Origin of the sequence: Bacillus proteolyticus, from assembly GCF_001884065.1 — a bacterium.
GTDB lineage: Bacteria > Bacillota > Bacilli > Bacillales > Bacillaceae_G > Bacillus_A > Bacillus_A proteolyticus.
This window is the reverse complement of record NZ_MACH01000055.1, coordinates 230,687-288,357: the sequence shown is the minus strand read 5'-3', so window position 1 is coordinate 288,357 and position 57,671 is coordinate 230,687. Positions and strand designations below refer to the sequence as shown.

The following is a 57,671-nucleotide window of genomic DNA, read 5'->3' as shown; positions in this document are numbered from 1 at the left end:
TCGCTGGAGCTATTAATGCAAGTATGTTAATTGTAGCAGCTGCTTTATTCTTTAAAAACGGCTTGCATGTTGAAGATCTTGATGTTGCTTTTAACCAATTTAGTAACTTAGTCGGTCCTGTATCAGCTGCTTTATTTGGAATTGGACTCTTATCAGCAGGACTCTCTAGCTCATCTGTCGGTACAATGTCGGGTGATATTATTATGCAAGGATTCATTCGCATGCATATTCCGCTATATTTACGCCGATTTATTACAATGATTCCACCACTAGTTATTATTGCTTTAGGCGTAAACCCAACTTACGCTCTCGTTATGAGTCAAGTTGTCTTATCGTTCGGTATTGCCTTTGCACTAGTACCACTTATTATGTTTACAAGTAATAAAAAGATTATGGGTGCACTCGTTAACCACCGTATAACAACATTTATCGCTTGGATAATCGCTGCACTCGTTATCGTTTTAAATATTTTCTTACTGTATCAAACATTTGTAGGCTAATGAAAAAGGATTCCAATGAAAATGGAATCCCTTTTTTCTTTATATGATTTGTATTAATGCCACAAAGTATTTTTAACAAACCTTTTGATTCTTCCACATCCCAATTTCTATTCAAAATACATTCTGTAATCTATTTCAAAACAATCTGACCCTTACACCTTGAATAATCTTTATTTTCAGATTAAATTATATAATAACAAATATATTTTAGTTTCATATGAACAGGAGTGAAGGCATGTTTCCTATATTAAAGACCGACCGACTCATTTTGCGAGAACTTACCGAAAAAGACGCACCAAGTATACTACAATGCTTTTCTAACACTGATGTACTGCGCTATTATGGCCAAAAACCATTACAGAATGTTGATCAAGTAAAACAGATCATAAATAATTTCAAGTTGAGTTACAATGCAAGAAACGGTATAAAATGGGGAATCGAATTAAAAGATAAGAAAGAACTCATTGGAACAATTGGTTTTCACGATTGGTCTTCTGAGCATAAACGCGCCAATATAAGTTATGCCTTTCTCCCTGAACACTGGGGAAATGGATATGCGACTGAAGCAGTTCCTGAAGTTATATCATATGGTTTCCACACCCTTCATTTAAAACGTATCGGTGCGATTGTCTTTCTTGAAAATGAAGCTTCAAATAAAGTGCTATTAAAATTAGGTTTTGAAAAAGAAGGAGTTTTAAAAAATTATATGTATCAAGATGATATTCCATATGATACGAATTATTATTCTTTATTAAAATCAGTTTAATAGAATTAACGTGTAAAAAACTCGTATCAGCACAACGGAGCCAGGTAGTGGATTTTTAATGAGGGATACAGTTTTCATTTCTTAGATCATCGTACGACGGATGCAACGTACAATAAATTATATAATCTAAAATAGACGGTACATGAGCAAACCCTTACTCATGTACCGCTTTTTACGTTCTTTTTCTGTTTTCGCAATGCTTCTGGAATGTATACACAGAAAGGTTCGCTTTCCATGTAATCCCCCGTCATCGCATATGCTCTAGAACGAGATCCCCCACAAACATATCGAAACTCACAAACACCGCACTTTCCTTTATACTTGTCCGGATTACGAAGGTTTTGAAAAATAGGGGAGTTTCGATAAATTTCAGCTAGCGATGTTGTTCTAATATTCCCGGTTTTAATCGGCAATAACCCACTTGAATATACATCTCCAATATGAGAAATAAATACAAAACCGTTTCCATCATTCACCCCTTTTGGAGCACGTCCAAGCCCATCAATTCGACCCGTCGTCCCATTCATCAATACATCCTGATATTGAATAACCTGATTTGTTTTTTTATTTTCTTTCATTTTTTCTTGAATCACAACACGTCTATAATGCTGACCAGCTGTTGTTTTAATATCAAAAGAAACCTTTTTACTAAGTTGATATAGCCAATGGAATACCCTTTCATGTTGGGCTGGTGAAATCATATCTTTTTCCTTACCTCGCCCCGTTGGAACTAAGAAAAATATACTCCAGAGTACACATTCTAATTCTTCTATTAACATTGCCATCTCTTCAAGTACATCCACATTATAATTAGAAACAACAGTATTAATTTGAATAGGGATTTTTAATTCATGCAAATAACGAATCGCATTCATTGTTAATTGAAATGACCCTTCTGTCCCTCTAAAATGATCGTGTATTTCAGCTGTTGGTCCATCTAAACTAAACGCCCATCTAGCAAGTCCTACTTCTTTTGCTTTTTGAATTGTTTCTTTCGTAACGTTTGGAGTGGCACTTGGCGCCATAGATACTCGAACACCTTTTTTCACTGCATATTCCGCAATATCATATACATCTGGACGCATTAATGGATCTCCACCAGTAAATACAAGCATTGGATTTTCCATTTCATATATATCATCAATTAGTTTTTTTCCTTCTTCGAATGTTAGCTCTAGAGGATCACGATGATACTGTGCTTCTGCACGACAATGCAGACATTTTAATTGACATGCTCTTATTAACTCCCATATCACAATAAACGGATTTTCATTAAAATCACGATTAATCAAGATTAACCCTCCCATCAATTGATATTCTAATTGTAAAGTTATATATGTATTTATGTTGTGAGATGAATCACAAACAATAATCTTCCTCTGCTGTTGATCTAATGTTTCTACCTTCCTCTTCAACCATCACAGAAGCTCTTTTTAAAAAAATATAAACCACCCCTTTAGACTAAATGATCTAAAAGGGCAAAGCTTCACAACTTTTTATAAACATCGTGGCTTTCTTCAACACATCACATCTTTTTTTTAGTTATCAAGACCTAAATCGTAAAAAGTCATAAAAAATAAAGGGCGATACATATTAGTCATGCATAATATGTATCGCCCTTTTAATTGTTGTTCAACAATCGCGCCTGTTTGTTAAAGATTATTAAATTAAGGATCTTCTTTACAACGCGAAACTCAAAGTAGTTGTTCGTATAACTTATTTCCATACCAATCACACACCTTTGTAGAGTAGTAGTATCAGTATGTCCAAGGTTGATAGATTTTTTGCACCAGAACCATTTTTCTTATATTTTATTTAATAATCCTATTAAGTTTTTTGTAAAATTCACCTTTTGTTTTTACATGATTAAACTGATTCGGATTAATATTAGCTTTTTGAGAGATTGCTACAATCTCTTCTTTTGTAATTGAATCTTTAGTATTTATAGATGCTATATTTGTATATTTTCCATCTTCTGTTTTTGGAATTTCTAAAATCCCTTTATTTACAAGATCCACTACAGCCTTATGCTCTGAAGAATGTGTATCTACACCAGTAATTTTCCAATTATGCATAACTTTTGGCGTATATACACCCTTCTTTACCTCTTTTAAATATGTAATAGCAAGGTTACGAATGGTTCCACCTGTTTCTCCGAATGCATTCTCTTGTTTAGATGACCAAATTTGTTCAAACTTACGTCCCTCTAAAGCTCCCCCTTTTGCCTGAAGAGCTTCCATTCTATATGCATTCATTCCCAGCGTCATAACATCGCTCATTTTGATTGGTTTATTTGTACGAATAGATCGTAAATTTGTAATTCTACTTCCATATGGTTTTGTTAAGTCAATTTCGTATTTTACGCCCCCAAAGAAATCGTTCGTACTGTATTTAGACGCACGACGGGTTTTATCAAAGCTAACTGTTACATCTCCGGCACGAGATGAGTTAAAATACCCTGCCGCCCATTCCATGTAGTCTTTTAAATCTTTCCCAGTTATCTTATATACTGTAATTTCTCCCAATGCATATTGATAATTATACGCAATATCTTTCTTCTTAATAGGACCTACATCCAAACGGGCATAATCGTTATCAATTTGATGGGCTACTACATCTGCTTTGCTGTAATAGAGCATGACTTCATGAAAGAAATCTGATAAAGGTGTCTCTTGAATCTGCACACTTGGAATACCCTTTATTTCATTTTCAGGAACTAAATTTCTACCCTTTAATTGAGCGACTACAACATTTGCATCTCCTCTCGCATACTCGTGAAAAGGTGTTAGTGTTTCTTCAAGTGTAGGATCAGATAATATCGTTGTTCCATCAGCATTTTTTACAGGTATAGCGGTAGCAGTTTTATCTTTTAAAACCAGCTTTCCATCTTGCTTTGTAAAAGTAAGGTCAATACGCGAGATATGCGTTCCATATTTATCTGGTTCTGTAACAATAACACCATTTACAATTTCTTTTTTAACAAGTTTATGCATATGTGCTGCAAAAATAGCGCTTAGTTCCGGACAAGCATTCGCAATATCTTGAACCCCAGTACCAGGGATTCCATTCTCATTTTCTAGTCCCATATGCATAACCCCTACCATTACATCTACTTTACCTTCTAATTCTTTAATTGCCTTTTTTGTCTCTTCTACTGGATTTTTCACCACTAAACCATCCAAATGATCTGTCCCTTTTTCAAAATCACTAATCATTGGTGTATTCATACCAATAATCCCGACTTTAATTCCACCTTTTTCAATAATCGTATATGCAGGAAGAAAACGCTCTCCATTTTCCTTATAAATGTTTCCTGCTAACGTCTTTCCCTTATATTGCTCACTAACTTTTTTCAATGTATCTAATCCAAAGTTGAATTCATGATTTCCAAATGCCCAAGCATCATATCCCATTGCATTCATCGCTACCATCATTGGCGATTGTGGCTTATCATTGAATAATTCTACTGAGTTTCCTTGAATTGTGTCCCCAGCATCTACTAATATGGTATTGGGATTTTCTTGACGTATCTTCTTTATAACCGTATAAAGCTGCGTTAAACTTCCACTCGTATTTGCACCATCAAGCGCATAATCCCAGGGCATAAATCGGCCATGAATATCTGCAGTACCCAACAATGTAATATTAACATCAGATTCCTCAGCTTTAGAGATAGCTGGTTTGACTGTTACTGCTGTTACAAGGAGCATAAGAATAACAAAATAACATACATAGTTCTTCCATTTCATTTTTGGCATAATAACATATTTCTCCCCTTTTGTACTGTCATAAAGTTGCATGAACTTTAAAAATGTAACTTATTATTCGAAAAACTTCAACTACAAAAAATTATCACTAGCAGACTGGAATTATGCCTTCCAACTCAGTAATTTCTTCATTAATTAACTGCTCTATTTTTTTAAAAAAGTCATCAATTTGATTAAGTTCCGTAAGAATAAACAGATTTGAACGCATCCAATAAGGTTTTGATTGCTTATTGTCAGCTACTACCTCAATACCTACAATTCCTCTTTTGTCATGTAAGAAGAATCTCATAGATAAGAAATGAGTTACATTGTCTATATCCTCACCTGAAACCCATTGAAATTCATGTAGTTTAAAAGTGGAAAACTTGATTATTCCCTCTTTTAAAACTTTGAGTTCTTCATTGGTGGTATATATATTAATGTTCGCAGTGCCATAAAATCCAGTAAAATCAAAATTCAATTCAAAAAAATCGGTATCTTCCCATATTCTTTTTATTTTCATATTCGGTTCAGGCATTGTGGTCTATCCTCCCATAAATTGCACTTTCCAATTGAGAATATTACAACAAGTTTCCCTGAAGAAAACGGTTCCGTTAGATAAGTAAAAAATAATGTATATTCTATATATGCGAGGTTTACATAACTTCACTTATCGGTAGCAAGGAAACCGCAGATCCCTACTCTCATAAAGAATCTACCTCTTTCTCTTTCTATCAATCCATGCAATTTTTTATACATCCCTATCATAGTGTGGGGTCTCGTTTGTTACTGGATTAGCCGAAAAACTCTATAAAATCCTGCATGCTTTTAGCGTGGTTTTCACCAAAATACTGGTGATGGCACACCGCAATATTGCACGTCAGCAATACCAAAAATGGACTTCACCTTCGGTAGTAAGAATCTCACTTACGTTAGTCAGCTTGCCTCTTTTCTAAAACCATAAAGAACGTACTATCTGGTAGCGCAACCGCATTCCCAGACTCATCTGTAAACTCGATTTTCTCGCTAAGATGGTTTGTATATCCATCCTGCAAATAGTTCATAGCTTGAACGATGTTTACTTTATCTCCAAAGATCCCCTTTACGAAATCCTTATAGTCGTTTGGCGTAAAGATTCCAAACTGCTCCTGCACCTCATGAACGAAGGAATCCTCGCCCCAGGTATACGTATATAAGAACTCCATCGCATCGTTAACAGGTATTTTGACTGTATTGCCTGCAAGTACCTCATACTGGATTATACGTCCCTTAAATTCATGGACATACTGCTCTAAGAACTTCATTCCGCCCGCATCTTTAAAACGAATCACACGCATTAACGTTTTATCTTCGGTCATGATGCCATCACGAATGATAATACGCCCCCCTGGCTTTAACACCTCGTAGGCACTTTGCAGCCCCTTTTTAATTACTTCATGATTGAATTTCTTACCTTCATACTCGATATAAGAGAACAGCTCATGAAGGATAGAAGAATATACAATCGTATCAACCGATTCTTTATCAAACGAGCTACTTAAGTTGATTGCATCCCCTTTAATGATGTCCCAAGACCGACCCTCTTTCTGCTTCTTCTTTTTCAACGTATCAATCACGTTTTCAGAAATATCGATACCGTAGATTCGTTTATTCTCAGTCTCTTCTTCAATCATATCTAGCATGACACCACCACCGGCTCCGACGTCTACAACCGTATCTCCCTTTATATAATCAAGAATAATTCGTTTATCATCAGCCGAACTATTCATATGCTCCAGATATACTTCTTCGTTATGGAATCTATCATACGCATCCTTACGTAACCCGAAGAAATCAAATAGCAGCACATTTGCCCGAGCATGCATCATATCTATCTTTTCTGCCTCTACACAGAAGGTAATTAACGCCTCACCTACAGCAGAAAACTGAAACGACACATACGCAGTCTTCATATCTTCATCAACTTTAGCCTCAAAAGAAACATGCGTTGTATCCGGCTTCTCGTTCTCACGGTACTCCCGTAGATACTTCTCAATAACCCGCTTACGATACACGTTGTTCTTCTTCTCGCCTTTGAAATCATAGTGCAACTGCTGCATCAATTTCTCGAAATGGATATGCTGAACCTTTCCAGTGCCTATCTCGTTCTTTAACATAACAAAAACTGTCCAAATATCCTCGAAGCTAAGAGCATGCATAGACGGTTCTACATACCACAAATCCTTATCAGATAAGAAGGTTTGAACGCCACTCTTCTCGCTCCCCATAATTATATCTTTTTCAAATGCTGACTCCTTATGTTTTGGCGTGAGTCTATGTATGCGAGAAGTAAATGGCTCCACATAAGCATCAAACAGACCATCAATTGTAATCTTCACATCGTTCTTTACTTCACTCCACAAGGATTTTGATACGCCCTCAATAATACATTGGTTAAGATAGTATAGAATCTCCTTTAACCTAACGTCTCCGTATTCTTCTTTATATGTGTTAATTAAATCAACATGAGAGTCCAAACGTGCCTCTCCGCGGATATACTGCCCGATTAATCCATGTGTTCTAATTAAATCTCGAACAAACAAATACTCAGTAGAGTTTAAGTTTGTCTCTATACGTTCGCTAAACTGAATATCACTAAAGATATCAGCAGAACCCTCGTTATGTACCAATAGATTAATCCCGTTTTTCTTCCATTGCTCCCGCCGTTTTAAAGAGCCTACCTTTGCAAGCTCACTATACGTTAGTACCTTTTCAATAATGCAATACGCTTCTTCGTCTAAAGGCAACCCATCTAATACTTGCAGCGTACGGTGTACATAGTACAACACCGCATCCGTTTTTAATGCACCAAGTACCTGTACATTCTCATAGTTTTGATGTATCTCCTCTGCCTCGATTAGATGCTTTAACCACGTAGGGAGAGCATCAGAAAACCCTTCAATGTATTTATTTAGAACTTCTATGTTTTTCAACTTATTTACCCCCATATATAATCAATATCTGTAGTAAGGTCTAGGACACCTTCTCCAAAAAGATCATCACCTTATGTCCCCCTGAGTGCTACTACTTGCTATTTACCATCTACATCTCTTTCAAATACAAATGCATCAAATCTAGTCTTTTTATCATGTAAAAGAGAGTTATCAATTTTGTTACTAACATGCCAAGTTTGTAACACATTCTTTTGTTCATCTCTTATTTTAACTTCATTAGGAATTTCGGCGGATCACTTCTTAAATTGATAAACATATGTTGTGACAGAATCAACTGAAAATGGAAACGGCAAGCGGGTGCACTCCACTTGCCGTTTTTTCATAGCTTAGTATGTATTTGAATTTCTTTTGCTTTCTCTTTTTCACCCTTCACGCGTACAATTAAATCATATGATCCGGATTTTGGAGCTTCAAAAGAAAGCAAACCTTCTTTTTGAGAAGTGATTTCTTCTTCATAAATAACCTTATCATCTTTTGTAACTTGCAATAAAATCGTACCTTCTTCAACGGCTGCTTCATAAGGAATTTCCACATTTCCTTTTTCAGCTTTAAGCGTTTGCACATCGTAATACCCTTGCAAGGAACCAATTTTTAAAGTCGTTTCACCATTTTTTTGAACCTTTGTGACTTGTGTTGCTGTATTGCATGCGCTTAACAATACAACAAGAGTGAGAATCATAAATAAACGTAGTAATTTCATAGAAATTCCCCTTTTTTATGTATATGAATTAAGATTCATTCTTTAAGTATTTCAAAAACACCAACAGCTTAAAAGAATCACTGCTTTTCTTCAATTTCTTTTTTAAATAATTTTTGAAACTCTAATTCTGTTTCATTAATAAAACCAAGATGTAACATACTAGAAATATCTTCATGATTCAAAAAGAAATTGTACTCCGAAGAAATATTACCATGAGGAAAATAACAACATACATAATCCCCTGTTTTTTTTGTTTCAGAATCCATCTGTCTTCTTCCATAAACCATTAATGGGTGCTCCCAATCTTTAAACATTACAACAGAACCTATTGGAAGTAATTATAACTCTAAATTTTATCCCATCTTATTTCCCACCTCTTAAAATAGCTTTTTTTACAATAAAATACATAATAGAGAATAGTAAACAAGCTCAAATTGTACCGAAAATTGCAATACAGGCTAATACAACCATAAAATATTTAAATCTTTTTACTTTCTTATTCATACTAATTATCCCCTTTATTCCTTAACATTAACTTCTAAACCAAATCCCCATAAACCTACACCAGGACCAAATGGTACATGGAATTTGAATCTGCTTTTTCCAGCTTCAAAAGATCCCCCGAGATTCCCAAATTAATATCCCCAAGTATTATACATACCAATTAATACATATAGAAAAAGCCCCGTTCCAATCAAACACTTAAGCTCCCCTATTTTTTATAATACTCAAATAATTACACGCAAACATCTCTATCAATTCATCTTAATACCTCAATTACCTTTTAAGTATATCAATGACAAAATATATAATCTATTATTTTTTTTATATAATTAAAAACAAACATAGTTACAGCAAGAGAATGCTTGTATGCTGATTTGTACTGCATTTCCTTATTCCATGTACTCTTAAAAAAACCTTACTTTTTAAAAGTAAGGTTTTTTGTATTTATTCATTAGCGATCATTAGCGATGTAAGCATTCTTATAAGTATAAATACCACCAAATTGATGCTTTTCAATTCCTTTTACATAATCCTTTTGTACGTAAGCTGAGCCAATTTGGTAAAGCGGTGCTATCGCAGCATCCTCTAATAGAATACGTTCAGCTTCTCGCAATGCTTCCCATCGTTTTTCAGGATCCAGTACAAAATCATTTTTCGCTTTCTTTATTAATTCATCGTAACGAGAATTGGAGTAATTCATTTTATTATTCGGATTACCCGTCGTAAATAGCTCTAAATAACTAATTGGGTCTTTATAGTCCGGTCCCCAATTTGTCAAAGATATATCGTAATCACCCGTTTGTTCTAACTGTAATTTTTGCTTAAATGGCTGTTGTTTAATGTGTATCGTTAATCCTTGCAAATGCTTTTCTAAGTCACCTTTTATATATTCTGCCATACGTTTGGCATTATCTTGTTCATATGTTAAAAACTCGAGTTCTACTTCGTCTACTCCCAGTTCTTTTTTCGCTTCTCCCCAAATCTTTTTCGCATTTTGCAAATCATATGAAGAAAGATCTCCGTTTTCTTTTCTAAAATCTTTACTAGTCTCTTCATTTATATGACCAGCTGGCACAAGCCCACTTGCTGGTTTTGCTCCATTATTAATAAAGTGAGCAACGAAATCTTCTTTATTTAGCGCGAATGAGATAGCCTGACGCACTTTCTTATTTGCTAATGCATTATTTTTTTCGTTAAAACGTAGCATAGCAATTCCAGGGTCACTCGACATATGTAAATCCTTATTCCCTTTATACTTGTCTACAAATTGAGAATTAATAGGCACCCGGTCCAAATTACCAGCTTCATATAAATTAACAACCGTCATTGTATCCTTTACAATTTGAAAGTTTATTTCGTCTAATTTCACTTTCTTTTGATCCCAATATGTAGCATTCTTCTTTAATTGAAACTCTTGTTCATGCTTCCATTCTTCTAATACAAACGGACCGTTATATATGAGATTACTAGGTTCCAATGCATAATTCTTTCCTTGTTCTTTCAAAAATGATTCATGCTGTGGTAAGTATATAGGTAGTGCTAACAACTGTAAAAAGTAAGGAATTGGCTGTTCTAGTTCCACTTCTAACTTATAATCATTTATGACTTTAACCCCAAGTTCATCAAGAGGCATCGTTCCCTTATTGATCTCTTTCGCATTTTTCACATAAAAAAGCATGGACGCATATTGAGAAGCTGTTTCAGGGTTAATTGCACGTTTCCACGCAAACATAAAATCCTTTGCTGTTACATTGTCCCCATTTGACCATTTTGCATCTTTACGCAAATCAAATGTATATTTTTTACCATCTTCACTTCTTTTAAACGATTTTGCTACTGCTGGAATCGGATGATCCTGATCATCTAACACATACAACCCTTCAAATATGTTTTGCATAACGTGTGCTGATGTACCATCCATCGTTTTCGCAGTATCAAGAGAGGGAATTTCTTCTGATACTGTTACATTTAACACTTGTTTTTTAGCTTCTACATCACTTTTATTCGCTTTATTATTACAAGCTGTTAAAAATAAAGATGTAACAAGTGCCATTACCATTAAATAGCTCTTTTTTCGCTTCATGAATTGTTCTCCTTAAGTATAAAATATTATAAATCGTTATATTTTGTGACTTCTATTATAATAAACCATTATTCATTATAAGTGCTTAATTATTATCGTTTTATCAAGCGACATATCAGCTATATTTTATGTTTATTTCGTATAGGTGTTAGCAAGTTCGTTTGCAAACTTGTTAGCACTTTTTATATTTCTTCTATTACATACACTTTCACAAACACATCATACTTAGCTGGTAACTGTAAAGAAATGAATGACTGGCATCTTCCTGTTATATTTCTGCTTATATATTTGTGTGAACTCTTCATACTTTTTTAACTTCTCTGCATTCACTTTCATTTTCTGTGACCGATCTACTTCGACTCCATGAAGTATCCCTTCTTCGTCACGAAATTTCACATCAGGAATATAAAAAAATATGGGGTAACATTGAAATCATCATTCCAGATGAAATAAAGAAAGAACACGAAAAAAGAATAAAAGAGAATGGAGATAGCTCATCCTCAAAAATAAAAATAAAAGCCGTAATTAACGGCTTTTATTTTTTTGTCACCAAACTATCCTTTTGTTAAAAATTTATTAACTCACTTTAATATATTCATACCACCACTTACCACCTGGCCGAGTATCCATCCACCAAGTGATTTTATCTAGTTCTGAATTAGGCAATACCTCAGTTTGGATATAAGCAAGACCTGTTAATGGATTAACAATAACTTTTCCTTTTGTTCCTCGTTCAACCATAGCTTGAATCGCTTCATTTAGATAGTTTATACCGAATTCACCAGACTTAACATATTGATATCCACTATTAGAACCGCCGTTTCCTCCACCATCCCCAACAGTTTGTCCCGTTAGAGCATATACGATAGAATTTGCGATTTTATCAACATTCCATTTAGCCATGTCGGATTCGTTATCGATGAATCCTAATTCGATAAGAATAGCTGGTGCTTTAGTTCCATTCAATACAGCTAAATCTGTACGTTGTTTCGCACCACGATCACGCCATCCAATATCTTTTGCTAGTTGAGCTGAGATTTTAGCCGCTAGGTCTTTCTGATCATAATACAGAACTTCCACACCCTGCCCATTCCCATCAGCTGCATTAAGATGAAAAGAAACAACCAAATCCACATTGTGGGAATTACTATTACGAACGATATTATTTAAATTTTGCGCTTGAGTGCTCCCTACTTCGTCTGTATCATCATAGACTGTGTGTCCTAAAGCTCTTAACTTAGCTGCCACCGCATCTTTCACCTGCCGATCCATAATATGCTCTTTTCGATTTCCAGAATTAGCCCCTTGTACAATACTGTTGTGCCCTCCGTGTAAACTATAACGAGTCATTATTCAACATCTCCTTTCTTATTATCATATTCAGAACTTGTCTTATTGCTCTTGTCACTTAAAATTCCAACTACATTCGTTAATGCTGAAGGTAGCGGAACTCCCATATGACCAGCGTTTTCTAAAAGTGAAAGCAACTCATTTCCGATAAAAAAATTGTCGCTTCACGAATAGCACTATTACTTCCAAGTGCTGTATCTAATTGTGTTGCCACTCCGATCAAAAGAAAAAGCACCGCCTTTTTGCGATGCCTTTGAAGCCAACTTTACTTTTTAACCTGCACACAGGACATTCAATGCTCCGTAAAAAGCACCTGTATCTACACTGTTTATTGTTCCAAGTGTAACCGTATTCCCGTAATCATTTGTACCTCCGAAAACAGCAATGATATCTGCGTCATCGGTCATGTTTGCATATCTTGTACACATTGGCTGGTCGTGTCCTCCCCACATTGCTATACGAGACCCCGAAATACCATAGTTGTAAGGAATTGTATTATTAGCATTACTAATCACTTTCCAATAGGGAGTTTCTGCATAATTTAGTGATGTAATACTATCTCCTAATACAGCCCAAATTGCAGCAGAAATACCAACAGGGAAATGTTGCATTATTTTGAATATTCGTTTGTTCAATAAAAAAAGCTACCCTATTCTATTTTCTAGAAAGGATAGCTTTCTCAAGAAGGTATATAAATACCTATCTTTGTAAACCTCGTTTATAACGACTTGCTTCAAATATAATACGCTCTTCATCTAATGTTTTACATTCACCATTCCAAACAACACGTTTACCGTTAATAATTACATCACTTATATCTTTTCCACTAGCAGCATATACAAGATGTGATAACACTTCATCAGCTGGTTGTAAATGTGGTTTATTAGACGGATCAATCGTAATAAAATCAGCACACTTTCCAACCTCAATTGATCCCGTTTGTTTCATCCCAATTACTTCAGCTGCTCCTTTCGTCGCAAGAGAAAGAGCTGTTTCAACTGGTAATGCTGTTGCGTCTTGATGAATACCTTTTTGTAATAAAGTTGCTATGCGCATTTCTTCAAACATATCTAAATTATTGTTAGACGCAACACTATCTGTTGCAATTCCTACTTTAATTCCTGCTTCTAGCATCGCTTTTACATTCGCTATACCAGAACCTAGTTTTAAATTACTATTCGGATTATGAGCTACCCGAACATCATGTTCTGCCAAGAAAGTACGCTCATTTTCATTTAATACTACACCGTGCGCAATAACTGTTGGGCGTTTAAACAATCCGCAACTTGCTGCATATTCTACTGGACGCTTCCCATACTGCGCTTCAATATCACGTACTTCACGCTCTGTTTCAGAAAGATGAATATGAACCATAGTTTGATTTTCTACGGCAATACGTGCACACTCTTCTAGCATCTCTGTACTACATGTATATGGGCTATGCGGCGCAACCATCGTAGTTAACATACCACTTTCGTTATAATAGCGTTTCACATATTTCTCAGCTTCTTCAATCGCTTTCTTCTCATCTTCTTTCGTTCCGAAGCTAAATAAAGTTCTTGAAACAGCAGCTCGCATTCCGCTCCTTGATACCGTTTCCATAATTGCGTCTTGATCTACTCCAATTGGATTAAACATATCAGAGAATGATGTTGTACCACTTTTCACCATTTCAAGTAATCCTAATTCCGTGCTAGCGACCGCTAGCTCTGGCGTAAACTGACTTTCAAGTGGCCAAATTCTCGTCTCAAGCCATGGCTGTAATAACATATCATCGCCAATACCTCTTAAAAGGCTCATAACAACATGTGTATGTGTATTAACAAGCCCTGGTAAAACCCACTTTCCTTTCATGTCAACTACTTCATCCACCTCAAAATTGTTAGCGAATTCTCCGCTATTTACATCTATAATTTGATCATTTTCTACAATGATATATCCATTTTCTATCACTTCATTTTGTTCATTCATCGTTGCAATTGTAGCGTTTACATAAGTTGTTTTCAAAAGTATTTCCCCTTTCAACTCTATGAAGTTCCCTTTAATAAGTTACCACCATTATAGTAACTTATTAAAGATTAAGAGTCAAAAGATAATTTTAATTCTTTCATTATCTTTTCATTTAAAATGTCATATTGTTTTTCATTTGTATCTGTAAATGCTTCTCCCCGATTTGATTCCGCATCCATATAATTTAGTTTTTCATTGAATTGAGCCTCTGTAAAATCAAAACGCTGTCCATCTATAAAGTTATAAAAGTGCCACACCTCTCTTACTTTTGTCTTTTTTATTTCTCCTCCGTATATGTCTTGAACGACTAAAGTCGTAACACCACATTGTCCCTTTGCTGGATTTTCAATTGTCCACTTTGAACTTGTTTCAATCGACCACGATTTTACTAACGCTTCATATATTTGTTTTTTCTTTACATTATCCATTTTCAGCTTCCCCTACTATTAATAGTTTTACACATCATATTGCAAAAGCGGTAATAGTCGATCCTTAAAAACCGTTGATGGCGTCTCTCCGATTAACTTCGCTCCCATTTTTAAATAATATCCTTTTGCATTCGGATCACTATCAATTGTAAAACTTTTTATTCCTAGTTCATTTGCTTGCTCTATTACAAACTTCCAAAGTATTTTCCCGTAGCCTATCCCTTTAAAACGTGGATGAATGTAAAGAAAATCGAGAGCATTATCGTTACGTAAAAATGAGAAAAAGCCAATCTTCCTATTATCATTTTCTAAAACATATACAAAGTTATTTTTTATGTACTCTTCTGTAATTGTTAAATCTTCCTTACAAGCTAAGATAAATTCTTCGCTATAATTCCAAGTTGCTTTTGAATGTAATGCGAGTTCACTTAATTCGTTTGCTTCACTTAATAATGCTTCTCTTATCTTCATGATTCTTTCTCCTCACCTTTGATATATAAACTATTAAAATGATTCGAAAAGTAATTTAAAAAACCTCTTAATTTCGTAAATAAGAGGTTACTTTTATAAATTTTTATTATAGGTAACAATTTTTCAAAAGAAAAAGAACACCATTCCTGAAAATTGGCGTTCTTTTTTCTTTCAATCTTTATAACATATTATATTAAGAATCATTTTTACACTTCTATACAGTTTCTACTACCGTTTCAAGCATTGTTCCATTTTTAGCATAATTCGTATGCCCAGAAAAAGCTTTTTCTAAAACATGAGGAGTTTGTCCACCTCTTGTTCGTGCTTCTTCGTAATAAGCTCGTAACTGGTCACGATACATTGGATGTGCGCAATTCTCAATAATCAGTTCTACTCTTTCTCTTGGCGCCAATCCTCTTAAGTCAGCATACCCTTGTTCAGTAACGATAACATCTACATCGTGTTCCGTATGGTCTACATGTGAAACGAAAGGAACGATACTTGAAATGTTACCACCTTTTGCAATGGATTTAGTAACAAAGATAGCTAAACGTGCATTTCTTGCAAAATCACCAGAACCACCAATACCATTCATCATTTTTGTACCTAAAACGTGAGTAGAATTGACATTTCCGTATATATCTAATTCTAAAGCAGTATTAATCGAGATTAATCCAAGGCGACGAATGATTTCAGGATGATTAGAAATCTCTTGCGGGCGCATCATTAATTTGTCACGATATTTTTCAAAGTTGGAAAATACTTTTTGCATTTTCTCTTCAGAAAGTGTGATCGAGCAGCAGGAAGCAAAATTGACTTTTCCAGCATCCATAAGATCAAAGACCGCATCCTGTAAAACTTCAGAATACACTTCTAAATCTTCAAACTCGGAATCTAACATTCCATGCAGGACTGCATTTGCCACTGAACCAATTCCCGATTGTAACGGTGCTAAACGATTTGTTAATCGTCCTACTTTTACTTCATTTCGAAGAAACTCTATTAAATGCTGTGCCATAATAACAGTTTCTTCATCCGGAGGAACAATTGTCGATGGCGAGTCTAGTTGGTTCGTAAACACAATGCCTTTCACTTTTTCAGCATCGATCGGGATACCGATTGTTCCAATTCGATCATCCGTTTTCACAATCGGAATTGGAAGCCTTTCTCCTTGTTTACCTGGTTCATATAAATCATGTAGCCCTTCTAGCTGCACGGATTGAGACATATTCATTTCAATAATGATGGACTTAGCATTTAAAGAAAACGCTAAGGAATTTCCTATTGAAGTCGTTGGAATAATCATGCCATCCTCAGTAATCGTAACCGCTTCCAAAATAGCAAAATCTACATCCATAACGTCAGCGCGAAGTAACTCTGCTGTATGAGACAAGTGCTGATCTACAAATAAAAAGTCTCCGTTATTAATGCCTTTTCGCATAGTCGCATCGGCTTGGAAAGGCAACCTTTTCCCTAAAATTCCTGCCTCAGCAAATAATTTATCTACATCTGATCCTAAGGAAGCGCCAGTGTAAACATTTACTTTAAAAGATTTATCATTCTTAACTCGGTTTACAAGCGCAAATGGGACTGCTTTTACATCACCTGCACGTGTAAACCCACTTAAGCCTAAAGTCATTCCACTTTCAATCCATGAAGCTGCTTCTTCAGGTGTAACTACGCGATCTTTCAGACGTTGATCCCTAATTCTATCCAAATTATTCTCCATATGTAATCCCTCTCCTAATGAATATTCATAATTATTTTACACTTTAACAGTATCCAAATAGGGATTTCAGTATACAATGCAAAAAATTCAGACAAAACAGCGAATCAAGGTTCTAAAACAGAATAATCTAGAACCCTAGAAGTTTGCGAAAATAGCTAGCGTATGATTGACTAACTGGTACCCTCTCTCCATTATCCATCGAAAGTAAAAAAGTAGAATGCGTATCAGGATATATCGCTTTAACATGATTTACATTTACAATAAAGGAACGGTGGCATCTAATAAATGAATCTTTCGGAAGCAAGTATTCGAATTCTTGTAGCGAGTATTTATGTGTTCCTGTTAACTCTTCTGAATTTACATACGTCTTTTTATCTTTCGCCTCTAAATACATGACCTTTGAAAAAGGAACCGGAATCCAGCCGTCCGTTGTTTTTAAAGTAACGACTGACTTTCCATCCGTTAAAGCTGGATAAATAGCTGTCACGCAACCTTCAAGCTTTCCATTGTTTGAAAATGGTACGGCCATTCCGTGATAAGGAATACCAAAAACATCCCGATTAATAAACTCAGAGGTTTTTTGGTTCGTCACCATTGCTTTATGAGCAATCGTTCCTTCCTTTATAGGATCACCGGCGCTAATCTTTAAATCAATTCGTTTACTTGGCCGATAATAAATATATTCTTTCGTTTTCGATACAGCAATTGAAATTTCATCTGAAAATAATTCACCAACAACATCTAGTAGTAAACCTAATGTTTTATCTTCCATACTATTAACACCTCATTCACCATTATACTACTATTATGAACAGGCATCTGTTGCTTTATAAAAAGGTTGATTAGAAATTATTCTTAACATCTTGAAAATCTATTTCTACATATTCTTTATTTTCAAATTCGCTCATATCCACTCCTCCATATCCTTAAAAAACCTCACTTCAGAAAAAGTGAGGTTTCTTCTTATACAATATGTCCATCTAACCACGAAATCAAATCTTTAAATACTTCATCTCTATTCACTTCATGGAACATTTCATGTCTTCCATTTTCATATAAACGTAGTGTCACGTCTTTCACACCACATTTTTTATAGTTTTCATATACTTCTTTTACACCTTTCCCCATATCCCCAACAGGATCACGATCTCCAGAGAAAATATGTATTGGAAGATTGCTTGGCGTCTTCTTGTATTCTTCTAATTTGTTTACTTCTAGTACACCATGAAATAATTCTCGATAAAAACTTGTTGTACAAATAAAGCCACATAGCGGGTCTTTAATATATTTATCTACTTGACTGTTATCTGAAGATAACCAATCAAATTTTGTACGATTCGGCTTAAAATTCGAGTTAAAATTACCGAAAGATAAAAAGTTTAGCATCGGACTTTTCGTTTTCGCCCCGCGAAGTTTCATCTCAATTGTCGCCACTTTATGACCCACAACTCCTAAAACCCCTGGGTTTCCACCAGTTCCTGAAATAAGGAATCCATCATATAATTCGCCTCGAAGTTGCACAGCTCGTCTTGATAAGAAAGAGCCCATACTATGTCCGAGTAAAAACAATGGACATGACTGCTCTTCTTTTATCATTTCCGAAACAAAGATAACATCAGATACAACCTGATTCCACCCTATATTTGGTTCAAAATGACCATAGTCTTCTTCTTTTTTCACTGTTTTTCCATGCCCTTTATGATCATGAGCATAAACACCATACCCTGCGCCTAATAAAGCATCAATAAATTCTGTATAAACACCCGCATGTTCTGTCATACCGTGTGCAATTTGAATAATCCCTCGCGGATTTTCTTCTGGTACCCACTTACGTAAATAAATTTCCGATCCATCCAATGCCGTAACGAAACTTTCTTGTACGTTCATTTCGTCAGCCCCCAAATCTATTATGTATCTCAAAAAATGAATACCCATTCATTATTCTTACTATATATTATATGCAATTGCTTTCATTATGACAAATGCCTTCCTTTTCCGATTAGCTGTCAGACTATTATGTTGACGAATAAGAAATAAAATTATATAGTTACTTACATAAAGTAATTATTATATTTTATAGGAGGTTTCTATTATGATGCCATCATTATTTTTAGCACATGGTTCACCAATGCTCGCTATTCAAGATACAGATTATACACGCTTTTTAAAAACACTTGGAGAAACATATAAACCGAAAGCAATTGTTATTTTTACTGCTCACTGGGAAAGTGAAGTATTAACGATTTCCTCATCAGATAACGAATATGAAACAATTTATGATTTTGGAGGTTTTCCTCCTGATTTATACGAAATTAAGTATCGTGCGAAAGGCTCTTCTATCATTGCGTCTATGCTAGCAACAAAATTTAAAAACAAAGGCATTCCAGTCCATCATAATATGACGAGAGGGTTAGATCATGGTTCATGGACACTCCTGCATCGTATGTATCCAGAAGCAAATATTCCTGTCATACAAATATCAGTAAATCCATTCCTTCCTGCAAAAGAACAATTTGAAATTGGAGAAGCACTAAAAGGACTTGGACAAGAAGATATTTTAGTAATCGGCAGCGGTGTTACTGTTCATAATTTACGAGCATTGAAATGGAATCAAACAACACCTGAAAATTGGGCAATTGAATTTGATGATTGGATTATTAAACATATGCAGACCAATGATAAAGATGCATTGTTTAATTGGGAAAACAATGCGCCTCATGCACAATTAGCAGTACCAAGAGCAGAGCATTTTGTTCCTTTATTTATCGCTATGGGAAGTGGTGAAAATAGCGGTGAAGTCATTCACCGTAGTTATGAGCTCGGTACATTAAGTTATCTATGTCTTAAATTTTAAAGAAAAGGATGAAGCAATCGTTGCTTCATCCTTTTTTCATTCACTTAGTTAACTAACTTCCAAATGTCGTTTCTCTGATACCTCTTCGTTCTTATTATGAAAATAAACCCAAATGCACGCAATAAATAAAAGTGATGATGTAGAGAAGAAAACATATTGGAAGCCTGCATGAGCTGCAATTTGTCCCCCGAGCACTGGACCAATCATATTTCCTAAAAACTGAAACGACTGATTATATCCAAATATTCGTCCCGTAACATGGGTTGGTGTATGTTGTTTTAGTAGAGTTTGTACTGAAGGTAATAATCCTGCTTGTGCAATACCTAATAAAAAGCGAAGAATTAATAGTTGCCAAGCTGAGGTTACAAATGCTTGCGGAATAAAAATAATTCCGGCAGCAAACAAAGCTACAACTAACGTTTTTTGAGGACCGATATGATCTGATAATCTTCCAAGTCTTGGCGCTGCCAAAATAACTGCTAACCCTGTCGCTGACATGACTGCCCCTGCAATCATTTCGATATGAGATGTTCCTGGCCCTTCCAAATTCTTTACGTACAATGTAATAATAGGTTGAATTGACATATTCGCAAGTTGAATAATAAATGTTGTTACAAATAAACTAATAATTAAATTCTTAGCTGGGACCATCGTCCATACTTTTTTCGGCTGTGCTTTTTTTGCCTTGGCAGAGTGATTTTCTTCATGTAGGAAGAAAAAGACGATGAGAAAGGAAAGGAATAAAAAAGCTCCTGTAACAAGAAAGACATGGCGCATTCCAATTAACTCCGACAAATAACCTCCAAGTAATGGCCCAAGTAATGAGCCGCTCACGCCACCAGTTGAAATTGTAGAAATCGCCCAACCTGAATGTTCTTGCGGAGTTTCTGCAGCAATAAATGTCATCGCTGTAGAAAGGAAACCTGATACCGATCCCATTAAAAACCGAAGTGCGACTAGTTGATACACGTCCGTCACAAACCCCATAAGCGTCATAATTATCGCCATACCAAGGCTCGCACGTATAAGCATCAATTTCCGTCCATGTATATCACCAAGCTTGCCCCATATTGGTGATACGATCGCACCCATTAAAAATGTCACACCAAATGCAAGTCCCGACCACTGTGCAATACTAGAAGTGCCAGTCACCCCTAATTCCTCAATATAAAAAGATAAAAAAGGAATTACTAAACTCATACCGGCTGCAGTGGTAAAACAACCTAGCCAACAAATCATTAAATTTCGTTTCCAGCTGGCCATTTTCACACCTTCTTTCATTCGATACCCATTCTACACCTTTTTTTGTAAAAAGTTTAGTAATTTGATTTATACGTAATATTAATTACTAAACTCGATATTTCCTAGCAAAAACCACTTAAATTCCACATTGTTTTTATAATAAAACCAACTCCAAGATATGGAGTTGGTCAATTCTCTTCTATCGGTATTAAACGAGCATTGCAATTTCTCTCATAAAACTCAATCGGACCCGCTTGTCCAATAATTGCATATTCATATCCATCTTGCTTCATATTATATAAACAATGATGCAACAATTCCTTACCTACACCTTTCACACGATTTTGTTTCGCTGTCCCCATCGGGCCAAATAATCCTTTCTTTCCTCTCACTACATCGTAACAAGCGAAGCCTACTATCGCTTCTTCCTGCTGTGCAATATAAATAGGTACCTTTTCTTTAAATGTTCTAAATCCATAATCTATCGAATGTAACCAACGTTCTCCAAATTCATCCTTAACAAAACTTGCTAATTTTTCAAAATCAGAAAGGCTAGCTCTTCTAATATTACAAGATAATGTATTATAAATGGGATCAAAGCATCTTAAATCGACCGATAAATCTCTTGGTTCGGCTGTTATACGCAATATATCTTGTTGCATTTGTGTATGAATAAACTTTCCAACATCTGTATCTAAACGAAATAATGCATATATTATATGGCCTTCATCTATTAAGATTTGCTGAAAACGTTCCATACGTTTTTTCGCCATTTGTAACATCTCTAGTGTCTTATAGGATAAGTTATATTGTCCTATTTTTATATACTCTTGATCATTAAAACCCAATTGTTTTTGTAGCGACACTTTTTCTAAAAAATCCGTACCCACTTTACGAAACAAATACATATATAACTCAGCGCACACTCCTGTACCTTCTTTACACATGCCGATAAACAGATGGACCGGGTGAATTATGTTTCATTGACTCTCTTCTGCTGCAATCTCCAATATTTTATGTATACGTTTTGTAAATTGAAATTCTTCCATATATCTCGTTTCCTAATGGCTTAGTATCGAATCATAGCCATAAATAATTGAAACAATTATCCCCACTACCAATATCCCTGGAAGTAAATTTGCCACTTTAATTTTAATAAATCCAAGTAAGTTTAATCCGATTGCGAATATCATAATACCGCCAGTAGCCGTCATTTCCACTATAAATTGATTCATTAATTCCTTTGGAACAAAACTATTAATTTGTGTTGCAAAAACCGCGATACCTCCCTCGTATAAAATAACTGGAATCGCTGAAAATACTACGCCAATTCCTAGAGTTGTCGTTAATATAATAGAAATAAACCCATCGATAATCGCCTTTGTGAATAAAATATCATGATTTCCGCGAATCCCACTGTCCAATGCACCAAGTATCCCCATCGCACCAATTGCAAAAATTAAAGTAGCTGTTACAAAACCTTCTGATATGCTTCCTTTCCCTTTCGACCCAACTTTATTTTCTAGCCAATCCCCTAAAAGTTTTAACTTTTCTTCTAATTGTAGCCATTCTCCGATTACCGTACCAATCACTAAACTTAGTATTACAACAAGAAAATTTTCACTTTTCAATGCCATTTGAAGTCCAAGCACAGTAACCGCTAAACCAATTGCGTGCATAATCGTTCCCTTCATACTTTCTGGAATCGTACTAAATAATTTACCAAACAAAGTACCAATTATAATGCAGACACCATTTACAACCGCTCCTAATATAACCATTTCTTATTCTTCACCCTTCGAATTCTTTATTTCTATATTTTGGTTTATACATTGATTTACAGGTTACCTATATGCTAACTTAATATTGTGAATATTAACAAACAATTTCTACTATATAACCCGCTATTTTTTTGTTACTATACAAAGACCGATTTCTTTTAGTAGATTCATTGTTAATCTACTTGCGGGATAAACTCAAAAGGGAAGGTATTTATGAACACTTTACTAAAACGATTTCTGTTAATAGCCTTTTTCATTACACCAATTGTTTTATTAATCAACTACTCTTTTATTTCAAAAGCGAAAGACAAACCTGATATGCAAAACAAGTCTAGTAAAACAGCTTCAAAAAGCGAAAAGAAAATAGAAGAGCCTGAAATCACACTCACCTTCTCTGGTGATACAATGTTCGATTGGCAATTACGTCCCGTAATCGAAAAAAATGGGGCTGATTATCCATTCCAACACGTAAAAGAAGAAATAACAAAAGCTGATATTTCTTTTATTAATTTAGAGTCAGCATTTACAGCGAGAGAAAAAAAAGTACCTGGACAACAATTTTGGATTAAAAGCGACCCATCCACACTACAAGCAATAAAAAATACTGGATACGATATTGTCAATATTGGCAATAACCATACGCTTGATTATGGACAAGATGGACTACTAGACACCATTTCTCACGTCGAAAAATTAAAACTACCTTACACTGGAGCCGGAAAAAATGCTGAGGATGCTTATACCGCTCGTGAACTAACTGTAAAAGGGAAAAAGTTTAAGTTTCTTTCCTTCGTTCGATTTATGCCTAACTTTAATTGGGTAGCTGGTGAAAATAAGCCTGGCGTTACGAACGGATACGATCTAGATCTTGTAACCAAAACGATTCAAGAGCAAAAGAAAGATGCTGATTATGTAATCGTTTATATGCATTGGGGCGTTGAAAAATCAAATCGTCCAATAGAATACCAAAAACAATATGTACCTAAAATGGTTGAAGCAGGAGCTGACGCTATTGTCGGCAGTCATCCACATTGGTTACAAGGGTTTGAGTATTATAATAAAGTTCCTATCGCTTACTCATTAGGAAACTTTTTATTCCCAAGTTATGTAAATGGAAAAAGCGCCGAAACTGGCGTATTAACTTTAACCTTTAAAGGAAATGATGTCCAAATGTCATTTAACCCGTACATCATTCGCAACAACCAAGTTTCTCCTGTAAATGAAGAAGAAAAGAAAAAAGCACTACAATATTTACAAACGGTTTCAACTGATGTGGAAATTGATGATACTGGGAAAATAATAAATAAACGTAAATAGAAAGAGAGCTAATAATAGCTCTCTTTCTATTTTTTTAAATAAGTAAATCAAACAAAATAGGATTTTTATTCAGCTCCACAAATTGAATATTATTTTCTTTAAAACGAGTAATTAATTGCTCATAATCTTCTTTATGTTTTAATTCTACCCCGACTAGCGCTGGACCATTTTCTTTATTATGTTTCTTAATGTACTCAAAGCGCGTAATATCATCTTCTGGCCCTAATCCTTTATCAAGAAATTCTCTTAGCGCTCCCGATCGCTGCGGGAATTCAATGATGAAGTAATGCTTTAGTCCTTCATAAATGAGCGAACGTTCTTTCATTTCTTGCATTCTATCAATATCATTATTTCCACCACTTAGCGTACATACAACTGTTTTCCCTCTTATTTCATCTCTGTATAGATCAAGTGCTGCAATAGAAAGTGCTCCAGCAGGTTCAGCTACAATTGCATTTTTCTTATACAGTTCTAAAATCGTCGTACAAACCTTTCCCTCTGGTACTAAAACAATATCATCAATGACATCTTTACAAGTTTCAAATGTTAACTTCCCTACCTTTTTTACAGCTGCTCCATCAACAAAGCTATCTATTTTCTCTAATGCTACATTTTCGTTTTGAAGAAAAGCCTCTTTCATAGATGCAGCCCCCATCGGTTCTACACCAATGACCTTTGTAGTTGGACTAACACCTTTCACATATGTACCTACACCTGATGCTAATCCACCACCGCCGATTGCTGTAAAGAGATAATCAACTGCCTTATCCATATCGTGCATAATTTCAACAGCTACTGTTCCTTGCCCTGCAATCACATACGGATCATCAAACGGATGCACAAATGTCATCCTATTTCCCTCACAATAGCGCTGTGCTTCTTGAAAAGCACCATCAAATGTATCACCAACTAACATGATTTCTGCAAAGCTACCACCAAAAAATTGAACTTGTGATACTTTCTGTTTTGGTGTCGTTGTTGGCATAAAGATTTTCGATGGAATATTTAATAAATTACACGTATACGCAACTCCTTGTGCATGATTGCCAGCACTTGCACAAACAACACCATTTTGTAATTGTTCTTTCGACAAACTTTGAATTAAATTGTATGCACCGCGAATTTTGAAAGAACGAATTACTTGCAAATCTTCTCGTTTAATATACACCTCACATTCGTATTTTTCAGATAAAACCTTATCTCGCTGCAAGGGCGTTTTCATGACGATATCCTTCATGCAGTTATGGGCCATAAGGATATCTTCAATCTTCACTCTCTCCTTCACATTTTGCACCATTTTCTATCATCCTTATCTCTTTTATTTTGACTCAATCAAAATTCGGCACCTTTAAAACTGCACCTGTATTCGCCGATGTTACCATCTGAGAGTATCGCCCAAGCCATCCAGTTTTCACTTTCGGTTCTGGTCGTTTCCATTCTTTTTTACGCTTTTCTAATTCCTCATCACTCACTCTTACTTCTAGCAAGCGTTCCTCAACATCAATACATACAATATCCCCTTGTTCAAGTAGTGCGATTGTTCCACCCGCAGCTGCTTCTGGTGAAATATGTCCTACCGAAATGCCACGTGAAGCTCCAGAGAAACGTCCGTCCGTTAATAATGCAACCTCAGCACCTAATCCCATTCCAGCAATTGCTGATGTTGGTGCTAGCATTTCAGGCATACCCGGTCCGCCTCTTGGCCCTTCATAACGAATGACAACTACATCTCCTTTCTTCACCTTTCCAAGCATAATGCCCGCAAGCGCCTCATCTTGTGAATTAAAAATAACGCAAGGTCCTTCAAATCGTTTTACTTCGGTTGCTCCGCTTTTAATAACTGCCCCATCTTTCGCAAGGTTTCCTTTTAATATACGTAATCCACCTTCTTCACTATGAGGATTTTCAAGAGAATGAATAACTTCTTTATCTTGAATCTCTGCATGAGCAATATTTTCTCTTAATGTTTGCCCAGTAGCAGTTATTCGATCTAGATGAAGTACCCCTTCTTTCCGACTCATCTCTTTCAAAATTGCACTTATCCCGCCTGCTCGATCAATATCTTCCATATGCCAATTAGAAGCAGGACTCACTTTACATAAATGCGGTACACGTCTTGAAACAGCATCAATACGGTTCATATCGTAATCTAATCCAGCCTCTTGTGCGAGCGCTAGCGTGTGTAATACTGTATTCGTAGATCCCCCCATCGCCATATCAAGTGCAAATGCATCATCAATTGCCTCTTCTGTTACAATATCGCGTGGCTTAATATCTCTCTCAATTAAAATTTTTAATTTCTCTGCTGCTTGTTTAATTAACTCTTCACGCCTAGGATCAATCGCTAAAATACTACCGTTACCTGGAAGAGCTAAACCTAACACTTCACATAAACAATTCATAGAATTTGCGGTAAACATACCGGAACAAGAGCCACAAGATGGACAGCCATGATCTTCGATATCCTTTAATTCTTCTTCTGAAATTTTCCCAGATTGGTAAGCTCCTACCCCTTCAAAAACAGAACTTAAATCAACAACTTCTCCTTTTGATGTTTTCCCAGCCGCCATCGGGCCGCCTGAAACGAATACAGTCGGAATGTTAATACGAAGAGACGCCATCATCATACCAGGTGTAATTTTGTCACAGTTTGGAATACAAATCATGCCATCAAACCAATGTGCATTTACAACTGTTTCTACTGAATCTGCAATGATTTCACGACTCGGAAGCGAATAACGCATACCGATATGCCCCATCGCAATACCGTCATCTACTCCAATTGTATTAAATTCAAATGGAACCATACCTGCTGCACGCACTGCTTCTTTAACAAGTTTCCCAAACTCATTTAAGTGCTTATGACCTGGAATAATTTCAATAAAAGAATTACAGATAGCTATAAACGGCTTATCAAAATCTTCATCTTTCAAACCAGTTGCTTTTAATAAACTACGGTGCGGTGCTTTATCAAAACCTTTTTTAATCATGTCACTTCTCATCTTGTCAGATCCCCTCTTACGTATTTTTCACTTATAAACTCTCAATCTATTTCTTTACTAACGTTTTCTTTTCTGGTTCCTTAATCCAACTCATCATTTCACGAAGCTCTGCTCCTACTTTTTCTAGCTGATGATTTTGTTCTGCTTTTTTCATCGCATTATACGTTGGACGCCCCGCTTGATTTTCTAAAATCCATTTCTTCGCAAATTCACCTTGCTGAATTTCTGCAAGAACACGTTTCATTTCCTTCTTCGTTTCGTCTGTAACAATTCTCGACCCTGTTACATAATCTCCGAACTCTGCCGTATCTGAAATAGAATGGCGCATGTTTGTTAAACCACCTTCGTACATTAAATCAACAATTAACTTTAATTCATGCAAACATTCAAAGTATGCAATTTCAGGACGGTATCCGCCTTCCGTTAATGTTTCAAAACCAGCTTTCACAAGTGCAGTTACTCCGCCGCAAAGTACTGCTTGCTCACCAAACAAATCGGTTTCTGTTTCTTCTTGGAATGTCGTTTCAATTACACCTGCACGTGTACACCCTACACCTTTTGCATACGCAAGTGCTACACTTAATGCCGTTCCCGTTGCATCTTGATGTACTGCGACTAATGCCGGAACACCATTCCCTTCTTGAAATACACGGCGAACGAGATGACCTGGACTTTTTGGCGCGACCATTGCTACATCTACGTAACTTGGCGGATTAATTTGTCCGAAGTGAATATTAAATCCATGTGAGAAAAGTAACATTTGTCCTTCACGAAGATTCTCTTCTACTTCTGTTTTATATACACACGCTTGCTGTTCATCCGGCAATAACATTTGTACAACTTGTGCGGTTCGAACCGCTTCTGAAACAGACATTACTTCAAATCCATCAGCTTTTGCTACTTCATATGACTTACCAGGGCGAACACCAACTACAACCTCCACACCAGAATTGCGTAAATTTTGTGCTTGGGCATGACCTTGAGACCCATATCCGACTACCGCAACTGTTTTCCCTTTTAATAGCTCTAAATTTGCATCTTTCTCATAATAAGTTTTCATATTCCATACACTCCTTATAATTTATTTACTTGCAGTACATTGATTAATTTTTTCAACTGACTGACGAGTAACGTTGCTTCATTTTCAGTACAAACTGCTGTTAGTTTCATTTCAGAAACACCACTTGTATCTCTTTCGTTTAAATTTAAAGAAGAAATATAATAACCACGCCGAGCAAAAATTCCACTTATACGTAATAAGACGCTCGGATCGTTATGAATAACTAATGAAAAAGTATGACTCATTCTTCCCACCTCTTCATAATCATTTCGTTATTCCCTTTGTTTGGCGGAACCATCGGAAAGACGTTCTCACCTTCTTCTACACAAAAGTCAACTACGACAGGACCTTCATGAGAAAAAGCTTCTAACATTACTTTTTTCGCCTCAAACGAATTTGTTGCTCTTAGCCCTTTTACACCATAAGCTTCTGCTACTTTCACAAAATCTGGTGACCCAATTCTCGATTCCGACAAACGGTTTTCATAAAACATTTCTTGCCATTGCCTTACCATCCCTAAAAATTTGTTGTTTATGATGAATACTTTGACAGGAATATTATTTTCAGCAATTGTTTGCAGCTCTTGAATGTTCATTTGGAAAGAAGCATCACCAGCAATACAGATGACAAGTTCTTCTTCTTTTGCAAGCTGAGCACCAATTGCTGCTGGAAAACCAAATCCCATCGTCCCTAATCCCCCTGATGTTAGAAAAGTCCGTGGTTTTCTCGCTTTATAAAAGTGAGCAGCCCACATTTGATGCTGTCCTACCTCTGTCGTGACAATCGCTTCACCATTCGTTAATTCACTTACTAAGTTGATAACATGCTGTGGTTTTAACTCAAATTCTTTTTGCTTATATGAAAGTGGATATTCTTCTTGCCATTTCTTCAGTTTCTGAAGCCATTCATCTGTTTGTGTATGAATAGACATATGTAAAAGCATATGTAGCGCCTTTTTCACATCACCAACAATCGGATGCTCTACAGTTACATTTTTATGGAACTCAGAAGGATCAATATCAATATGTACTTTTTTCGAATGCGGAGAAAAAAGTTCTAATTTTCCTGTTACACGATCATCGAAACGAACACCTAACGCCAGTAATAAGTCACATTCTGTTACTGCCATATTTGCAGCGTACGTTCCATGCATACCGAGCATTCCTAAAAACAACGGATCTCCCGGCGGATATGCACCCAGTCCCATTAAAGTTGAAACGACTGGAATACGATTCTCCTTCGCAAACTTGATGAGTTCTTCAGATCCGCCTGAATGAATGACGCCTCCCCCGATATAAAGGAGTGGGCGTTTTGCTTTTGAAATTGATTTTGCTACCTCTCTCAGTTTCAAACTGTCTGGCAAAGGTTCTGGTTTATATCCTGGAATATCCACTTCTTCATTAAAGAAACTTGTTACATTTGCATTTTGAACATCTTTTGGAATATCAATTAATACCGGTCCCGGTCGCCCGCTTTCGGCGATGTAAAAAGCTTCTTGCACAGTTCTTGATAAATGATTCACATCACGAACTTGGTAATTATGCTTCGTTACAGGTACTGTAATTCCGACAACATCTGCTTCTTGAAATCCGTCTTTACCAATTAAAGGCGTTGCAACTTGCCCTGTAATGACTACTAAAGGAATCGAATCCATATAAGCATCTGCTAAACCCGTAACTAAATTCGTCGCCCCTGGACCAGAGGTAGCAAAGACTACCCCAACCTTTCCAGAAGCTCTCGCATATCCTTCCGCTGCATGAATTGCAGCTTGTTCATGACGAGTTAACACGTGCTTTAAACCACTTTCGTATAACGCATCGTATATTGGTAAAATCGCTCCGCCCGGATAACCGAAAACGGTCGTTACACCTAATTTCTTCAAACATTGAATAACGTGTCCAGCACCTGTAGCTTCTTCACTCTGCAGTTCATCGCATGCTGTATACTGTTCCTCCATTTCAATTAACTCCTCTCCCTATTTACGCTAAACTTTCCGCCAACCCTGGAACACGTACTCCTCTTTCTCTCGTTAATTTTTTAAATTCTTCGGTTAATCTTTTTGTTACATCTCCTGGTTTTCCATCTCCAATTTCTCTTGAATCTACTTTCACTACAGGAATTAGTTCCGCTGCAGTTCCTGTTAAAAACACTTCATCTGCTACATATACGTCATGGCGAGTAAATGGCCTTTCCTCACACGGAATACTTAGACGCTCACATAACTCAATCACACTATTTCTCGTAATACCTTCTAGCGCCCCTAAGTACGAAGGAGGTGTTAACACTTTTCCATCTTTCACAATGAAAACATTATCTCCAGACCCTTCACAAACATACCCTTGTTGATTTAACATAAGAGCCTCTAGCACTCCCGCTTGTGCCGCTTCAATTTTTACAAGCACGTTATTTAAGTAGTTCATTGACTTAATGCGTGGGTCTAATGCGTCTGGCGTATTACGTCTTGATGCAACAGACACAACGCTTAGTCCATTATCATAAAATTCCTGAGGGAATAACTTTAATTGTTCTGCAATAATAATTACGCTCGGTTTCACACAGCTTCTCGGATCAAGCCCTAAGTCACCTTTTCCTCTTGAAACAATTAATCGAATGTAGGCATCCGCGTATTCATTTTTTTGCAATGTTTGTAAAACTGCTTCTTCCATTTCATCTACCGTCATTGGAATTGTAAGCAAAATAGATTTCGCGGATTCATATAGTCGTTTCACATGTTCTTTTAAACAAAATACATTTCCTCCGTAACTACGAATCCCTTCAAATACACCGTCCCCGTATAAAAAGCCGTGATCATATACTGAAACAACTGCCTTTTCTTTCTCTACAAATTCTCCATTCATATAAATGTACTGGTTTCCCATCTCACATCGCTCCTCTTTTTTATCTCTATTTTTGCAATCTATTTCTATATCGATTGCTGAGATGAGTATTTTAACAGAATATTCAGTATATAAATCTTAAAAATATACTCGTCTCAACAATCGATTACTTACATACTTGTAGCAATCCATTGCTGAGACGAGGGAATCGTGGTACCACTCAGCTTCCTTACACTTCTCACGAAATATAAGCTTTGCAAGTCCAATTAGACTTTTGTTTTTCTATCGGAAACAATTCCGCTACTTTTTACTAGTTTTCAAAAGTATTGCTCCGAGGTGATCTTCAATGATTCGATTGTTACTACCCTCACAGCCTTTGGGCAGCTCTCTGAAACAATCTATATCATTTACTCTCCTCTTCCACGCATTCTTTTATTCTATTTTTATAAAATAAAAACTCTCGCCTCAGCAATCAACTACTACAACTTAGTAGCTTTGATTGCTGAGGCGAGAGTTTCGCGTTACCACTCAGCTTCCTTATACTTCTCGCGAAATATAAGCTTCATAGGTCCAATCAGACCTCCGTCCTTTTACCGGAGACGATGCCGCCGCCCTCTACTCAGTTTCCCTTTCGCAAGCGATGCTCCGAGGTGATCTTCAATGATTCGATTGCTACTACTCTCACAGCCTAGGAGTAGCTCTCTGAAACGATCATAATCATCTACTTTCCTCTTCTTTGCATATACAACATATAAAGTTAGAAAATTCTTAATTAACTTTTATTTGTTAAACGTATTATAGGACGTTGTTCTTTTCATTGTCAATACATTTTCAGAAAATATTTTTAATAATACATATATTTTTGAATCTTTTTTATTGCGCAATAAAACTTTTTGTATAATACTATATAAAACATATATATTTAGGAGGATTACAGCAATGTCCGAAAAAACATACGAACTCGCAACCTTTGCAGGTGGTTGCTTTTGGTGCATGGTAAAGCCATTTGATGAACTTCCTGGTATTCATAAAGTACTTTCTGGCTATGCAGGTGGTCATGCAGAAAACCCAACATATGAACAAGTAAAAGCTGGTACATCTGGTCATTTAGAAGTCGTACAAATTACATTCGACCCTTCTATTTTTCCATATGAAAAATTACTAGATTTATATTGGCCACAAATCGATCCAACTGATGATGGCGGACAATTCTTTGATCGTGGCCCATCTTATCGCACTGCTATTTTTTATCATACTGAAACGCAAAAAGAGCTTGCTGAAAAATCAAAACAAGCTCTTGCAGAAAGCGGTATGTTTAAAGATCCAATCGTAACTGAAATTCGCCCGGCTGCACCTTTTTATGAAGCCGAAGAATACCATCAACATTTCTATAAAAAGAACCCTGAGAAATATGCTATCGAGCAAAAAGAATCTGGCCGTGAAGACTTTATAAAAGAAAATTGGCCAAAAAAATAATAAAAACGCATCGTGCTCTCTTTTCAAAGTGCGATGCGTTTTTATCTTTGAAAAAAGTACCATACAATGATAAAAACAACAGCTGTTAATGTCCAAAGTACTATCTCGTTTTTCACGCCATTCTTTTTCTTATTCATTTCATCCCCCCTAGTAGCAATTAAACATAGTCAAGTCTTCCTTTGTTTAATTGTCCACTTGATGAATGTGAATAAATCCGTAAAAATTCTTATAGCAAGACCACCAATGATTCCTATTGCAATTGAAATTACTAACATCTGTACAAAGTTAAGAGTAGTTGTGTATGTTATGTAGAGAACAACGCATACAAGTAAAACATCCGGTAAAGAAAGCAAAAACTTTTTAAGCATTTCTTCAGCTCTCCTATGCTTTATGTATCTCTTCTACTGTAGCTTTGAAATAAAGCTTGTTCAAAAATTCCATTCAGACACTCATTTTATGGAAAAAGAATAAGAATCCCTTTTAAAAAAGGAATTCTTATTCAGCAGATGTAAGTTTGATTATTTTCTACACATCCTATTCCATAATTACTCTTAAAATAGAATAATATTACTAGTGATTTATTGTAAAGCAACCATTTTCATTCCACATCAACAAATCGTTATTAAAAACTAATTACCAGGCAATCGGATGTTGTGCCAACTACTTACATTGCATTGACCGTATGTATTATCACCTACTGCCACAACGGTTCCATCTGATTTCAGACCGACTGTATGCGCACAACCAGCCGCTATCGCTACAATATCACTCCAATCGCTTACATTACATTGACCATACTCATTCGAACCCATTGCCACTACAGTACCATCCGATTTAAGAGCGACTGTATGCTTACTCCCTGCCGCTATTTCCACAATATCACGCCAGCTACTTACATCACATTGACCATGTTTATTATTACCGACAGCCATCACCGTTCCATCCGATTTCAGACCCACAGTATGAAGATAACCTGCCGACAGCGCCACCATACCACGCCAGTCACTTACACTGCATTGGCCATATCGATTATTCCCCACAGTCGTCACTGTGCCGTCCAATTTAAGACCAACTGTATGCCAATCACCCACCGCAGTCGCCACAATATCTCTCCAGCTGCTTATATTACATTCTCCTTCTTTATTTCGGCCCACCGCTATTACCGTGCCATCCGGTTTAAGACCAATGGTACGACGCCATCCTGCCGCAACCGATACTATATTATGCCAGTCGTTCACATCACATTGATCATGCTTATTCCAGCCCACTGCTACCACAGTACTGTCACATTTAAGACCGATTGTATGAGCATTACCCGTGTTCGTCGCCATATGGACATTGCCCACTGCGACCGATACAATATCACGCCAGCCACTTACATTGCATTCTCCCTCTTTATTTCGGCCCACTGCTATCACCGTTCCATCCGATTTAAGAGCAACTGTATGACCACGACCTGCCGCTATCGTATCTTTAGGCCACCGTTTCACTTTTAACATCTCTTCTTTCGGTGAAATGTAATTCATGTTTTACCTCCTTGCATATAAGCAACTATCTCCAAATTGATATTTTTATCAAATTTCATTATAAATGACATGACTTTTTTTATAAAATTACAGCTACAAAAGAAGCCCATTATTACTTCTTCAAAAAATAAAAACCTCCAGTTTAAATACTAGAGGTTCCTTCTTTATTTCTTCAATCGTTCAATAAAATCGTTCAATTTATCAAGTGATTTCATATTCTGATTACAAGCTACACCATCTTTGCAAATATAGTTTCCCTTTTTAACGAAAGTCCCTGGTACATCACCTTTAATTTCAACTAAAAACATCCCTACTTCTTCATGCCCATGACATAATGAACAAATGCTTTTTTTATTTAAACTTTGAAATGTTCCTTGCAGACCAACAAACTTATTTTTATCATTTTTCGCTATAATAAATTTTCTGCTTGATCCCTTGTCAATCCAGCTTAAATAAGATAATTCTTTCATATCCAGTTCTTCCATATCAGGAAGTTTTAACTTTTTCGCCTTAGGAAATAATTTCTTTAACGTTTGTGCTGTAACTTCCTGAAACGGCATTACATACGGATTTATTTTCATTAAAAACGATTCTGCATCTTCTCTATTTTGAACTGTTAATACCGTATCAATTAACTCTTTCTGTTCATCCGTTAAATTCTCAAATACATGTATTATCTTTTCAATCGCAAGTGATTTTAACGCTTGAATTACACCTCTATCATTTGCCGTTGCATGCCCATTTGCTAAAATATAAGCTTGTGATTTTATAAAATTATATTGATCACTTCTAATAAAAGCTTCCATCTTTATCACTCCATACAAATTGTTGATCTAGTTTTATTGTATACAATGATTCAACTTTTTGATATGTAAAAGATAACTTAGAAAAGAGTATTACATACATCGATTATTCTCTACCGCTGCATTTCCTGACAAAAGAATCCTTCATCTGTTTTCCATTCCGCATATAGTACATCCTCAAATTTAGTAATCCCTTTTTGTTTTATTTGTTTATAAAGCCATCCCTCATCAAAACCTGCTTCCCTTAAATTATCTTTCACTACTTTTCCGTCACTAATTAATGAAATGGGTAAATATACAGGCTTATGTTTTAAACTTAAATCATTTATAGTAGGAGTTTCATATTTACTTTTTTTCAGAACACTTATGTTTCCGTTAGGTTCCAAAATCATATACTCAACTTCCCGGATTGAAAAAATATCTTTTTGCTGCCGTAGCATTTGCTGTAATTGGTTTATGTCCAAATGATTTGAACTTAGTTGTTCCCGGTCAATATATCCATTACGGATAATGATTGACGGAGAGCCTTCAAAAAAACTTCTCGTCCCTCTAAATTTTTGCGTTATTACTTCTATTGTATAAATTAGCACTACCCATACAAGTACTGCATATAAAATAGACCATATTTTTATTTTCGGATCATATATAGTATTTCCGACCAATTCTCCGAGAACAATAGCAGAAATAAAATCAAAAGGCGTTAGCTGCGATATTTGTGTTTTCCCTAATATTTTTGTAGCAACCAATAGAACAAAAAAACCAAAAATCAATTCTATTGTTATTTGTCCAAGATGATTCATATAGGTTCACCTTTCTGTCATATGAAATATAACGTTTTCATTTCCCATCCACGCCCCAATACTATACAATTGCGATTCATTTTTGCTATTATCATGCCCATTTATACTAAAAATATCGAATCCAATTTTGTAATGAACCTATAAAAAAAGAATCTGATTCAAAATAACATATGAATCAGACTCTTTTTTAAAATTTATTTGGAATACACTATCTTCTTAATCGTTTCTCCAGAAAGAAAATATTCTTCTGCTAATTGATGAATTGCAATTCCACTTTTAAAAGCGTCTTTAATTGCTTTATTTCTTTCATCCAGTTGTTTTCTTCCACCAGATTGTGTACCCCATTTATAATGTTTTGTTTCTTGTTTTGGAATGTAAATTGTTTCACCTTGTATATACTTTTGAATTTCAGCAATTAAACTTTCTGGTAAAACGGCCTTAGCCTTTACGTATTTCATTTCTGCTCGCCCCTTATTTTTTATGGTTCATTTCAATAAGGTGCAAAGCCAAATATAAAAAATGATACGAGCTCATCTTGGCGATTGTATATTACTTGTCTACCTCACGCAAAGTATCGCCATTTCCATACTTGGCTTTGCATGAGACGTTGCAGTGTCTGGCAATTGAATTATAATCGCCATATAAACACCTCCTAATATACCTTTTGCATTTTATTATATGATAAATCCCTTCCCCTTGCATCCACATCCTTTTTGAAGGTATTTTAGAGTCTTTATCTAAGAAGGGCTATCAGTTCGTAACAGTAAACGAATTGCAAAAAAGAGCAAAATAAAAAGGTAGCGTATCATAAAACGATACGCTACCTTTCTTATTAAATAATTCCAAGTACATTTAAGAATACGATAATAATCGCAATTGGTGCAATATAGCGAAGTAAGAATAACCATAATACGAATAATTTATAGCCTTTATTTTTACTTACACCAAGCTCTTTCATTAATACATCTTTCTTCATTTTTAAAGGAACAAAGATGGAAACTAATAAAACACCTAGTGGCATTAGTATGTTACTAACCGCATAATCTGCTAAATCAAAAATTGTTTTTCCAAATGGTTTCACATCGCTTAACAAACCGAATGATAATGCTGATGGTACCCCAACAACGAAGATTAATAACCCTACGATTAAGGCCATTTTTTCACGTTTCCCTTTTCCTTTTGCAGTTAAAGATGCAACGCTAATTTCTAGCATCGAAATTGCTGATGTAATAGTAGCAAAGAAGAATAGTAATAAGAAAACGATGAAGAATAATTTTCCGAACGCCATTTTACTGAAAATAGCTGGCAATACGATAAATAATAGCCCTGGTCCTTGCGATGGTTCCATTCCAAATGCGAATACAACTGGGAATATCGCAAGTCCTGCAAGTAAAGTAATAACAAGCGTCAAAGCAACGATAGAAAATGCTGAACGCGGTAAACTTTCTTCTTTCGGTAAGTATGAGCTATACGTTACCATAACGGCTACACCGACAGATAACGAGAAGAACGATTGCCCCATCGCATATAAAATAATTTCTGATGTTACGTTTGAGAAATCAGGTTGTAAGAAGAAGCGAACTCCTTCTCCAGCACCGTCTAATGTAAGTGCACGAACGATTAATACAAAGAATAAAACGAATAGTGCTGGCATGAAATATTTATTTACTTTTTCAACACCATTTTGTACTCCTTTACTTACGATAAAAATAGTAATAAGGATGAATAATAGCTGTGATCCAACTGCTAAATATGGATTGGAAATGATTTCACCAAACGTAGCTTCGTACGCACCATTTCCTTCCCATAGTCTACCTGTAATTGCATTCCATAAATATAATATAATCCAACCTCCTACAACACTGTAGAAAGAAAGTAATATGAAACATGTTACAATCCCCAACTTACCTAACCACGGCCATAGCGTTTTAGGTGCAATTTCTCTGTACGCATCAACGGCCTCTTTTTGTGTACTTCTTCCAATAACGAATTCTGCTAATAGTAGCGGTAAACCAATTAATAATGTGAAACCGATGAAAATAAGGAAGAACGCGCCGCCTCCTCCGATGCCGGCCATATACGGGAATTTCCAAATCGCTCCAAGACCAATCGCTGAACCTGCTGCAGCTAATACGAAACCTAATTTCGATGTCCATTGCTGTGAATTCATCTTTTTATCTCCTTTCTTTTTCTTTTTCTTTTTCTTTTTCTTTTTCTTTTCATTATAATTCGCTCTATGTTCATATTGTTCTATTACTAGCCCGTTCTAATCCAACCACTTCCTCTCAAATAAAAAACGCCCCTACGTAAATACGTAGGGACGACAAAAATATCGCGGTACCACCCTAGTTATGAAGATACAACAAAAGTAAGACCTAAATAAAAAACGTCCCTACGCAAATACGTAGGGACGATAAAATATCGCGGTACCACCCTAGTTATGAAGCCACACCAAAGTTAGGACCTAAATAAAAAACGTCCCTACGTAAATACGTAGGGACGATAAATATCGCGGTACCACCCTAGTTGTGAAACAATCTTCACCACTTTATTTGATAACGGTATAAACTACCGTCTTTCATTTCCTCAAAATATGAGATTTATGAAAGATGCTCCAGGACGAACTTCATGAATAATCTATATACTGATTCACACCAACCATCAGCTCTCTGAAATAGGGAGATTTTCACTACTATACCCTTTCATTGCCCAAATATTATTTTCCGAATTGATTACTATCATTTTTATCACACATTAAAAATAGTGTCAACTTATATTTTGAATTTTTATGTATTACATTCTATTTAAAAATTCAAAATATGACTTTTGAATGCATAGTATTCATACATTTATGGTTTATACTGTATTAACTTCTTTAACGGGTTTATAGTAGTATACGATAAATGCAAGGCAGCACGAGTAGGAGGAAAGAATTTTGTCTACTTCAAAAGTTTTAAAAGGTACGGCTTTATTAAGCGGTGCCACAATGATTTCACGTATTTTAGGGTTTATATATTTTTTCCCCTTTCAATTATTAGTTGGAACGCAAGGGGTCGCTTTATACGGATATGCATACTCTTGGTACGGTATTTTATTAAGTTTTTCAACAGCTGGTATTCCTATTGCCGTCTCCAAATTTGTTGCAAAACATAATGCACTTGGTGATTATAGTACAAGTAAAAAATTATACAACTCTAGCGTAAAATTGATGTTGTTTATGGGCTTTTTAGGATTTTTAATTTTATTTATTGGAGCACCGTACATATCACAATTTATTATTCGCTCGAAAACGCCAGATCCACAATTTATCGCCGACGTAACACTTACGATGCGAGCATTAAGCTTCGCACTTATTATCGTACCAGCTATGAGTGTTACACGTGGTTATTTCCAAGGTTTTCAACATATGAAACCAAGTGCTGTTTCTCAAGTTGTAGAACAAATCGCACGCGTTGTTTTCATTTTAGTTGGTAGTTTTATCGTCTCAAAACTATTAGGGGGTTCAGTAGCTTCTTCTGTTGCAGTTGCTACGTTTGGTGCTGTTATCGGGGCACTTGCCAGCGTCTCTATTTTAATGCTGTACTGGAAAAAATATAACGGATTAAAGCCTCCCGAAGGTGAATTAAAATCAAGGGCATCCGATATTCCATTAAAAAATATTTATATGGAATTACTTCGATATGCAATCCCAATTGTATTTGTCGGTATTGCAATTCCGCTCTATACGTTAGTAGATCAATATACCGTAGCTGATGTCCTTAGAGCGATGGGAGAGCCTTTAGAAACCGCGAATGCAGTTTTCGCTTATATAACGAACTATGCACAAAAGTTAATTATGATTCCCGCTTCACTTGCAACTGGATTCTCATTAACAATTATTCCAGCTATAACGAAATCATTTACGAGCGGGAAACTAGAAGAATTACAAGAACAAATTTCAAAGATATTCCAAGTGTTGTTATTCTTCACTATCCCAGCCGCATTCGGCCTAGCAAGTATCGCTTACGATGCATTCCGCATGGTTTATGTAAATCCTGAAATTGCACTTGGTGGATCACAATATTTAATTTCATTTGCACCGTCTGCTATATTAAGTGCGATTTTTACAGTTTCAGCTGCTATATTACAAGGAATTGATTATCAAAGAAAAACAATGATTGCATTCTCAGTTGGTATTCTCGTTAAAATTGTGGTGAACACACCGCTCTTACATTTATTCGGTGGACATGGTGCTGTACTTGGAACAATTCTTGGATATCTTGTTTCAAATATTATTATGCTGTACTGCATCGTTAAGTTTGCGAAATTCAAAATTGGTGAAACAGCAAAAACAGTATTTCTAATTACGATTTACTCCGCAGCAATGTCTGCTGTTGTAATTGCATTAAAAGTAATTTTAAAATGGTTAATCCCTGGACAATCTTATATCGAATCACTGCTCATTGTCTTTATATGTGGCGCTGCCGGAGGGCTTGTTTACCTTTTATTCGCCCTAAAGAGCGGACTTGCTTCTCATATTCTCGGTGATCGTATTCAACGTTTACCTGTACTAGGGAAATTAGTTAAATAAAAAAGAAGAGATGTAACTCGTTGTTACATCTCTCTTTTTCACTTCACATATTCAATACGCTTTTGTTGTTCAGAAACATTTAATTCTGGAGCATATTGTTCTACTAAATGTAATACTTCCTCGATTAATACTTCTAGCTCTTGCACGCTATGCTCTGGACTCCCTATTAACGTACCCGCCATACGCTCATATAGATTTTCAGGTTTAATAGTCATTTGTTCCACATTATTACTCATCCATTTAAATGCTGGATGATGCACGTACATTCGGTTCAAACCAAATAAAACCCCAAATATATTTCTTTGTACTTCACAAATAACATCATACAACATAAGCCAATCTTTCCGTTTCAAAAGCGCTTCTCGATTATGCCAGCGATTGCTTAACCATAGATTTTCTGAAATCATCCGTTTCGCTAGTTCCTCTGGATACACCGCCACATTACCTTTTAATTCATTCACTTTCTCTTCTCTATACAAACTAACTCCATCATGAACGGATGATACAATACATTGTTTCTCATAATTTATATCATATAAATCTACAACATCTGAAATAACTTTTTCTACTGTTCCTGTTAAAAAGTTACTAATCTCTAGCTTAATTCCTTCTTTCGTCAAATACGTTTCCGACCATTCTTCTTCCTCATACGGATAATAGGATAAAATTGTCCCATCAATACGATGAATAGGAGCTCTACGGTCCTCATCCTCTGGCGGCGCTGACCATAAAATATGTAATTCAATATCTGAATGTTCATCTTCTAACTTTCTCGCTACTGAACCCGCTAAAATAATTGCTTCGATTTTCGAGTTTTCCCTATAAATCTCTGACATTTCTATTGCTTTCTCTAGTAATCCCATTTCATTTCCCCCTAAAGCTGCAACATCCCTCTCTATTTATATATTTCAATACCACATCTTATAATCCCTTTACGACTTACACCTTTTCAAATCTCACTAATTCATATTTCCACCCAATAACGCTGAACAATTTCACCAGTATGAGTAGAAATCACTTCATTTTCTAACACACCGCCAACCTTTTGAATTGTTTTAGCCGAGCCAACATTCGCTTTATCACAAGTTATTAACACTTTGTTCAAACCTAACTTTTTCACCTCAGCTAATGAAAGTTGAAGTTGTTTAGTAGCATATCCTTGGCGACGTTTATTAGGATGCACACTATAACCGATATGACCGCTTTCCAGCAATAATTCTGGATTTAATCGATGTCTAATATTTACAAAACCGATAAGTTCTCCTTTTTCAAAACTTAAAAACTGACTAGATGGCACTCGATTCGATTGTAAGTTTTCTCCTACTTCTTGTATACTCACTTTTTCAAACCATTTATCTAGAAAATCAAAATTTTGTAAAGAACTACTGCCATGCGGTTGTTCTCCTGAATTTAAAAATGCCTGCCTATACTCCATAATTTGTTTGCTATATTTATAAGTTGGTTTTAATAGTTTCATTGTGCTTCCCCCCTCTTAATACCCTAAAATAAACCCCTTAATAGCTCTATTGCACCATTAAGGGGTTTCTATCATTTTTATTCAAATAACCCCATACTCAAATAACGTTCACCAGTATCAGGCGCAATACATAAAACTTTTTTACCAGCACCTAGACGTTTCGCTATCATGATCGCTGCGTAAACAGAAGCTCCTGAAGATGGACCTACTAATAAACCTTCTTGTCTTGCTAAGTTTCTCATTGTCGTTAATGCTTCTTCATCCGCAATTTGAATAATTTCGTTATACACTTCAGTATTTAAGTTTTTCGGAATAAAACCAGGACTTGTTCCTACTAGTTTATGAGGGCCTGGAACACCACCAGATAACACTGGTGATCCTTTCGGTTCTACTACTGCAATATATAAGTTTGGTAGTTTCTCTTTTAATGTTTCACCTGTCCCTGTAATTGTTCCACCTGTTCCTGCGGTTGCTACAAATGCATCAAGCTCTCCATCCATTTGCTCATAAATTTCAAGTGCAGTCGTATAACGATGAATATTCGGATTTGCTGGGTTTTCAAATTGCTGCGGAATGAAACTATTTGGAATTTCTTTTTGTAACTCTACCGCCTTCGCAATTGCTCCTGGCATTCTTTGTTCTGCCGGTGTTAAAACTACTTCTGCGCCGTATGCCTTCAATAAATTAATACGCTCTTTTGACATGTTATCTGGCATAATTAAAATAGCTTTATATCCTTTAGCAGCCGCATTCATCGCTAAACCAATTCCTGTATTTCCACTTGTCGGTTCAATAATTGTATCACCCGGCTTAATGAGACCGTGTTCCTCAGCGACATGAATTAAGTTATAGGCTGCACGATCTTTCACACTGCGTGACGGATTAAACATTTCCAGTTTTACATACACATCCGCTGCGTCCTCTGGAATAAATTTAGATAATTGGACGACAGGTGTATCTCCTATTAATTCTGTAACGTTTTCACATAATTTCATAGCGTATCCCCTATTCTATCGTTTTCTTATCATTTGGCAGTAACCATGAAGTAAGTCCAATTAATGGTAAACAACTACATAATAGCATAATAAACTGAAGACTATACATATCAGCTAATTTCCCAAGAACTACAGCACCTAATGCTCCAAGACCAAACGCAAGACCGACAATGAGCCCTGATACCATCCCTACTTTTCCAGGTACAAGTTCTTGCGCGTATACAACAATTACACTAAAACTACTTGAACTAATAAAACCGATACATAAAAATAACGGTACAACCCACACAAGAGAAACATGAGGTAGCAAAAGTGCAAGCGGTGCTGAACCGAGCATTGAAAAGACAATGATCTTTTTCTTACCGAATCGATCCGCTAGTGGACCACCAAAGAAAGTACCTAATACACCAGCAATCATAAAAGCGAAGACGAAATACTGTGCATTTTTTATAGATAAACCGTAATGCTCTATTAAATAAAATTGATAGAAATTCCCGATACCAGCACCGTACCAAGAACGTACAAATGTTAGAAAAACAAGAAGTATAATAACAAATTTAATGTGCGTACTTACAATCGCATTTTCAGCCTCAAGTGCAGCCCTCTTTTTCCTTCTTACAGCACCAGTGGCTAATTCATTTTTATACCAATTTGATACGAAAATTAGTAATACAATTCCTACTGCTGCGAAAGCAGTAAAACCTAGAGAACCAATTTGACCGAGCGGAACGAAAATCAGCGCTGTAAAAATAGGTGCTAACGAATTCCCTGTATTTCCTCCCACTTGATAAATCGCTTGTGCTAAACCACGTTTGGCACCTGCCGCCATATAAGCAACGCGGGCACCTTCTGGATGAAAGACTGCGGAACCTAATCCAATAAATAAAACAGAAATAATAACAATAATAAAATTCGGGGCAAACGCGAGCCCAATCATCCCAAGCATGCTCGAAAACATACCGAGTGGTAATAAAAATGGTGACGGCTTCTTATCTGAATACATCCCAAAAACCGGCTGCATAATCGATGACGTCATATTTAACGCGAACGCAATCCATCCTACTTGCATATAAGATAAATTCATCGTTTTTTCCAAAATAGGAAACAACGCTGGTACAACCGCTTGCATCGAATCATTCAAAAAATGTCCGAAACTAATCGCAAATAATATTCGATATATCGTCGGTGTTTCCACTACACTTTTTTGTGAAACTGCTTGCATATACGAATCTCTCCTTCCTGTACAAAATATATATTTATTACAGTTAGTGTAATAAATTCTGAGTTTTGAAACATTTCTATTCTATACTGGTTTCATTTCTTTTTCCAGAAATTCAACTTCTAAAAAATATATTTTTTCTATATGCTTTGTCGGATTTATTCATATGAACCCTCTGTATTTTATTTTATACTGGGACTGGACGGAAGAAAGGCTTGCAATTATGAAGAAAAAGACGACCCTAAAACATATTAGGATCGCCTTTTCTATTAAATAGCAAAACGCTTATACTTCTCATAATCACTCGTCTTACATTCCAGTGCAATTTTCGTACCTTCATTTTCATAACTCGTAGATAAAACGTGCGCATGATTGTTGAAATACGAAACTACCTGTCCTTGATCATATGGAATTAACATTTCACACTTCGTATACTCTTTATAAATATGCGCGCGAACCATTTCTACAAGCTCTTCAATTCCAACATGTTTCTTCGCAGATAGATACACGCGATCTTCTTGCACTTTCGGAATTTCAACATCTACCATATCTGATTTGTTGTATGCATAAATCGTCGGGATATTTTCCACGCCAATTTTCTTTAACGTTTCATTTGTAATATCAATTAATTGCTCATAATTAGGATTTGAGTAATCTACGACGTGAATGAGTAAATCTGCTTCCGCCACTTCCTCTAGCGTTGAACGGAATGCTTTCACAAGATGATGCGGTAATTTACTTACAAATCCAACAGTATCCGTTAATAAAAATGATTTATTATCCGGTAAATCAATATTTCGTACAGATGTCTCTAATGTCGCAAATAACATATCTTTTTCAAATACTTGTTTTTCTACAGTACCATTAAAAATTTCAAGCATTGTATTCATTATCGTTGATTTACCTGCATTCGTATATCCTACTAATGATACAACCGGAATTTCATTTTTCTTACGTTGTTTACGCTGCGTTTGACGCTGTGCAACAAGTGCCTCTAATTCTTTATTTAGAGCTGCAATTTGTTCTTCAATTTTACGACGGTCTAATTCCAACTTCTTCTCACCGACACCTTTATTTTTCGTGCCAACTCCCCCGCTCTGTCTTCCTAAAGATTCACGAAGACCGATTAAACGAGGCATCATGTACTGAAGATGGGCCACTTCTACTTGCAACTGCGCTTCTTTCGTTTTTGCACGCTGCGCAAAAATATCTAAAATTAAAATGGTACGATCAATTACTTTACAATCTAAATCCTCTTCTAAATTTCGAATTTGTGAAGGAGATAATTCATCATTAAAGATGACCATATTCGCATCGGCTTCTTTCACATACGCTGCTACTTCTTCAATCTTCCCTTTTCCAATATAATGCGACGGATTTACTCGTTGTAAATTTTGCGTCACTTGACCGATTACTTCCACATCACAAGCTTCCGTCAGATTTGCTAACTCTTCCATCGAATATGCAAAATCAGCTTCATTACCTAAATTTACTCCGACTAATATTGCTCTTTGTAATAATTCTTCCATATATTTATTCCTCCATTTCGATTACGCAAAATAAAAAACACAGGTCACTGCCTGTGTTTTCGTAAACGGATAAGGGTTTACCAAAGAAATAGAAGAAAGCAGTGCTTTCGTCCTATAACATGGTCAAAAAGTCCCAAGATAGTATACGTATCCAACAAGTGTTCACCTATACTGTCCCATTCTATTTATAAAGGCAAAACAAAAAGAGGGCGTATTCGTCCCTCCCTCTTTTTCACATATAAGCTTAATAAAGGGTTCCTTTAAAATAGGCAGACCAATCCCGTTCACTCTGTACACAGACAGAGCCTTTGAGCGCTATTCAATTATCGGCACAAAGTATTGAGACGTAATCTGATTAAGATCAAAGGAAGCCCCTCCGTTCATTTTAAGTTACATAAAGTGTAGCATAAGTAATTCGCTTTCACAAGATTAAACCACCCATAGAAACAGAAAGAAAATCTTTATATTTTTACTTTAATCGTCATTTTTTGCGGGTTCTTCTCATAATAAAAATAACAACAGCAATTATCAATAACAGACCTATAGAAATGATAGCCACTTGCCACCAACTTAAACCGCTCACCAGTTCATCTTTTAAATCGACTTTCTTCGTCGGAATAGCTTCCTTCGCAATATGACTTAAAGTATTTCTCTCCATCTCTGCCTCATCTAATCTCTTCGTTCCACTGCAGAGAGATGTCTCTAACTTTTCCTCTCCTCTATAAGAAGAAAAGACTAGATACTCTCCTCCCTCTGCAAAACGAAATGCACAGCTACTAAAACTTGTATATATAATAACTTGCGAAGAGCTTGTCCCTTTCCAAATTTTCTTCACTTCAAATAATGTTTTCATTCTTCCGTCCTTCTTTTGAACTTCTAATACCTTACCTTCAAACACTACATCATTTTTTTGTAACCTCTCTTCTGGTGATGCTTTAGTACAATCACAAGCATAAGACTTCTCTGGTAAAATAAAATAAGTAAAGCTACAAATTAAAACAAGAGACAATACATATACGATTCTTTTCAAGAATCCCAAACCCCTTCATTATCAATTTTAGAAGCTTTCCGTATATTATTTTTACGTTATTCGCCAAATTCCTCCATAGTGAATTAAACATTATCGTTTCAATACAATAAAAGTCTTTATCGACATTTTTATAACCTGATATTAGTATCAAGTTATAAAAATAACAAGGAGATGTTCCTATGAATTCTAAATCTCGTATTACTGCAATTGGTACTTATGTTCCAGATCAAATATTGTCTAATAACGATTTAGAAAAAGTAGTCCATACGAATGATGAATGGATTGTGCAAAGAACAGGAATGAAGGAAAGAAGAATTGCTAACGAAGACGAATACTCCTCACACTTAGCCATTAGAGCAATCGAAAACTTATGTAAAACATATAAGAAAAACCTAGAAGATGTCGACTGTATCATTGTCGCTACAACTACTGCTGACTTTGTTTTCCCTAGCATTGCTTGCCAAATACAACAATACTTCAACATACCCCATACACTAGCTTTTGATTTAAATGCGACTTGCGCTGGTTTCACATATGGCCTGCACGTTGGTAATAGCTTGATTACTTCTGGATCACATAAAAAAGTACTTGTCGTAGCAACAGAGACATTATCTAAAGTTACTGATTACTCCGATAGAACGACCTGCATTTTATTTGGCGATGGTGCTGGAGCTATTTTATTAGAAAGAGATGAAATCAAACCAAGCTTTATCGCTGCTCACATGGGAACAAATGGTGCTGGTGGCATTCACCTATACAGAACAAACTTATCTACTACTATGAATGGCACACCACTGCAAACAAATGAAAAAATCGTTCAAAATGGGAGAGAAGTGTATAAATGGGCAACACGCACGGTACCAGCAAGTATAAAAGAACTATTACATACCGCAAATATGCAAATAGATGATATAGACTGGTTCGTACCACACAGTGTTAACTTACGAATGATTGAATCTATTTGCGAGAAAACCGAAATTCCAATTCAAAAAACTTTAACCAGTGTAAAATACATGGGGAATACATCTTCCGCTTCCATTCCACTCGCTTTAGATTTAGCTAGAAAAGAAGGAAAATTAAATAACGGAGATACACTTTTACTGTACGGATTTGGCGGTGGACTTACGCATTTAGGGGTTATTGTGGAATGGGATTTAGACTAATACGTTTTTATACAGCTAACATTACGGTAAATGAAATTACATCAATGATTTTCTGAATATATATATCACAGCTCAAAATATATCAACGATTCCAGTTAGACTATTAGTTAATTGCAAAAAAAGCTGCCATTCAAAGATTGGTTACCTCCCTTTGAATGCGGCTTCTTTTATCTTAAGCTTATTCACCTGTCCGAGACCACATCACAACAGGAATTAGCAATAATGCTAACAATCCTCCCGCTAATGATAATGCGGCATAACTGGAATTAGCTACTACCATTCCTGACATCGCTCCACCTGAAGCTCCGGCTAACGCAATAAAAACATCTATTTTCCCTTGTGTTTTAGCACGTGTAGAAGGAGTTGTGGAGTCAACGATTTGTGCTGTACCACTAATCAATCCGAGATTCCATCCTAATCCAAGTAAAGAAAGAGCAACAATTAATAATAGTAAAGAATCACTCGGTGCTATCGCAGCTATGACACCCGCTGCAAGTAAAATCATCCCACCAGCTATACTCATCTTAGTACGGCCAATTTTATCAATTAACATTCCTGTAACAAGTGATGGCAGGTACATTGCACCTACATGAAAACCAATCACGAGACCTACTGCACTTAATCCATGACCGTGGTGTCCCATGTGAACTGGAGTCATCGTCATAATCGCAACCATCACTATTTGAGTAAGTATCATTACGATTGCTCCAACCCTAATACCTCGTTTGTTTTCTTTCGCTTCTTCTGTTACCGGTTGCCCTTTATATGTATGTTCTTGTTTATATGTTTCTATTATGTTAGCAATAATTAACGGATCTGGACGAAGCATAACGAAAAGGACAAGACCCGCAAGTATAAATGCCGCTGCTGATAATATAAACGGACCTGCAAGGTTAGGAATTCCAATTGAATGGGCAAAATCTCCCATTACGCCTACTAAATTCGGTCCTGCAACTGCACCGAAAGTCGTCATAACCATCGTAATACTAATAGCAGTTGCTCGTTGTTTCTTATCTGCTAAATCGGTACCAGCATAACGAGCTTGTAAATTCGTCGCTGTACCTGCACCATATATGAGTAAAGAGACTAGTAATAGAATAATACTATTTGTTAAAGAAGCCAATACAACTCCAATAGCCCCTAGCCCACCTACTATAAACCCTGTTGCAAGTCCTATTCGGCGACCATATTTTTGCGATAACTTCCCAACAAAGAAAGCCGCTACCGCAGATCCCATTGTAAACATAGCAGCCGGTAATCCTGCATATGCATCTGTCCCAAGCATTTGCTGCGCAAGAAGTGCACCTACTGTAATTCCAGCAGCTAACCCTGCCCCGCCAAACATTTGTGAAATACTTACGATTATTAACGTTCGTTTATATAATTTTTGTTGTTCTTCTTCTGTATACATATGGTTATTTACTGAAGTTTCCGCCTTACCTAGCATTTTCTCACCCTCCTTTTAAAATTAATTCCTCTTGTTAATGTACTATAATTATTGTTTCATATTCAATGACAATTGTATTCGTTACTTGAACGACACTCTCATTGATTCATCTAATATAAATACATTCTAATTAAAAAAAGCTGTCCCATAGTTTAGTTTCACCTACTTACGGGACAGCTCCTTCTCATGTTTCATACCTACCTCTAATAATGACAAAATCTCTCTATGCTATTTAACCTCTACATCTTGCACAGATTCAATTCCCTTTTTCTTACCTTCTTTTATTTCATAATAATACGAAGGTAATTCTATATTATGTTCTAAGAAATAATCCTCAATTAATGAAATAATCACTTTCAATGTTTTCAAACGAGCGTATAATTTATCATTACTCGCAATAATATTCCATTTAGCATTCGGTTTATTTGTGTTTTCAAACATATCTTCCATTGCTTCGACATACTCATCCCATTTTTCCCGATTACGCCAGTCCTCATCTGTAATTTTCCATCTTTTAAGAGGATTATTCTCTCTTTCTGTAAATCTCTTCAACTGTTCGTCTTTACTAATGTGATAGAAAAGCTTTCCTATAATATAATGATCATCAGTTAATAGTTTTTCAAAATCATTAATTTCATCATACGCTCTCGTCCACTCTTCGTTTGTAGCAAAACCTTCAACACGTTCAACTAATACCCGCCCATACCATGAACGGTCGAATATAGTAATTTGCCCATATTGAGGAATTTTCCGCCAAAAACGTTGCAAATAATGATACCGTTTTTCATGTGGAGCAGGGGCGCCAATTGGATTCACTTGGAATCCACGCGGATCAAGATGTTCAGTCACTCGCTTAATCGCTCCGCCTTTACCTGCTGCATCCCAGCCTTCCATAACAAGCATAACGGCTATTTTTTCTTCTTTTAAAATTTGCTGTAGTGCTAATAAGCGCATTTGATATTTTTCGAGTTTCTTATTGTACTTAGATTTCGAATCAATTCTTTTCGTTAAATCTACTTTAGCCAGATGCTCTTTTTCCATCAAACAAATCCCCCTTGTTATATGACAATGTTATTTTAATATATTTATTGGGAATTTTTTCATATTAACATTCCCTTTGACTAATACTCATCCCCTCCACCTGTATCTATCCTTTGTAAGTCGGACGTATCTTTAAATTGATAAATCCCCCCCAGATTTACTTTTTAGTATCCTTTAGCAAGCATTTATTATTAATCAAAAAAAAACAAGGAAACTATGCCGAAAAAGCTCTACACAGTTTCTTTGTTTTTTTAAATGTGTGTGTGACATACTTGGGAAGATTAATTACGAAAAGATAGGAGCTCTATCGCTTCACTTATACTACAAACGAATTACAGGCGGAATATCTCCTTCTGATAAAAAGTAAGCAAACACTGTAAATCCACTAACTAATATTGATAATAATGTTATTACAATCCCACGTGGTATATTATCTCAAAAAGAGAAGATAATAACAAATAAATCCATTAAAGAATGGGAGCTCTCTAAAATGAAACACAAAATAATAACTCTCTTTACGCTTATATGTTTAGCACTACCAATGCAAGCTAATGCTTACACATTTCAGTCGTTACCAATTGCATCAAAGTCTAAACAATGGTATATCGAAATTGACAAATCTCATAACTCAAACAAGCAAGCGGTGCAGCCAAAACAAGGTGTATATGATACGTATAGTTTACTCTTAAAAAATATTGGTAATGATGTATCAAATGTATCTGTAGAAATACTTGATAACACACCTACATCTAAAGCTACCTTCAATCCTACTACATTAAATAACAACGTTTCAAAAAGTCATACAAGCTTTGACTACATGGTATTCCCATTAGACTTTAATAGCCATAATTTCAAAGTCGTCATTACTTGGGAGGAAAAGAATTTCTCTTACAACGGCCATCCAGTAAATGAGAGTAAAAAAATAAAACAAACATTTGTGTTTAATGAAGAGTAAGCCCTAATTGGATTAGGGCTTACTCTTCATTTACAAAACCAGATTGAATTGCATCTGTCACTTCTTTTGCAATTTCCATTGTCGTTGCTTCCATACAAAGTTTTTTATACCAAATATGTACGGATGATTTTTTATTAGAAAGATGCTTCATTAAAATCAATTGACTATATGCCATTTTACTTTCTATAGGAGTCGCAATATACACCGTAAAATTCTTTGCTTCAAATACCTTTTCTCCCAAAACATATTTACATCCTAACTCACCTACTACTAAATCATTTAGGCTTTCTATTGTCATATACCATATCCCCCTTTTAGCCTACATAATCAATCGAACCGCCGAATACTTGGTACAGACAATGCCATTCCAATTGTTATGAGTACTAAAATAGCTAGCATTATAATTGTTATCTTGCCACCTATTACAGTGGCTAACCAGCCTACAATCACATACCCTAATGGCAATAAAGCAAATGAACCTAACATATCAAGACTTGCCACTCTTCCAAATGCTTCTTCTGGTACAAGCTCTTGTAAACTTGTTTCCCAAATGAGCCCAAATATCATCATACCGAATCCTTCTATTGCCATTAAAGCTATTAAAGCAGGTGCCCAAGAAACGAAAGGCATAATTAATAGTGCTATTCCACTTATTAACACACCACCATATGCTAGTACTCCCCTCTTACGCCACTGCTGCCGCCCACCAAAAATTAGTGCTGCAATTACAGCTCCAGCACCAGAAGAAGCCATACCCAATCCATACACGAAAGCTTCAAAATGATGATGAACATTAAACAACCATGGAATTAATACAACGATAATTCCTGCATAACAAATATTTATGAAAGAAAAGACTAAAATTGTAATCCACAGCCACGGGTGACTTTTCAAAACTAAAACACCTTCCATAAACTCTTGTTTGTAATCGATCTTACTCTTTTCAATAGGTTTTACTGTTTGAAACTTGATTTCTCTTAAAAATAATAAACATAAAAATGATAACAAATATGTTACTGCATCCAGTCCAAATCCTATTCCGGCAGATGCAACTGAAACGATCAATCCTCCAAGAGCCGGTCCAATTAGTCGTATACCTTGATTACTCATTTGAGTTAATGCATTAGCTGCATTTCGAATTTTCGGTACAAATACTTTCGCTCTTACAGTCGCATACGCCGGCTGAAATATCCCTTCCATAAGTCCATATAATGCTACGAATACATATAGAAGTGGAATTGTTAAAACGTCCATAAATATAAGTGTTGCAAGTAATAACATTAATATGCAACGGATTATATCTGTAAATAACATCAATTTTACCCGGTCAATTCGATCCACGACTAATCCAGCAAACGGTAACGCAAGAATATTAGGAAGCATGTACATTGCCATAGTCATTCCCATTACAACTGTTGAACCAGTTAATGAATATACAACGACTGGCAGAATAACCATCGTTATCGAACTACCTAAAGTCGAAAGTAATTGCCCAAGCCATAAAAACTTAAAGTGTGGTGACACTTTAACTGGCAATAACAATTTACCGACATAACCTAAATGTTTTTCTGTTGGTATTTCTCCTTGCATATCTCTCTCCTCTTTTCAAATTAAGTTAATACCCAAGATTAAATACAGAAAATTCAATCTTTAACACCTTTAATTATATATGAAACTGTTAAATTATTAGTAAAAATATAAAAAAGAAAATCATAATGAATCTACACATATCACGTGTTGAATATAAATAGAAAAGGTGTTTTCATTTATGAAAACACCTTTTCTATTTATAATTTTAAGTTCTTCTTCAATGTCCAATACTTTTCTTGAGCATTTTCAAATGAGAATTCTACCCAGCCATTTGGATCTTCACGATATACATTTACTTTTGTACCATTCTCTAATTTTCCAACTTCATTTTGTGTAACGTTTGGTACACTCTTAATTGGATTGTTAAACGGGAATGGAACTTGATAGTAAGATCCTACAGTTTGAACAGTAGCTTTCGCATCTTTTGCGTAATCTTTATATGGAATTGTTTCGCCTAATGCCTCTACATTTAATGTATTAGGGTTTTTCGGCAATCGGTTTACATTTTGATAATCTTTGTTATTGAAAGGCTTAATACGTTCCATAATATTAGCAATTTTGCCAGCCCATTCTTTATCAGTTGAATACATTACATTCATCGCAGATAATGTGTAACCGTTGAAATACTTAGCACCTTGTTCTAAGTAATTCTTCCTCACATAATCAGCATTGTATGAAATACTTAATCCATAAGATGGTAAATATTTTGCATGTGCGAATGGGTCCCAATCATACGCTCGTAGTCCAAATAAATTATGTTTACGATATGCAATTTCTGATTTCCCGTATCCAGACTCTAAGATTGCATGTGCTGCTAAATATAAAGAGTTTACGCCATACTCGTTTTGCGCTTTAATAAAGTCTTGTCCAACTCCAACAAGCGGACTATCGGGATGATATCTTTTAATATAATTATCAATCTCTTGAGCTGTTACATTAGAAGGTAATGTTACATCTAAATCGATATATGATGCCATGGCATTATATAAAAATTGCGCATATTCTTCACGTGTTAAAACACTAGTTGGATTAAATGCACCTGCACCATTACCTGCAGCAACGCCGTTAGACTCTAATGCACTAATGGCATCATTTGCCCAATGATTTTTCGGAACATCATTAAATGTATGATTAGCTTTTACTTTTAGTTTAAAAGCTTTCTGTAAAATTACAGCCATTTCAGCACGAGTTAAAGATTCTTTCGGTCTAAATGTTCCTTTACCATCACCTACGAAAATCCCCATATCTGTTAAAGCTAAAATTTCTTTTTGGAACATTGTTGTCCCTTCGCTAATATCAGAGTATGGATTTTTATACTCGCTTTTCGCTTCTGGTTTTAATGCACGATATATTAATGCAGCTACTTGCTCACGATTTACAACATCCCCAAATCCAAACTTCCCATTATCATATCCTGCAATAATTTCTTTTGACGTTAAATTAATAATTGCTTTATATGACCAATGATCTTTCGGAACGTCTGGAAATTCCTTTTCAGCTGCAAATGAAGTTGCTGGAGCCATCACTACTTGAAGTGCGACTGTCACTGCTAACACATTAGAAATAAATTTTTTCATATTTTTTAACACGTTATGTATATGCTTGTCCCGTGTTAACTTGCCTCCCTTTTTAATAAAATTTTCCCTATTAAACTAACAAACTTTTAAGTCAATTAATTAGTCAACAGTAAAAGTATACGTGATAAAAATAAACTAATCTACCATTATTTTATTTTTAATCAGCATAATACGATATATCTTTTTATTTCGATACAAAATTATATAAATCCATATAAAAAGCCCATCTCTATATAGACGATGGGCTTTTTAAACGATGTTTTTTTATTTAGCTAATCGATACTTTGTAACATTGAAACCTTTCCACTCATAATAATCTAAAATCCCAGCATAAACTGCCTCTGCAGCAATTTGTCTTCCTGACTCAGTAGCTAATTTGCCATTATCTATATTGTTATCTATAAAGGTAAGCTCTGTTAAAACTGCTGGTACTGTATTTTTATTTACTACATAAAATGAATGATTGTCTTTTATATCTCTATCTCTTGTATGTAGTGCTTCTACTACTCGTTTTTGAATTTTTTGTGCTAATACTTTGCTATCCTTTTCAAGCTGTGTCTCTTCCCCAGACTTGGATTTTTTATAATAATATGTTTCCGTTCCATGACCATCATGATTTTCAGAAGCATTTGCATGAATGCTTACAAATATATCTGCATTGTTCTCTTGACCAAATTTCACTCGATTCACAAGAGACTCATTCTTGTTACTTCCTGGATTTCCGTTCTCTTCACGTGTTAACAAAGCTTTTAAAGGTGTATTTTTTTCTAACAATTGCTGTAATCTTAAAGATGTATCAAATACAATTTCACTTTCCTTTTCACCTTGCCCTGGATTCCCTGGATCAAATCCTCCATGACCAGGATCAATAATAACTACCTTTTCCACTAATGGATTTCCAACTTGAATTTTGTCAGCCTTTGTAATAAATTGAGCTGCTTCTGCTTTAGTTAGAGTTTTTTCAGGCTCCCATTTGTTACCAGTACCAACAGAAATCCCTAATTCAACTAGGATGTTAGCTTTTGCTTTACCCCAGCTTTTTTCTAAATCACTGAATTTAGTTGCTGGAGTACCATTTACTTTAGAATCTAATTTGTAAGCTTCTACAATAAGGGAGGCCATTGAAACTCGGTCGATTTTCCCAGTTGGATCAAATACGCCTGGGCCTTTCCCTTTAACAACACCAGCTTTTTCTACAGCTGCGATGAATGGAGTATACCATTGGTTTTGAGAATCACCGAAAGATGGTTTAGCATTTTTATCGATTGGTAAGTTTAAGATTTTAGCCATCATTGTAGCTGCTTCTGCACGAGTGATTTCCTTTTCAGGCTCGAACATTCCTGCATCATTACCCTTAACTGCACCTTTTTCTACTAAATAGTTAATAGAATCTTCTGCCCAGTGTTTAGCTGGAACATCTGGAAATGTTTTTGTTTGTGCGAAACTACTAGATGAATAAGATAATATACTAGCTGCGATTATTCCTGCTGTGATTATTCTATTTTTCATAGAATATATTCCCCTCTCAAGTACAATGTTTTATGTAACAGAGTAATTATAGTTCTGAAAATTAGTAATAGTCAATTGCATTTTGTATAATTTTGTCTTATTATTGTATTTTTTAGAACAAATAACTATAGTTAAACTATAAGAGACTCATTTTATAAGAGGAGAGATTCGTATGAGTACGAATTGGAAAAGTATCGAACACCGCATTTATACAATGTGTATGATTCAGCGTAACAATGAAATATTACTAATACAACGGCCGGATCATCTAGGCTTCCCTGGTTACATCGCTCCAGGCGGAAAAGTAGATTTCCCAGAAAGTATCGTTCAAGCCGCTATAAGAGAAGTAAAAGAAGAAACTGGATTACTTGTTTCTAATTTAATCTTTAAAGGATTAGACGAATATGTAAATCCAAAAGAACAAGTTCGCTATATGGTTTTCAATTATTGGACAAATTCATTTGAAGGTAGCCTTCTTCCTCACCCTCCAGAAGGAGAATTAGTATGGGTTCCAATTGACTCTGCGTTACAGCTTCCCATGCAAGAGTGGTTTAAAGAAAGATTCCCATTATTTTTTGAAAAAAGCACTTTCGAAATTCAACGTGTTTGGGATCGTGACTTAGATAAACAAGTTGCTATGACAATTACCCCTACATAAAAAAGCTTGGAATATCTCCAAGCTTCGCTTACTTCTCCTCTATTTTCTTAATCTCATAATCAATTTCTAAAAACTTAACTCCAAATATCCACATTCTATGGTTAGCTGTTAACATTTGATCCGTGCCCTCTTTAATGATAAAAGTCTCTGCTAATGGTAAGCGTATTGTAAAGTAGCCAGTGTGTAAGTATATCCCTTCATCTCCCTTACAACTCTCTCTTAGCTTACTTGTAATAACTAAACTGTTTGCATCATTAGCTAACTTCAAAATACCAGTCATATTCGAATATGGTAAAGGCAATGCGATATTCATATATGTCTCGTTCTTGTATACATGCTTTGAATAAAGGGCTACAAAAATCGTTTTCCCCTCTCCATTCTTTCTTATCCATGCCCTCACGTTTTCCCTACCATCACTTTCATCTTTTACACTAACGATAGAACCTTGCATTGCTTCCCACTTACCACCGATTCCTAAATGTATTTGCGCTACACGTTTACTCATTTTTGCATAACAAAATGCAAATGGACGAAACCAACGAGCCCATTTAATGTTTGCTTGTAAATGATACTCTTTCGTATGTTCATAAAAGCGATTAATACTTATTGGTATCTCTGTTTCATCAAATGTATCTCTATGAAAATTACTCATTTTATCAACTAATCCACTATACTCCTTATTATCTACTAATCCTTGGCTATGTAAAAAACGCTCTCCAACTGTAAAACTCCCTTTTAAGTGGCTCATTGGTTTTCCATAGTATTTATAATTCGGAATACTCTTCTCAATCATCCAACCGAGAAAAGCTGGTAACGCTACCCCAATCCCATTTACCACGCCGTGAATCCAGACCATTTGTGCAATTGTAATCGTCATTACTTGTTTGAAATTTCCGTATGAATATATGAGTGAAAACATTATTGTTACCATAA

Annotated in this window: 51 protein-coding genes, 6 pseudogenes and 3 other annotated features (2 of these 60 running past the window's edge); of the genes and pseudogenes, 10 read left to right on the top strand and 47 right to left on the bottom strand. The window is 35.7% G+C overall.

The window, feature by feature from the left end:
* Positions 1 to 500 carry the 3' end of an Nramp family divalent metal transporter gene (locus BAQ49_RS09525; RefSeq protein ID WP_071745123.1) on the top strand. It extends 796 nt beyond the left edge of the window, so 500 of the gene's 1,296 nt are visible here — the last part of the coding sequence; its start codon lies beyond the left edge, outside the window; the stop codon is at positions 498 to 500.
* Between the two features lie 235 nt (positions 501 to 735).
* Complete coding sequence (locus BAQ49_RS09520; protein WP_071745122.1) at positions 736 to 1,266, top strand: GNAT family N-acetyltransferase; 531 nt, start codon at positions 736 to 738, stop codon at positions 1,264 to 1,266.
* A gap of 158 nt (positions 1,267 to 1,424) precedes the next feature.
* Here the strand turns inward: BAQ49_RS09520 and BAQ49_RS09515 are convergent, their stop codons facing one another.
* The 19 genes and pseudogenes from BAQ49_RS09515 to BAQ49_RS09435 all read right to left on the bottom strand — a co-directional run bounded on the left by BAQ49_RS09515 (position 1,425) and on the right by BAQ49_RS09435 (position 19,167).
* On the bottom strand, positions 1,425 to 2,573 hold the full coding sequence (locus BAQ49_RS09515; RefSeq protein ID WP_071745142.1) for a TIGR04053 family radical SAM/SPASM domain-containing protein: 1,149 nt from the start codon (positions 2,571 to 2,573) through the stop codon (positions 1,425 to 1,427).
* Positions 2,574 to 3,077: 504 nt separating this feature from the next.
* Complete coding sequence (locus BAQ49_RS09510) at positions 3,078 to 5,024, bottom strand: bifunctional metallophosphatase/5'-nucleotidase (protein ID WP_071745121.1); 1,947 nt, start codon at positions 5,022 to 5,024, stop codon at positions 3,078 to 3,080.
* Positions 5,025 to 5,121: 97 nt separating this feature from the next.
* Entirely contained in the window at positions 5,122 to 5,550 is a 429-nt protein-coding gene (locus BAQ49_RS09505; protein WP_071745120.1) for a hypothetical protein, read from the bottom strand.
* Positions 5,551 to 5,944: 394 nt separating this feature from the next.
* Positions 5,945 to 7,999, bottom strand: coding sequence for a class I SAM-dependent methyltransferase (locus BAQ49_RS09500; protein ID WP_071745119.1), 2,055 nt, complete (start codon positions 7,997 to 7,999; stop codon positions 5,945 to 5,947).
* Positions 8,000 to 8,324: 325 nt separating this feature from the next.
* Positions 8,325 to 8,705: a BA_1872 family lipoprotein gene (locus BAQ49_RS09495; RefSeq protein ID WP_071745118.1), complete on the bottom strand. Its 381-nt coding sequence runs from the start codon at positions 8,703 to 8,705 to the stop codon at positions 8,325 to 8,327.
* Positions 8,706 to 8,782: 77 nt separating this feature from the next.
* Entirely contained in the window at positions 8,783 to 9,034 is a 252-nt protein-coding gene (locus BAQ49_RS09490; protein WP_279626795.1) for a DUF4176 domain-containing protein, read from the bottom strand.
* A 189-nt stretch (positions 9,035 to 9,223) separates the two neighbouring features.
* A pseudogene (locus tag BAQ49_RS34080) lies at positions 9,224 to 9,337 on the bottom strand (WXG100 family type VII secretion target); the annotation flags it as partial.
* Positions 9,338 to 9,660: 323 nt separating this feature from the next.
* On the bottom strand, positions 9,661 to 11,292 hold the full coding sequence (locus BAQ49_RS09485) for a peptide ABC transporter substrate-binding protein (RefSeq protein ID WP_071745117.1): 1,632 nt from the start codon (positions 11,290 to 11,292) through the stop codon (positions 9,661 to 9,663).
* 182 nt (positions 11,293 to 11,474) lie between these two features.
* Positions 11,475 to 11,697, bottom strand: a pseudogene (locus BAQ49_RS09480) (replication-relaxation family protein); the annotation flags it as partial.
* 171 nt (positions 11,698 to 11,868) lie between these two features.
* On the bottom strand, positions 11,869 to 12,033 hold the full coding sequence (locus tag BAQ49_RS34235) for an N-acetylmuramoyl-L-alanine amidase C-terminal domain-containing protein (protein WP_412676980.1): 165 nt from the start codon (positions 12,031 to 12,033) through the stop codon (positions 11,869 to 11,871).
* Positions 12,034 to 12,132: 99 nt separating this feature from the next.
* Positions 12,133 to 12,642, bottom strand: a pseudogene (locus tag BAQ49_RS09475) (N-acetylmuramoyl-L-alanine amidase); the annotation flags it as partial.
* Positions 12,642 to 12,918: pseudogene (locus tag BAQ49_RS33270) on the bottom strand (phage holin family protein); the annotation flags it as partial. The pseudogenes BAQ49_RS09475 and BAQ49_RS33270, both read right to left, overlap by 1 nt.
* A complete protein-coding gene (locus BAQ49_RS09465; protein ID WP_131802712.1) occupies positions 12,915 to 13,277 on the bottom strand; it encodes an SGNH/GDSL hydrolase family protein in 363 nt (120 codons plus the stop codon). The pseudogene BAQ49_RS33270 and the gene BAQ49_RS09465, both read right to left, overlap by 4 nt.
* Before the next feature lie 64 nt (positions 13,278 to 13,341).
* Positions 13,342 to 14,667: a bifunctional S-methyl-5'-thioadenosine deaminase/S-adenosylhomocysteine deaminase gene (locus tag BAQ49_RS09460; protein WP_116733443.1), complete on the bottom strand. Its 1,326-nt coding sequence runs from the start codon at positions 14,665 to 14,667 to the stop codon at positions 13,342 to 13,344.
* 53 nt (positions 14,668 to 14,720) lie between these two features.
* Positions 14,721 to 15,080 carry a YunG family protein gene (locus BAQ49_RS09455; RefSeq protein ID WP_071745112.1) on the bottom strand — a complete coding sequence of 120 codons (360 nt, stop codon included), beginning with the start codon at positions 15,078 to 15,080 and terminating at the stop codon, positions 14,721 to 14,723.
* A 27-nt stretch (positions 15,081 to 15,107) separates the two neighbouring features.
* A complete protein-coding gene (locus tag BAQ49_RS09450; protein ID WP_071745111.1) occupies positions 15,108 to 15,551 on the bottom strand; it encodes a GNAT family N-acetyltransferase in 444 nt (147 codons plus the stop codon).
* A gap of 214 nt (positions 15,552 to 15,765) precedes the next feature.
* Positions 15,766 to 17,280 (bottom strand): succinyl-CoA:acetate CoA-transferase ScpC, encoded by a 1,515-nt coding sequence (locus tag BAQ49_RS09445; protein ID WP_071745110.1) that lies wholly within the window; start codon positions 17,278 to 17,280, stop codon positions 15,766 to 15,768.
* 127 nt (positions 17,281 to 17,407) lie between these two features.
* Entirely contained in the window at positions 17,408 to 18,052 is a 645-nt protein-coding gene (locus tag BAQ49_RS09440; protein WP_071745109.1) for a LytTR family DNA-binding domain-containing protein, read from the bottom strand.
* A 191-nt stretch (positions 18,053 to 18,243) separates the two neighbouring features.
* The gene (locus tag BAQ49_RS09435; RefSeq protein WP_071745108.1) at positions 18,244 to 19,167 is read right to left on the bottom strand and encodes an alpha/beta hydrolase; all 924 of its coding nucleotides are present in this window, start codon (positions 19,165 to 19,167) and stop codon (positions 18,244 to 18,246) included.
* 205 nt (positions 19,168 to 19,372) lie between these two features.
* On the opposite strand from BAQ49_RS09435, the gene BAQ49_RS09430 reads away from it, so the two are divergent.
* Positions 19,373 to 20,134, top strand: a complete 762-nt coding sequence (locus BAQ49_RS09430; RefSeq protein ID WP_071745107.1) for a DODA-type extradiol aromatic ring-opening family dioxygenase — start codon at positions 19,373 to 19,375, stop codon at positions 20,132 to 20,134.
* A 48-nt stretch (positions 20,135 to 20,182) separates the two neighbouring features.
* On the opposite strand, the gene BAQ49_RS09425 is transcribed toward BAQ49_RS09430, so the two are convergent.
* From BAQ49_RS09425 to BAQ49_RS09415, 3 genes and pseudogenes are all read right to left on the bottom strand, one after another.
* Positions 20,183 to 21,397 carry a multidrug efflux MFS transporter gene (locus BAQ49_RS09425; RefSeq protein ID WP_071745106.1) on the bottom strand — a complete coding sequence of 405 codons (1,215 nt, stop codon included), beginning with the start codon at positions 21,395 to 21,397 and terminating at the stop codon, positions 20,183 to 20,185.
* Positions 21,398 to 21,564: 167 nt separating this feature from the next.
* A pseudogene (locus BAQ49_RS09420) lies at positions 21,565 to 22,425 on the bottom strand (GNAT family N-acetyltransferase).
* A gap of 12 nt (positions 22,426 to 22,437) precedes the next feature.
* The gene (locus BAQ49_RS09415; protein ID WP_071745105.1) at positions 22,438 to 23,157 is read right to left on the bottom strand and encodes a DUF554 domain-containing protein; all 720 of its coding nucleotides are present in this window, start codon (positions 23,155 to 23,157) and stop codon (positions 22,438 to 22,440) included.
* Between the two features lie 213 nt (positions 23,158 to 23,370).
* On the opposite strand from BAQ49_RS09415, the gene BAQ49_RS09410 reads away from it, so the two are divergent.
* On the top strand, positions 23,371 to 24,474 hold the full coding sequence (locus BAQ49_RS09410) for a CapA family protein (protein ID WP_071745104.1): 1,104 nt from the start codon (positions 23,371 to 23,373) through the stop codon (positions 24,472 to 24,474).
* A gap of 34 nt (positions 24,475 to 24,508) precedes the next feature.
* Here the strand turns inward: BAQ49_RS09410 and ilvA are convergent, their stop codons facing one another.
* From ilvA to ilvE, 6 genes are read right to left on the bottom strand one after another with little or no spacing between them, the layout of a single operon-like run.
* Entirely contained in the window at positions 24,509 to 25,771 is a 1,263-nt protein-coding gene (ilvA, locus tag BAQ49_RS09405) for a threonine ammonia-lyase IlvA (protein ID WP_071745103.1), read from the bottom strand.
* 31 nt (positions 25,772 to 25,802) lie between these two features.
* Positions 25,803 to 27,476: a dihydroxy-acid dehydratase gene (gene ilvD, locus BAQ49_RS09400; protein WP_071745102.1), complete on the bottom strand. Its 1,674-nt coding sequence runs from the start codon at positions 27,474 to 27,476 to the stop codon at positions 25,803 to 25,805.
* Positions 27,477 to 27,522: 46 nt separating this feature from the next.
* Positions 27,523 to 28,536: a ketol-acid reductoisomerase gene (ilvC, locus tag BAQ49_RS09395; protein ID WP_071745101.1), complete on the bottom strand. Its 1,014-nt coding sequence runs from the start codon at positions 28,534 to 28,536 to the stop codon at positions 27,523 to 27,525.
* Between the two features lie 14 nt (positions 28,537 to 28,550).
* Entirely contained in the window at positions 28,551 to 28,781 is a 231-nt protein-coding gene (locus BAQ49_RS09390) for an ACT domain-containing protein (protein ID WP_044440462.1), read from the bottom strand.
* A complete protein-coding gene (ilvB, locus tag BAQ49_RS09385) occupies positions 28,778 to 30,493 on the bottom strand; it encodes an acetolactate synthase large subunit (RefSeq protein WP_071745100.1) in 1,716 nt (571 codons plus the stop codon). The genes BAQ49_RS09390 and ilvB overlap by 4 nt, the downstream gene beginning before the upstream one ends.
* 22 nt (positions 30,494 to 30,515) lie before the next feature.
* Positions 30,516 to 31,415 carry a branched-chain-amino-acid transaminase gene (gene ilvE / locus BAQ49_RS09380; RefSeq protein ID WP_071745099.1) on the bottom strand — a complete coding sequence of 300 codons (900 nt, stop codon included), beginning with the start codon at positions 31,413 to 31,415 and terminating at the stop codon, positions 30,516 to 30,518.
* Positions 31,416 to 31,565: 150 nt separating this feature from the next.
* Positions 31,566 to 31,805, bottom strand: a binding site (T-box leader).
* A 68-nt stretch (positions 31,806 to 31,873) separates the two neighbouring features.
* Positions 31,874 to 32,119 (bottom strand) — a binding site (T-box leader).
* Between the two features lie 193 nt (positions 32,120 to 32,312).
* Here ilvE and msrA point away from each other — a divergent pair.
* Positions 32,313 to 32,849: a peptide-methionine (S)-S-oxide reductase MsrA gene (gene msrA / locus BAQ49_RS09375; RefSeq protein WP_071745098.1), complete on the top strand. Its 537-nt coding sequence runs from the start codon at positions 32,313 to 32,315 to the stop codon at positions 32,847 to 32,849.
* Positions 32,850 to 33,016: 167 nt separating this feature from the next.
* On the opposite strand, the gene BAQ49_RS09370 is transcribed toward msrA, so the two are convergent.
* From BAQ49_RS09370 to BAQ49_RS09350, 5 genes are all read right to left on the bottom strand, one after another.
* The gene (locus BAQ49_RS09370) at positions 33,017 to 33,217 is read right to left on the bottom strand and encodes a hypothetical protein (protein ID WP_071745097.1); all 201 of its coding nucleotides are present in this window, start codon (positions 33,215 to 33,217) and stop codon (positions 33,017 to 33,019) included.
* Between the two features lie 261 nt (positions 33,218 to 33,478).
* Complete coding sequence (locus BAQ49_RS09365; RefSeq protein WP_071745096.1) at positions 33,479 to 34,375, bottom strand: RCC1 domain-containing protein; 897 nt, start codon at positions 34,373 to 34,375, stop codon at positions 33,479 to 33,481.
* A gap of 164 nt (positions 34,376 to 34,539) precedes the next feature.
* Positions 34,540 to 35,181 carry a FusB/FusC family EF-G-binding protein gene (locus BAQ49_RS09360; protein ID WP_071745095.1) on the bottom strand — a complete coding sequence of 214 codons (642 nt, stop codon included), beginning with the start codon at positions 35,179 to 35,181 and terminating at the stop codon, positions 34,540 to 34,542.
* 110 nt (positions 35,182 to 35,291) lie between these two features.
* On the bottom strand, positions 35,292 to 35,978 hold the full coding sequence (locus BAQ49_RS09355) for a DUF421 domain-containing protein (protein WP_071745094.1): 687 nt from the start codon (positions 35,976 to 35,978) through the stop codon (positions 35,292 to 35,294).
* 194 nt (positions 35,979 to 36,172) lie between these two features.
* The gene (locus BAQ49_RS09350) at positions 36,173 to 36,436 is read right to left on the bottom strand and encodes a CD3324 family protein (RefSeq protein ID WP_071745093.1); all 264 of its coding nucleotides are present in this window, start codon (positions 36,434 to 36,436) and stop codon (positions 36,173 to 36,175) included.
* Between the two features lie 257 nt (positions 36,437 to 36,693).
* On the opposite strand from BAQ49_RS09350, the pseudogene BAQ49_RS31230 reads away from it, so the two are divergent.
* A pseudogene (locus BAQ49_RS31230) lies at positions 36,694 to 36,771 on the top strand (polysaccharide deacetylase family protein); the annotation flags it as partial.
* Positions 36,772 to 36,810: 39 nt separating this feature from the next.
* Here BAQ49_RS31230 and BAQ49_RS09345 read toward each other — a convergent pair.
* Complete coding sequence (locus tag BAQ49_RS09345; protein WP_001088176.1) at positions 36,811 to 38,148, bottom strand: sodium-dependent transporter; 1,338 nt, start codon at positions 38,146 to 38,148, stop codon at positions 36,811 to 36,813.
* A 322-nt stretch (positions 38,149 to 38,470) separates the two neighbouring features.
* Positions 38,471 to 38,693 (bottom strand) — a binding site (T-box leader).
* A gap of 220 nt (positions 38,694 to 38,913) precedes the next feature.
* Here BAQ49_RS09345 and BAQ49_RS09340 point away from each other — a divergent pair.
* Complete coding sequence (locus tag BAQ49_RS09340) at positions 38,914 to 40,548, top strand: putative polysaccharide biosynthesis protein (protein ID WP_071745092.1); 1,635 nt, start codon at positions 38,914 to 38,916, stop codon at positions 40,546 to 40,548.
* 38 nt (positions 40,549 to 40,586) lie between these two features.
* Here the strand turns inward: BAQ49_RS09340 and BAQ49_RS09335 are convergent, their stop codons facing one another.
* From BAQ49_RS09335 to BAQ49_RS09310, 6 genes are all read right to left on the bottom strand, one after another.
* Complete coding sequence (locus tag BAQ49_RS09335) at positions 40,587 to 41,411, bottom strand: DUF4037 domain-containing protein (RefSeq protein WP_071745091.1); 825 nt, start codon at positions 41,409 to 41,411, stop codon at positions 40,587 to 40,589.
* A gap of 101 nt (positions 41,412 to 41,512) precedes the next feature.
* A complete protein-coding gene (locus BAQ49_RS09330; protein ID WP_071745090.1) occupies positions 41,513 to 42,025 on the bottom strand; it encodes a GNAT family N-acetyltransferase in 513 nt (170 codons plus the stop codon).
* A 77-nt stretch (positions 42,026 to 42,102) separates the two neighbouring features.
* Positions 42,103 to 43,020, bottom strand: a complete 918-nt coding sequence (gene cysK / locus BAQ49_RS09325) for a cysteine synthase A (protein WP_071745089.1) — start codon at positions 43,018 to 43,020, stop codon at positions 42,103 to 42,105.
* A gap of 10 nt (positions 43,021 to 43,030) precedes the next feature.
* A complete protein-coding gene (locus BAQ49_RS09320) occupies positions 43,031 to 44,242 on the bottom strand; it encodes an MFS transporter (RefSeq protein ID WP_071745088.1) in 1,212 nt (403 codons plus the stop codon).
* 266 nt (positions 44,243 to 44,508) lie between these two features.
* The gene (gene hflX / locus BAQ49_RS09315; RefSeq protein WP_071745087.1) at positions 44,509 to 45,768 is read right to left on the bottom strand and encodes a GTPase HflX; all 1,260 of its coding nucleotides are present in this window, start codon (positions 45,766 to 45,768) and stop codon (positions 44,509 to 44,511) included.
* A gap of 481 nt (positions 45,769 to 46,249) precedes the next feature.
* A complete protein-coding gene (locus tag BAQ49_RS09310; protein WP_071745086.1) occupies positions 46,250 to 46,798 on the bottom strand; it encodes a cobalamin biosynthesis protein CbiN in 549 nt (182 codons plus the stop codon).
* A 179-nt stretch (positions 46,799 to 46,977) separates the two neighbouring features.
* Between BAQ49_RS09310 and BAQ49_RS09305 the strand changes: the two genes are divergently transcribed.
* Positions 46,978 to 47,961, top strand: a complete 984-nt coding sequence (locus BAQ49_RS09305) for a ketoacyl-ACP synthase III (protein ID WP_071745085.1) — start codon at positions 46,978 to 46,980, stop codon at positions 47,959 to 47,961.
* 178 nt (positions 47,962 to 48,139) lie between these two features.
* Here the strand turns inward: BAQ49_RS09305 and BAQ49_RS09300 are convergent, their stop codons facing one another.
* Together BAQ49_RS09300 and BAQ49_RS09295 are read right to left on the bottom strand one after the other, a co-directional pair.
* Positions 48,140 to 49,408 carry an MFS transporter gene (locus tag BAQ49_RS09300; RefSeq protein ID WP_071745084.1) on the bottom strand — a complete coding sequence of 423 codons (1,269 nt, stop codon included), beginning with the start codon at positions 49,406 to 49,408 and terminating at the stop codon, positions 48,140 to 48,142.
* Between the two features lie 228 nt (positions 49,409 to 49,636).
* Entirely contained in the window at positions 49,637 to 50,449 is an 813-nt protein-coding gene (locus tag BAQ49_RS09295) for a polyphosphate kinase 2 family protein (protein WP_071745083.1), read from the bottom strand.
* 490 nt (positions 50,450 to 50,939) lie between these two features.
* Here BAQ49_RS09295 and BAQ49_RS09285 point away from each other — a divergent pair, with 490 nt between their 5' ends.
* Positions 50,940 to 51,404, top strand: a complete 465-nt coding sequence (locus BAQ49_RS09285) for a YozF family protein (RefSeq protein ID WP_071745082.1) — start codon at positions 50,940 to 50,942, stop codon at positions 51,402 to 51,404.
* Positions 51,405 to 51,423: 19 nt separating this feature from the next.
* Here BAQ49_RS09285 and BAQ49_RS09280 read toward each other — a convergent pair whose 3' ends face one another.
* The 4 genes from BAQ49_RS09280 to BAQ49_RS09265 form a co-directional block, all read right to left on the bottom strand.
* The gene (locus tag BAQ49_RS09280) at positions 51,424 to 51,702 is read right to left on the bottom strand and encodes a hypothetical protein (RefSeq protein WP_071745081.1); all 279 of its coding nucleotides are present in this window, start codon (positions 51,700 to 51,702) and stop codon (positions 51,424 to 51,426) included.
* 29 nt (positions 51,703 to 51,731) lie between these two features.
* Entirely contained in the window at positions 51,732 to 52,994 is a 1,263-nt protein-coding gene (locus BAQ49_RS09275; RefSeq protein ID WP_071745080.1) for an MFS transporter, read from the bottom strand.
* Positions 52,995 to 53,191: 197 nt separating this feature from the next.
* Positions 53,192 to 54,571, bottom strand: coding sequence for an S-layer homology domain-containing protein (locus BAQ49_RS09270; protein ID WP_071745141.1), 1,380 nt, complete (start codon positions 54,569 to 54,571; stop codon positions 53,192 to 53,194).
* 264 nt (positions 54,572 to 54,835) lie between these two features.
* On the bottom strand, positions 54,836 to 56,080 hold the full coding sequence (locus BAQ49_RS09265; protein ID WP_071745079.1) for an N-acetylmuramoyl-L-alanine amidase: 1,245 nt from the start codon (positions 56,078 to 56,080) through the stop codon (positions 54,836 to 54,838).
* 172 nt (positions 56,081 to 56,252) lie between these two features.
* On the opposite strand from BAQ49_RS09265, the gene BAQ49_RS09260 reads away from it, so the two are divergent.
* The gene (locus BAQ49_RS09260; protein ID WP_071745078.1) at positions 56,253 to 56,738 is read left to right on the top strand and encodes an 8-oxo-dGTP diphosphatase; all 486 of its coding nucleotides are present in this window, start codon (positions 56,253 to 56,255) and stop codon (positions 56,736 to 56,738) included.
* 28 nt (positions 56,739 to 56,766) lie between these two features.
* On the opposite strand, the gene BAQ49_RS09255 is transcribed toward BAQ49_RS09260, so the two are convergent.
* A protein-coding gene (locus BAQ49_RS09255; RefSeq protein WP_071745077.1) for a YndJ family protein crosses the window boundary here: on the bottom strand, positions 56,767 to 57,671 show its 3' portion. Its footprint extends 721 nt past the window's final position; 905 of the gene's 1,626 nt are visible here — the last part of the coding sequence; its start codon lies beyond the right edge, outside the window — the gene reads right to left on this strand; the stop codon is at positions 56,767 to 56,769.

Bases quoted from the DNA above. Each gene is read 5' to 3' on its own strand.
- BAQ49_RS09520 (WP_071745122.1), top strand. From the start codon at position 736: ATGTTTCCTATATTAAAGACCGACCGACTCATTTTGCGAGAACTTACC.
- BAQ49_RS09515 (WP_071745142.1), bottom strand. From the start codon at position 2,573: ATGGGAGGGTTAATCTTGATTAATCGTGATTTTAATGAAAATCCGTTT.
- BAQ49_RS09510 (WP_071745121.1), bottom strand. From the start codon at position 5,024: ATGCCAAAAATGAAATGGAAGAACTATGTATGTTATTTTGTTATTCTT.
- BAQ49_RS09505 (WP_071745120.1), bottom strand. From the start codon at position 5,550: ATGCCTGAACCGAATATGAAAATAAAAAGAATATGGGAAGATACCGAT.
- BAQ49_RS09500 (WP_071745119.1), bottom strand. From the start codon at position 7,999: ATGGGGGTAAATAAGTTGAAAAACATAGAAGTTCTAAATAAATACATT.
- BAQ49_RS09495 (WP_071745118.1), bottom strand. From the start codon at position 8,705: ATGAAATTACTACGTTTATTTATGATTCTCACTCTTGTTGTATTGTTA.
- BAQ49_RS09485 (WP_071745117.1), bottom strand. From the start codon at position 11,292: ATGAAGCGAAAAAAGAGCTATTTAATGGTAATGGCACTTGTTACATCT.
- BAQ49_RS34235 (WP_412676980.1), bottom strand. From the start codon at position 12,033: ATGGTTGAACGAGGAACAAAAGGAAAAGTTATTGTTAATCCATTAACA.
- BAQ49_RS09455 (WP_071745112.1), bottom strand. From the start codon at position 15,080: ATGGATAATGTAAAGAAAAAACAAATATATGAAGCGTTAGTAAAATCG.
- BAQ49_RS09450 (WP_071745111.1), bottom strand. From the start codon at position 15,551: ATGAAGATAAGAGAAGCATTATTAAGTGAAGCAAACGAATTAAGTGAA.
- BAQ49_RS09445 (WP_071745110.1), bottom strand. From the start codon at position 17,280: ATGGAGAATAATTTGGATAGAATTAGGGATCAACGTCTGAAAGATCGC.
- BAQ49_RS09440 (WP_071745109.1), bottom strand. From the start codon at position 18,052: ATGGAAGATAAAACATTAGGTTTACTACTAGATGTTGTTGGTGAATTA.
- BAQ49_RS09435 (WP_071745108.1), bottom strand. From the start codon at position 19,167: ATGAACGTACAAGAAAGTTTCGTTACGGCATTGGATGGATCGGAAATT.
- BAQ49_RS09430 (WP_071745107.1), top strand. From the start codon at position 19,373: ATGATGCCATCATTATTTTTAGCACATGGTTCACCAATGCTCGCTATT.
- BAQ49_RS09425 (WP_071745106.1), bottom strand. From the start codon at position 21,397: ATGGCCAGCTGGAAACGAAATTTAATGATTTGTTGGCTAGGTTGTTTT.
- BAQ49_RS09415 (WP_071745105.1), bottom strand. From the start codon at position 23,157: ATGGTTATATTAGGAGCGGTTGTAAATGGTGTCTGCATTATAATTGGT.
- BAQ49_RS09410 (WP_071745104.1), top strand. From the start codon at position 23,371: ATGAACACTTTACTAAAACGATTTCTGTTAATAGCCTTTTTCATTACA.
- ilvA (WP_071745103.1), bottom strand. From the start codon at position 25,771: ATGGTGCAAAATGTGAAGGAGAGAGTGAAGATTGAAGATATCCTTATG.
- ilvD (WP_071745102.1), bottom strand. From the start codon at position 27,476: ATGAGAAGTGACATGATTAAAAAAGGTTTTGATAAAGCACCGCACCGT.
- ilvC (WP_071745101.1), bottom strand. From the start codon at position 28,536: ATGAAAACTTATTATGAGAAAGATGCAAATTTAGAGCTATTAAAAGGG.
- BAQ49_RS09390 (WP_044440462.1), bottom strand. From the start codon at position 28,781: ATGAGTCATACTTTTTCATTAGTTATTCATAACGATCCGAGCGTCTTA.
- ilvB (WP_071745100.1), bottom strand. From the start codon at position 30,493: ATGGAGGAACAGTATACAGCATGCGATGAACTGCAGAGTGAAGAAGCT.
- ilvE (WP_071745099.1), bottom strand. From the start codon at position 31,415: ATGGGAAACCAGTACATTTATATGAATGGAGAATTTGTAGAGAAAGAA.
- msrA (WP_071745098.1), top strand. From the start codon at position 32,313: ATGTCCGAAAAAACATACGAACTCGCAACCTTTGCAGGTGGTTGCTTT.
- BAQ49_RS09370 (WP_071745097.1), bottom strand. From the start codon at position 33,217: ATGCTTAAAAAGTTTTTGCTTTCTTTACCGGATGTTTTACTTGTATGC.
- BAQ49_RS09365 (WP_071745096.1), bottom strand. From the start codon at position 34,375: ATGAATTACATTTCACCGAAAGAAGAGATGTTAAAAGTGAAACGGTGG.
- BAQ49_RS09360 (WP_071745095.1), bottom strand. From the start codon at position 35,181: ATGGAAGCTTTTATTAGAAGTGATCAATATAATTTTATAAAATCACAA.
- BAQ49_RS09355 (WP_071745094.1), bottom strand. From the start codon at position 35,978: ATGAATCATCTTGGACAAATAACAATAGAATTGATTTTTGGTTTTTTT.
- BAQ49_RS09350 (WP_071745093.1), bottom strand. From the start codon at position 36,436: ATGAAATACGTAAAGGCTAAGGCCGTTTTACCAGAAAGTTTAATTGCT.
- BAQ49_RS09345 (WP_001088176.1), bottom strand. From the start codon at position 38,148: ATGAATTCACAGCAATGGACATCGAAATTAGGTTTCGTATTAGCTGCA.
- BAQ49_RS09335 (WP_071745091.1), bottom strand. From the start codon at position 41,411: ATGGGATTACTAGAGAAAGCAATAGAAATGTCAGAGATTTATAGGGAA.
- BAQ49_RS09330 (WP_071745090.1), bottom strand. From the start codon at position 42,025: ATGAAACTATTAAAACCAACTTATAAATATAGCAAACAAATTATGGAG.
- cysK (WP_071745089.1), bottom strand. From the start codon at position 43,020: ATGAAATTATGTGAAAACGTTACAGAATTAATAGGAGATACACCTGTC.
- BAQ49_RS09320 (WP_071745088.1), bottom strand. From the start codon at position 44,242: ATGCAAGCAGTTTCACAAAAAAGTGTAGTGGAAACACCGACGATATAT.
- hflX (WP_071745087.1), bottom strand. From the start codon at position 45,768: ATGGAAGAATTATTACAAAGAGCAATATTAGTCGGAGTAAATTTAGGT.
- BAQ49_RS09305 (WP_071745085.1), top strand. From the start codon at position 46,978: ATGAATTCTAAATCTCGTATTACTGCAATTGGTACTTATGTTCCAGAT.
- BAQ49_RS09300 (WP_071745084.1), bottom strand. From the start codon at position 49,408: ATGCTAGGTAAGGCGGAAACTTCAGTAAATAACCATATGTATACAGAA.
- BAQ49_RS09295 (WP_071745083.1), bottom strand. From the start codon at position 50,449: ATGGAAAAAGAGCATCTGGCTAAAGTAGATTTAACGAAAAGAATTGAT.
- BAQ49_RS09285 (WP_071745082.1), top strand. From the start codon at position 50,940: ATGAAACACAAAATAATAACTCTCTTTACGCTTATATGTTTAGCACTA.
- BAQ49_RS09280 (WP_071745081.1), bottom strand. From the start codon at position 51,702: ATGACAATAGAAAGCCTAAATGATTTAGTAGTAGGTGAGTTAGGATGT.
- BAQ49_RS09275 (WP_071745080.1), bottom strand. From the start codon at position 52,994: ATGCAAGGAGAAATACCAACAGAAAAACATTTAGGTTATGTCGGTAAA.
- BAQ49_RS09270 (WP_071745141.1), bottom strand. From the start codon at position 54,571: ATGAAAAAATTTATTTCTAATGTGTTAGCAGTGACAGTCGCACTTCAA.
- BAQ49_RS09265 (WP_071745079.1), bottom strand. From the start codon at position 56,080: ATGAAAAATAGAATAATCACAGCAGGAATAATCGCAGCTAGTATATTA.
- BAQ49_RS09260 (WP_071745078.1), top strand. From the start codon at position 56,253: ATGAGTACGAATTGGAAAAGTATCGAACACCGCATTTATACAATGTGT.